The organism is Nocardia sp. MH4 (assembly GCF_019266065.1).
Taxonomy (GTDB): Bacteria; Actinomycetota; Actinomycetes; order Mycobacteriales; family Mycobacteriaceae; genus Nocardia; species Nocardia canadensis.
In genome coordinates this window covers 1-41322 of sequence record NZ_LPNR01000071.1, presented here as the reverse complement: position 1 = coordinate 41322, position 41322 = coordinate 1, and the positions used below count along the sequence as shown (strand labels likewise).

General features: G+C 69.2%; 62 protein-coding genes. 7 read left to right on the top strand and 55 right to left on the bottom strand.

Translation table 11 applies throughout. From position 1 onward, the window contains the following. Positions 1-32: 32 nt before the first annotated feature. Entirely contained in the window at positions 33-1259 is a 1227-nt protein-coding gene (locus tag ATM97_RS06775) for a helix-turn-helix domain-containing protein (protein WP_218717087.1), read from the bottom strand. 277 nt (positions 1260-1536) lie between these two features. On the opposite strand from ATM97_RS06775, the gene ATM97_RS06770 reads away from it, so the two are divergent. From ATM97_RS06770 to ATM97_RS06745, 6 genes are all read left to right on the top strand, one after another. Beyond that, positions 1537-1791, top strand: a complete 255-nt coding sequence (locus ATM97_RS06770; protein WP_218717086.1) for a hypothetical protein — start codon at positions 1537-1539, stop codon at positions 1789-1791. Further along, positions 1788-2024, top strand: a complete 237-nt coding sequence (locus ATM97_RS06765; protein WP_218717085.1) for a hypothetical protein — start codon at positions 1788-1790, stop codon at positions 2022-2024. The genes ATM97_RS06770 and ATM97_RS06765 overlap by 4 nt, the downstream gene beginning before the upstream one ends. Next, a complete protein-coding gene (locus ATM97_RS06760; RefSeq protein WP_218717084.1) occupies positions 2021-2398 on the top strand; it encodes a hypothetical protein in 378 nt (125 codons plus the stop codon). The genes ATM97_RS06765 and ATM97_RS06760 overlap by 4 nt, the downstream gene beginning before the upstream one ends. A gap of 187 nt (positions 2399-2585) precedes the next feature. Further along, entirely contained in the window at positions 2586-2816 is a 231-nt protein-coding gene (locus ATM97_RS06755; protein WP_218717083.1) for a hypothetical protein, read from the top strand. Further along, positions 2768-3223 (top strand): hypothetical protein, encoded by a 456-nt coding sequence (locus tag ATM97_RS06750; protein ID WP_218717082.1) that lies wholly within the window; start codon positions 2768-2770, stop codon positions 3221-3223. Before ATM97_RS06755 ends, ATM97_RS06750 begins: the two co-directional genes overlap by 49 nt. A gap of 167 nt (positions 3224-3390) precedes the next feature. Beyond that, a complete protein-coding gene (locus ATM97_RS06745; RefSeq protein ID WP_218717081.1) occupies positions 3391-3582 on the top strand; it encodes a hypothetical protein in 192 nt (63 codons plus the stop codon). 67 nt (positions 3583-3649) lie between these two features. On the opposite strand, the gene ATM97_RS06740 is transcribed toward ATM97_RS06745, so the two are convergent. The 53 genes from ATM97_RS06740 to ATM97_RS06480 all read right to left on the bottom strand — a co-directional run bounded on the left by ATM97_RS06740 (position 3650) and on the right by ATM97_RS06480 (position 39039). Then, the gene (locus ATM97_RS06740; protein WP_218717080.1) at positions 3650-4993 is read right to left on the bottom strand and encodes a hypothetical protein; all 1344 of its coding nucleotides are present in this window, start codon (positions 4991-4993) and stop codon (positions 3650-3652) included. Between the two features lie 4 nt (positions 4994-4997). Then, entirely contained in the window at positions 4998-5441 is a 444-nt protein-coding gene (locus ATM97_RS06735) for a hypothetical protein (RefSeq protein WP_218717079.1), read from the bottom strand. 12 nt (positions 5442-5453) lie between these two features. Continuing rightward, complete coding sequence (locus ATM97_RS06730) at positions 5454-5861, bottom strand: hypothetical protein (protein WP_218717078.1); 408 nt, start codon at positions 5859-5861, stop codon at positions 5454-5456. Between the two features lie 9 nt (positions 5862-5870). Next, a complete protein-coding gene (locus tag ATM97_RS06725) occupies positions 5871-6701 on the bottom strand; it encodes a hypothetical protein (protein ID WP_218717077.1) in 831 nt (276 codons plus the stop codon). Between the two features lies 1 nt (position 6702). Then, on the bottom strand, positions 6703-7062 hold the full coding sequence (locus ATM97_RS06720; protein WP_218717076.1) for a hypothetical protein: 360 nt from the start codon (positions 7060-7062) through the stop codon (positions 6703-6705). An 18-nt stretch (positions 7063-7080) separates the two neighbouring features. Further along, entirely contained in the window at positions 7081-7242 is a 162-nt protein-coding gene (locus tag ATM97_RS06715) for a hypothetical protein (RefSeq protein ID WP_218717075.1), read from the bottom strand. Positions 7243-7343: 101 nt separating this feature from the next. Beyond that, on the bottom strand, positions 7344-8192 hold the full coding sequence (locus ATM97_RS06710) for an N-acetylmuramoyl-L-alanine amidase (RefSeq protein ID WP_255587308.1): 849 nt from the start codon (positions 8190-8192) through the stop codon (positions 7344-7346). Further along, positions 8189-8809: a DUF2744 domain-containing protein gene (locus ATM97_RS06705; protein WP_308248394.1), complete on the bottom strand. Its 621-nt coding sequence runs from the start codon at positions 8807-8809 to the stop codon at positions 8189-8191. The genes ATM97_RS06710 and ATM97_RS06705 overlap by 4 nt, the downstream gene beginning before the upstream one ends. Before the next feature lie 68 nt (positions 8810-8877). Continuing rightward, positions 8878-9114, bottom strand: a complete 237-nt coding sequence (locus ATM97_RS06700; protein ID WP_218717073.1) for a hypothetical protein — start codon at positions 9112-9114, stop codon at positions 8878-8880. Positions 9115-9151: 37 nt separating this feature from the next. Next, on the bottom strand, positions 9152-10840 hold the full coding sequence (locus ATM97_RS06695; protein WP_218717072.1) for a phage tail protein: 1689 nt from the start codon (positions 10838-10840) through the stop codon (positions 9152-9154). A gap of 1 nt (position 10841) precedes the next feature. Beyond that, entirely contained in the window at positions 10842-11807 is a 966-nt protein-coding gene (locus ATM97_RS06690) for a hypothetical protein (RefSeq protein WP_218717071.1), read from the bottom strand. 8 nt (positions 11808-11815) lie between these two features. Continuing rightward, on the bottom strand, positions 11816-15757 hold the full coding sequence (locus ATM97_RS06685) for a hypothetical protein (protein WP_218717070.1): 3942 nt from the start codon (positions 15755-15757) through the stop codon (positions 11816-11818). Between the two features lie 11 nt (positions 15758-15768). Then, a complete protein-coding gene (locus ATM97_RS06680) occupies positions 15769-16185 on the bottom strand; it encodes a hypothetical protein (RefSeq protein WP_218717069.1) in 417 nt (138 codons plus the stop codon). Beyond that, positions 16146-16502, bottom strand: a complete 357-nt coding sequence (locus ATM97_RS06675; RefSeq protein ID WP_218717068.1) for a hypothetical protein — start codon at positions 16500-16502, stop codon at positions 16146-16148. Before ATM97_RS06675 ends, ATM97_RS06680 begins: the two co-directional genes overlap by 40 nt. Then, the gene (locus ATM97_RS06670; protein WP_218717067.1) at positions 16499-16819 is read right to left on the bottom strand and encodes a hypothetical protein; all 321 of its coding nucleotides are present in this window, start codon (positions 16817-16819) and stop codon (positions 16499-16501) included. The genes ATM97_RS06675 and ATM97_RS06670 overlap by 4 nt, the downstream gene beginning before the upstream one ends. Positions 16820-16911: 92 nt before the next feature. Beyond that, entirely contained in the window at positions 16912-17718 is an 807-nt protein-coding gene (locus tag ATM97_RS06665) for a hypothetical protein (RefSeq protein WP_218717066.1), read from the bottom strand. A 70-nt stretch (positions 17719-17788) separates the two neighbouring features. Beyond that, positions 17789-18193: a hypothetical protein gene (locus ATM97_RS06660; RefSeq protein ID WP_218717065.1), complete on the bottom strand. Its 405-nt coding sequence runs from the start codon at positions 18191-18193 to the stop codon at positions 17789-17791. After that, positions 18190-18450 carry a hypothetical protein gene (locus ATM97_RS06655; RefSeq protein WP_218717064.1) on the bottom strand — a complete coding sequence of 87 codons (261 nt, stop codon included), beginning with the start codon at positions 18448-18450 and terminating at the stop codon, positions 18190-18192. Before ATM97_RS06655 ends, ATM97_RS06660 begins: the two co-directional genes overlap by 4 nt. A 3-nt stretch (positions 18451-18453) precedes the next feature. Then, positions 18454-18759: a hypothetical protein gene (locus tag ATM97_RS06650; protein WP_218717063.1), complete on the bottom strand. Its 306-nt coding sequence runs from the start codon at positions 18757-18759 to the stop codon at positions 18454-18456. Continuing rightward, positions 18756-19298 (bottom strand): hypothetical protein, encoded by a 543-nt coding sequence (locus ATM97_RS06645; RefSeq protein WP_218717062.1) that lies wholly within the window; start codon positions 19296-19298, stop codon positions 18756-18758. The genes ATM97_RS06650 and ATM97_RS06645 overlap by 4 nt, the downstream gene beginning before the upstream one ends. Further along, positions 19299-19628, bottom strand: a complete 330-nt coding sequence (locus ATM97_RS06640) for a hypothetical protein (RefSeq protein WP_218717061.1) — start codon at positions 19626-19628, stop codon at positions 19299-19301. Positions 19629-19699: 71 nt separating this feature from the next. Then, a complete protein-coding gene (locus tag ATM97_RS06635) occupies positions 19700-21010 on the bottom strand; it encodes a phage major capsid protein (RefSeq protein ID WP_218717060.1) in 1311 nt (436 codons plus the stop codon). Positions 21011-21038: 28 nt separating this feature from the next. Further along, a complete protein-coding gene (locus tag ATM97_RS06630) occupies positions 21039-21830 on the bottom strand; it encodes an HK97 family phage prohead protease (RefSeq protein WP_218717059.1) in 792 nt (263 codons plus the stop codon). Positions 21831-21834: 4 nt separating this feature from the next. Next, positions 21835-23112 carry a phage portal protein gene (locus ATM97_RS06625; RefSeq protein WP_374104834.1) on the bottom strand — a complete coding sequence of 426 codons (1278 nt, stop codon included), beginning with the start codon at positions 23110-23112 and terminating at the stop codon, positions 21835-21837. A 3-nt stretch (positions 23113-23115) separates the two neighbouring features. After that, entirely contained in the window at positions 23116-23394 is a 279-nt protein-coding gene (locus ATM97_RS06620) for a hypothetical protein (RefSeq protein WP_218717089.1), read from the bottom strand. Between the two features lie 9 nt (positions 23395-23403). Then, positions 23404-25158, bottom strand: coding sequence for a terminase large subunit (locus ATM97_RS06615; RefSeq protein WP_218717057.1), 1755 nt, complete (start codon positions 25156-25158; stop codon positions 23404-23406). Further along, positions 25130-25615: a phage terminase small subunit P27 family gene (locus tag ATM97_RS06610; protein WP_218717056.1), complete on the bottom strand. Its 486-nt coding sequence runs from the start codon at positions 25613-25615 to the stop codon at positions 25130-25132. Before ATM97_RS06610 ends, ATM97_RS06615 begins: the two co-directional genes overlap by 29 nt. A 119-nt stretch (positions 25616-25734) precedes the next feature. Continuing rightward, positions 25735-26073 (bottom strand): HNH endonuclease, encoded by a 339-nt coding sequence (locus ATM97_RS06605; RefSeq protein WP_218717055.1) that lies wholly within the window; start codon positions 26071-26073, stop codon positions 25735-25737. Between the two features lie 694 nt (positions 26074-26767). Continuing rightward, on the bottom strand, positions 26768-27829 hold the full coding sequence (locus ATM97_RS06600; RefSeq protein ID WP_218717054.1) for a hypothetical protein: 1062 nt from the start codon (positions 27827-27829) through the stop codon (positions 26768-26770). Continuing rightward, a complete protein-coding gene (locus ATM97_RS06595; RefSeq protein ID WP_218717053.1) occupies positions 27826-28230 on the bottom strand; it encodes a hypothetical protein in 405 nt (134 codons plus the stop codon). The genes ATM97_RS06600 and ATM97_RS06595 overlap by 4 nt, the downstream gene beginning before the upstream one ends. Before the next feature lie 3 nt (positions 28231-28233). Then, positions 28234-28737: a RusA family crossover junction endodeoxyribonuclease gene (locus ATM97_RS06590; RefSeq protein ID WP_255587305.1), complete on the bottom strand. Its 504-nt coding sequence runs from the start codon at positions 28735-28737 to the stop codon at positions 28234-28236. After that, the gene (locus ATM97_RS06585) at positions 28685-29386 is read right to left on the bottom strand and encodes a hypothetical protein (protein ID WP_218717052.1); all 702 of its coding nucleotides are present in this window, start codon (positions 29384-29386) and stop codon (positions 28685-28687) included. Before ATM97_RS06585 ends, ATM97_RS06590 begins: the two co-directional genes overlap by 53 nt. Next, on the bottom strand, positions 29379-29615 hold the full coding sequence (locus tag ATM97_RS06580) for a hypothetical protein (RefSeq protein WP_218717051.1): 237 nt from the start codon (positions 29613-29615) through the stop codon (positions 29379-29381). The genes ATM97_RS06585 and ATM97_RS06580 overlap by 8 nt, the downstream gene beginning before the upstream one ends. Next, positions 29608-30342 carry a cutinase family protein gene (locus tag ATM97_RS06575; protein ID WP_218717050.1) on the bottom strand — a complete coding sequence of 245 codons (735 nt, stop codon included), beginning with the start codon at positions 30340-30342 and terminating at the stop codon, positions 29608-29610. Before ATM97_RS06575 ends, ATM97_RS06580 begins: the two co-directional genes overlap by 8 nt. Continuing rightward, entirely contained in the window at positions 30335-30715 is a 381-nt protein-coding gene (locus tag ATM97_RS06570; protein ID WP_218717049.1) for a hypothetical protein, read from the bottom strand. Before ATM97_RS06570 ends, ATM97_RS06575 begins: the two co-directional genes overlap by 8 nt. Beyond that, entirely contained in the window at positions 30708-31007 is a 300-nt protein-coding gene (locus tag ATM97_RS06565; RefSeq protein WP_218717048.1) for a hypothetical protein, read from the bottom strand. The genes ATM97_RS06570 and ATM97_RS06565 overlap by 8 nt, the downstream gene beginning before the upstream one ends. Beyond that, positions 31000-31290 (bottom strand): hypothetical protein, encoded by a 291-nt coding sequence (locus ATM97_RS06560; protein WP_218717047.1) that lies wholly within the window; start codon positions 31288-31290, stop codon positions 31000-31002. Before ATM97_RS06560 ends, ATM97_RS06565 begins: the two co-directional genes overlap by 8 nt. Beyond that, complete coding sequence (locus ATM97_RS06555; RefSeq protein ID WP_218717046.1) at positions 31283-31684, bottom strand: hypothetical protein; 402 nt, start codon at positions 31682-31684, stop codon at positions 31283-31285. The genes ATM97_RS06560 and ATM97_RS06555 overlap by 8 nt, the downstream gene beginning before the upstream one ends. After that, the gene (locus ATM97_RS06550; RefSeq protein ID WP_218717045.1) at positions 31681-32166 is read right to left on the bottom strand and encodes a hypothetical protein; all 486 of its coding nucleotides are present in this window, start codon (positions 32164-32166) and stop codon (positions 31681-31683) included. The genes ATM97_RS06555 and ATM97_RS06550 overlap by 4 nt, the downstream gene beginning before the upstream one ends. After that, entirely contained in the window at positions 32156-32395 is a 240-nt protein-coding gene (locus ATM97_RS06545) for a hypothetical protein (RefSeq protein ID WP_218717044.1), read from the bottom strand. The genes ATM97_RS06550 and ATM97_RS06545 overlap by 11 nt, the downstream gene beginning before the upstream one ends. Before the next feature lie 277 nt (positions 32396-32672). After that, on the bottom strand, positions 32673-33047 hold the full coding sequence (locus ATM97_RS06540) for a helix-turn-helix domain-containing protein (protein ID WP_218717043.1): 375 nt from the start codon (positions 33045-33047) through the stop codon (positions 32673-32675). A 78-nt stretch (positions 33048-33125) separates the two neighbouring features. Continuing rightward, complete coding sequence (locus ATM97_RS06535) at positions 33126-33881, bottom strand: hypothetical protein (protein ID WP_218717042.1); 756 nt, start codon at positions 33879-33881, stop codon at positions 33126-33128. A gap of 57 nt (positions 33882-33938) precedes the next feature. After that, positions 33939-34358 carry a hypothetical protein gene (locus ATM97_RS06530; protein ID WP_218717041.1) on the bottom strand — a complete coding sequence of 140 codons (420 nt, stop codon included), beginning with the start codon at positions 34356-34358 and terminating at the stop codon, positions 33939-33941. A gap of 44 nt (positions 34359-34402) precedes the next feature. Beyond that, positions 34403-34804, bottom strand: a complete 402-nt coding sequence (locus ATM97_RS06525; RefSeq protein ID WP_218717040.1) for a hypothetical protein — start codon at positions 34802-34804, stop codon at positions 34403-34405. After that, positions 34801-35973, bottom strand: a complete 1173-nt coding sequence (locus ATM97_RS06520) for a hypothetical protein (RefSeq protein WP_218717039.1) — start codon at positions 35971-35973, stop codon at positions 34801-34803. The genes ATM97_RS06525 and ATM97_RS06520 overlap by 4 nt, the downstream gene beginning before the upstream one ends. Further along, a complete protein-coding gene (locus tag ATM97_RS06515; RefSeq protein ID WP_218717038.1) occupies positions 35970-36785 on the bottom strand; it encodes a PD-(D/E)XK nuclease-like domain-containing protein in 816 nt (271 codons plus the stop codon). The genes ATM97_RS06520 and ATM97_RS06515 overlap by 4 nt, the downstream gene beginning before the upstream one ends. Continuing rightward, positions 36782-37255 (bottom strand): hypothetical protein, encoded by a 474-nt coding sequence (locus ATM97_RS06510; RefSeq protein ID WP_218717037.1) that lies wholly within the window; start codon positions 37253-37255, stop codon positions 36782-36784. The genes ATM97_RS06515 and ATM97_RS06510 overlap by 4 nt, the downstream gene beginning before the upstream one ends. Continuing rightward, positions 37255-37647, bottom strand: coding sequence for a hypothetical protein (locus tag ATM97_RS06505; protein WP_218717036.1), 393 nt, complete (start codon positions 37645-37647; stop codon positions 37255-37257). The genes ATM97_RS06510 and ATM97_RS06505 overlap by 1 nt, the downstream gene beginning before the upstream one ends. Continuing rightward, positions 37644-37853 carry a hypothetical protein gene (locus ATM97_RS06500; RefSeq protein ID WP_218717035.1) on the bottom strand — a complete coding sequence of 70 codons (210 nt, stop codon included), beginning with the start codon at positions 37851-37853 and terminating at the stop codon, positions 37644-37646. The genes ATM97_RS06505 and ATM97_RS06500 overlap by 4 nt, the downstream gene beginning before the upstream one ends. Then, complete coding sequence (locus tag ATM97_RS06495) at positions 37850-38146, bottom strand: hypothetical protein (protein ID WP_218717034.1); 297 nt, start codon at positions 38144-38146, stop codon at positions 37850-37852. Before ATM97_RS06495 ends, ATM97_RS06500 begins: the two co-directional genes overlap by 4 nt. Further along, complete coding sequence (locus ATM97_RS06490) at positions 38143-38568, bottom strand: hypothetical protein (RefSeq protein WP_218717033.1); 426 nt, start codon at positions 38566-38568, stop codon at positions 38143-38145. Before ATM97_RS06490 ends, ATM97_RS06495 begins: the two co-directional genes overlap by 4 nt. Positions 38569-38635: 67 nt before the next feature. After that, positions 38636-38884 carry a hypothetical protein gene (locus tag ATM97_RS06485; protein WP_218717032.1) on the bottom strand — a complete coding sequence of 83 codons (249 nt, stop codon included), beginning with the start codon at positions 38882-38884 and terminating at the stop codon, positions 38636-38638. Beyond that, complete coding sequence (locus tag ATM97_RS06480; RefSeq protein WP_218717031.1) at positions 38881-39039, bottom strand: hypothetical protein; 159 nt, start codon at positions 39037-39039, stop codon at positions 38881-38883. The genes ATM97_RS06485 and ATM97_RS06480 overlap by 4 nt, the downstream gene beginning before the upstream one ends. Before the next feature lie 342 nt (positions 39040-39381). Between ATM97_RS06480 and ATM97_RS06475 the strand changes: the two genes are divergently transcribed. Next, complete coding sequence (locus tag ATM97_RS06475) at positions 39382-39645, top strand: helix-turn-helix domain-containing protein (RefSeq protein WP_218717030.1); 264 nt, start codon at positions 39382-39384, stop codon at positions 39643-39645. Between the two features lie 271 nt (positions 39646-39916). Here the strand turns inward: ATM97_RS06475 and ATM97_RS06470 are convergent, their stop codons facing one another. Then, complete coding sequence (locus ATM97_RS06470; protein WP_218717029.1) at positions 39917-41281, bottom strand: recombinase family protein; 1365 nt, start codon at positions 41279-41281, stop codon at positions 39917-39919. Positions 41282-41322 lie beyond the last annotated feature (41 nt).

Here is a 41322-nt window from a genome sequence, read left to right as displayed (position 1 = left end):
TCCAGCGGCGGGCAGGGTACCTCTACACCAAGTTATGCCGTGACGCCGAGCCGACCGGCCAGAGCACGCGACTCCCGCTCGACCATCTTCCCGCCCTGCGTCACGAGCTCGCCCGCGAGCGAGCGCGCCAGCGGGTGGCAACGCATGGATTCCTCAGACACCGAGGCGCCGGTGCGCAACGCACCGAGCGTGCCAAACCAATCCTTCTGCTGCGCGTACGCCCGGGACAGTTCCAGCCACAGCCGGGCCCGCCGGTCGACGCTCGGCATAGCGTCGGGGTCGACGATGCTCGCCGCGTCCAGCGCGCCACCAGACTTGCGCAGCTCGACCTGTACCGACACCGCGCTGATTTCCGTGTTCGCGACGCCGAACAGCGTCCACGGGTGCGCCGACCCGGTGGGCAGCGCACGCGCCATCCCCATTGCCTGATCTATCCCGCGCAGCGCGTCACCCTCCCGGCCGATCTTGGCCGCGGTGATCGCGCCGTGCAGGTGGCACGCGCCCCACAGCGCTTTCGCGTCCTGGTCGCCGTCGAGACGTGGCGCAAGCAGCGCGACGGCGTCGGTTGCGAGCTGGTAGGCGTCATCCTCGCGGCCGGTCGCGCGCCAAACGTTGCCGAGTACCCAGCTCGCCGCGGCGAGCGTCACGGGGTCGTCTGCGTCCTCGGCCGCCGACATGCACCGATCAGCCGCGAGCCACAGCAGCGGCGCGTCAGCGACCCACGCGAGCACCTGCTCGGACAGTGCATAGGCGCCGGACAGTGCGGCGGCGGCTGTCCGGCGGTCCTGCCCGTCGAGGGTGCGCACCGCGCGGCGTCCGTCACGGATGAGCGCGGGCAGCATCGCGCCGGCATCGGCGCGTGGCGTGGTCGAGGTGTGCCACAGCCGCCACGCTCGCTCGACTCGCGCGCGTAACTCGGCCGGGTCGACGGGCGACGGCGACGGGGTGAGGTACACGGACTCGATCGCCTCGCGGATCGCCGGAACAACCGGGTGCCCCGCACGGCGGGCAACGCCGACGAGCAACTCATGGTCGCCGGTGATCTCAGTGAGGTCGCGCACGCCGAGAGCCTGCCCGACACGCAGCAGCATGTCGAGCGGCGGGGGGTTCTTGAGGCGGCCCTTTTCCACGTCGCGTAGCCAGTCGACAGACCGGCCGACAAGACCGGCCACGACTTCGCGGGACTTGCCCGTGCGCTCGCGGATGTTCTGTATGCGCTCGCCGATCGCCTTTACAGCGAGCTCGTCTGGGGTCGGCATATCTGCCTGCCTTCGCGGGGTCGACGTCTTCGCGGATACCCCCGGCCCGTCGGCCGGGGGCGATGCCCCTCCGCGAAGAGGTCCCACCAGCATAGATGCGTTGTGCCCGTGGCGATATGGGAAACGGGCAGGTGGGGAGATTCTCCCTACTTGCAAGGTGGGGCGCGGCTACCCGCTGCACCCCAAGGGGGCGAGCACGATTCACCTACGCCGCGGCGACCAGCTGACCTCGAGTCGCTGGCGCCGGGGCGCATCACTTCACCCCAGGGGGTAGCCCATGGCTGCGACACCAGAGATGGCGGCGCACATCGCCGCCGACGACGCCCTATTAGACCGAGACATGCTGGTCATCGGGTGGCCGCACGAGGCACCCGACCGGCCGTTCACAATCGACGGCGCGCACCACGCTATGCAGCGTCACGCCTCGTGCCCGCTCGACACGTGCGCCCGCAAGCGGGCCGCGCGCAAGGCGCTCGTCGAGGCCGGTCACATCGTGCCCGACCCGCGTAACTCGAAGAACCTCGTCCGGTGATCGGCGAGATTGCCCGCCTTGACGGGCACGACGACGACCAGGCTCGCCCGGTCGCATGGCGCCAGCGCGACGACGGATCATGGTCGGTGATCGACGAGTACGGGGTCGAGTGGCCGGTCGCTGCGTTCACACTCGCCGAGCTCGACGCCGACGTTCAGTCCGCACTCGGCGCGATCGGCGACCCGGTCGACGTGGCGCCGCTGTCGGTCACCGACACCGAGGTCGACCGGTGACGGCCGCATCGGTTGCGCTGCTACAGCCCGACCCGCGAGACGCCGGGGTGCGCCGCTACTTCGGCCTCGGCACACTCGCGATGCTGTCCGGCCACCCGTATCAGCAGGTACGCGAGTGGCGTTGGAGCGAGCGCGTATGGGTACCGTCGGCCGACGTCGAAGTCGGCCGGTGGTCCGGTTGGTCGCTGGCGTGCATCCGCGCGTGGTCGCCGGACGGCGCGCCGTTCCTGCGCCCGCCGCTTGTCTCGTTCGCCGACACAGCCGAGATGACGCGCCGCCATCGGGTGACGCGAGAAACGCTGTGGCGCTGCGTCTACGACGGCACGATCGCCGCGCCGGTCGTGTGGGTCGACGACCGCCCGGGCTGGCGGTGAGGGCGGCCGGGCTCGCGCGCACCTCGGCGGCACCGAGCGCGCCGTCGCGCTGGCCTGCGACGTGATCACACCTCGCGAGACGTTCCGGAGAGGGGGTGAATCGCCCGGGCGTCACCCGTAGTAGCAATTCCAGATCCGCCCGCGCGATCATGGACTCGACCGCGCAGCCCAACGAGAGGGGACACCCGTGGTACCCGCGACCGTTTACCGCTGGAAGCCGACCAACGGCACCGGCGTCATCAAGACGGACGACGACGGCACGTACGTGTGGTTCCACGTCTCCGACCTCGACGGCCTCCGCCACGCGGAGGTGCACGAGGGGCTGCCGGTCGACGTCGTGATCGACTGGACCCCACAGGGAAAATTCGAATGTCGAGCAGAACACGTACGTCCATCCTCACAACTCTCGTCGCCGTAGCCACGGCACTCCTACTCGCTGGCCCTGCGACCGCGCAGGTTCCGGCAGTCGTCACCTTCTCCCCAGGAAATCAGTCCGCCGTCGAGAAGAAGCACGGCACATGGACGGGCGATGTCGTCTACGCCTCCGAGGCGGGTTTCAGCAATCGCCTGTTCTGGACGCTCGTCCTCGCCCCCGAGGTGCAGGCGATCATCACCGGAAACACGATGAGCTGCGCCGCCTCGGTCGACGGGATGCCCAACTATCACGACCGGCACGACTCCGTACCCGCAGATTACAAATGGCACTCGACCGTCAAGGATCTCGCTCTCGACACCCCGTACACGTGGCGTGCTCACTGCGCGTTCGGAACGACCGAAGGACCCGGCGAGGTCAAGTTTGCCGTGTCGTTCGTCATGAAGTCCTGAGCTACCGAGCAGCGCCCCGCCGGATTCCCAACCGGCGGGGCGCTTCGCGTCGTAACGCCGTGCTACCACCGGCCGGTTCGCCGGACGGACGGCAACGCCCGAGGGTAGCCTGCGCGCAGAGTGAGAACCTCGCCGCGCTGGCACTTGTCGGATAGATAGGAACGCCCATGGGAATCATGAAGGATTTGAAGAACATTGAGGGCTCGGCCGCCGCCATGTCGGCGAAGTCGAGCGCGGACGACGCGAGGATGCTTGTCCTCGTTCAGCTCATGCAGATGAACTGGCCCACCCTCGACAAGCAGGCGGCGAGCATCTGGGTTGACAAGTGGCTGCAAAAGAACGGGCTCGGTGGTCGCTGACCTCTCCCCCCGACACGACGACTGCGCCCCCGCCGGTTGGCGGGGGCGCAGTCGTTTTCGGGTCCGGCTACAGGTCGTAGGCCGCGATCGAATCGACGGCCGGTGACGCGTACGCCTGGAACGGGTAGTTCCCCTCGACGAAAAACCCGAACCGCCGGTACGACGAGCCCGACGAGACGAGCGCGCCGGTGTCGTCCCATGTCAGGAACGTTGAGCCATTCCTGTACAGCGTGAACAGGTTTCCGTCTCGCTCGAACTTGAACAGGTCGGTCGTGGCGGCGTTCGTCGCCGTGACCGCGCGCTGCGTCTGCCCGGTCTGCCCAGTCGAGATGCCGCTCGTTGGCGGTAGCCCGCTCTGCGTGTAGATGGCGCACCCGTTCGCCGTCGTCACCACGAAGTAGCACATGACCCCGTCGCCGAATGTATCGCCGACGGCCAGCACACCGCCGGTCATGTTGTTGGTGGCGAGGTTGCCCACCGGTGCCGCAAGTTGGAGCTCGACCGCGTACCGGTCCGACGCGAGCCGGCCCGAGTCCGAGCCACCCTGGTAGCTCACCCAGCAGCCCGCGCGGCCTTCGCCGAACGCCTGCGTCTTCATCTGCGCCTTGTTGGTGTTGATCTGTGGCGAGGCGTTGCGGTCGACGCGGTAGTCGGCGCCCATGCTCGCGTTGTTGGCGCGGTTCATGTCGTCCGAATAGGTCCGTCCGGTCGAACCGGTCGCCGTCACGACGGTCGCGGTCGCGGTCGCTGCGGTGGCCGGCACTGTCGAGCCGGTCGACGGCGTGGCCGGGTTGCCGGCCGCCGCAGCAGTCGCGGCGATCGCCGTCGCGGTGGCGCTCGCCGACATCTGCGGGGCGGGGACCGCGGCCGTCGCGGCGGCGGCCGTCGCTGCGACCGACATCGACCCGGCGCCGTGCGCGTCGTAGACGATCGTCGTCGCCGTCGCCGGGGTCGCCGTTGCCATCGCGTCGGCTGAGCCGGTCGCGGCGGACACGGCGGCCGAGGCGGTCGCGGCGATGGCGTTCGCCACGGCGTCGAAATTCTCGTCGGCGACCGCGGCGTTCACGACCGCTGTTGCCGTCGCCGCGGTCGTCGTCGCCGTTGCCGTCGCGTGCGGGACATGGTCGAGAACGAGAGCCGTCGCGGTAGCGGCCGACGCCAGGCCGCCCGCCGAGGCCGACGCCGACGCCGTGTTCGCACCGGCCGCCGCGGTCGCAGCGCTCGCGGTCGCGGTGATCGAGACCGAGGCGACCGCCGGGCGAACCGCGGCGATGGCCGTCGCGGCGAGCGCTTGCGCCACGGCCGAGCGGGTGCCGTCCCACACCAGCACCGAGCCGACGTACTTGCGCAGCACCGGCTCGGTTCCGATGAAGAACGCGACCGGCTCGACGCCGCGCGTGTACTTGGGCATCGGACTAGGCGACTGTGATCGTCGCGATGCCCGCCGCGTCGAACGTGATCGACAGCGTGCCCGAGGTCGTCGACAGGTCGACATCGGACTCGAGGTAGGCGATGATCGGCCGCGTTGCATCGGTGCCTGGGGTCGAGTCGTACACGATCGCCTTACGTGCGCCGGTGATCGTCGAGTTCGGCCACGACGGGTCGGCGGCGTCCATCTTTATTGTGTTCGTCGCGGTGTCGTAGGTGACCGTCACCGAGGTGAGGGTCTGCCCGCCCGCGGTGTAGCCGGTGCCCGTGACCTCGTTCGTGACCTGGTTCTTGTACTGGTGGGTGTCCTGGTCGAACGTGTAGGCATTCGTGCACAGCATGATTTTGATTGCGTCGGAATCGAAATCAATTTCCTTGTTGAGCAGGCTCTTGAAGAACAGGCCCGCAAACTTGCCGGTGAATGTCGCCATGGCGATGCCCTCCTAGTCGGGGACGACCGAGTACTCGGTCTCGGGGTCGGGAGTGACGAGAGCGGCATACGCCGACTCGGTGATCTTCTGTAGGCGGGCGATGCCGCCGCCGTTGCGGACGACCGCACCGACCTGTGATTCCGGTGCGGGTAGGCCGGTCTCGATCAGCGGCCACAGGGTCGCGTCGATGTCGGGCACGGTGATGTCGTAGTGCCGGCCACCGATCTGAACGCGGGCCGGGCCCGGTTCGAGCTCGATCGTCAGCACGCCCGACACCGGCGTGACCGACACTCGGCGAGTGGTGATCATGGTCGAGCCGTCCTCGGCAACCCGGGGGTACAGCGCCTGCGAGAACCACACAGGCGAGTTGTCATCGACGCCCGCGATATCGCGTAGGTTCTGCGTGATGGTCACGGTCACGGCGGCCTCCTAGCTCAGGGCGTAGTACGGGACTCGGGTCTCGCCGAAGTCGAGCGAGGCGTAGGTGATCGACAACGGCAGCACGGTTTGCCCGCCCGGCGAGATCGCATACAGCGCACCGGGCTTCACCCCCGGTGGCGCGACCATTCCCCAAACGCGTTTGGCAAGAATGGATTTGCAGGTCTGACCGGCGCCGGTGACTTGCAAGATGCCGAGCGCCCATACCTCGGACTTGAGTGCGGCGACCGAGGCGGGCAGGTTGAACGTGTACTCGCGGTTCGTATCGACAACGGCCGCTTTGATGTCGCCCGTCGCGGCCATGAGCGACAGGTTCCCGGTGCTGCTGTCCATGAGGTACGCGCCGACATACATCGCGTTGATACCCAGCGCCGTCACGCTGTTGCCGGTACCGAACGTGACCCGACTGTATGACCGGTCTCGCGTGCACTCGAGGAACCCCAACTCGACGTAGTTCGCCCCGTGTCCGTCCGGTTGGTAGTCCGGCGGGTCGTCGTAGTTCATCGGGTGTGTGTGGCTACCGCCTGACGAGGTACCGCCCGAGCCGGTCCGGTCCGCCTGCGGTTCGAGCATGATCCGCGGGAACGTCGCATCGGCGTCCCTCGTGAAGCTTTTCCACAGCCCGCCGCCGTTCGGGATCACATTTCCGTCGGTGGCAGCGAGATCCTGCTGAGCACGGGTCGCCGAGCCGGTCGGCCCGACGATCGGGGCCTTGGACTTGTTGTAGATCGACGCCTCGGTCTCGTTCTGCCACTCGAGGAACGCCCCGGGCCGGGTCGGGTTTTTCGCGCCTGCGGGATTCGCGCCGTCGGGCTGCGTCACCTCACACCACCTCGAGGGGCGGGGGCGGTGGGACGGTGCCGCCGAGCGCGCGAACCTGCTCGGCGATCGCCATATCCCATTGCGTGTGCAGCATCGACGCCACACGGCGCGCCTGCTCGCGCTCGTGGTCGCGCTGTTCGTAGGCCGACAGTTTCGCCTCGACCTGCTCGACCCGCTTGTCGGCCGCCTCGGTTGCCTTGTCGGCGAGCCGGGTCGCGATGCCCTCTATCTTCTCGAGGGCGTCGACCTTGCGACCCCGGCGGCCGACGACGGCACCGACCACCGTGCCGCCGAGGCCACCCACACCTAGCGCGCCGCCCGCGACGGCGATCATCTCGTTCAGCACGTCGTCACCTCTCACCGTGTAGACCATGGGCGGTCACTGCCTCGGCTCGGCCGCGAGCCAGGGCGCCCACTGCGCGAGCGCCAGATTCACCGCGGGAACGGCCATGATCCGAGTGACGGCCGCCGAGACGCCGATCGCCGTTCCGACGCCCCACGCGGTCGACGACAGGCCCGACGACTCGACGATCACCGGCATAGCCGCGGCGATACCGACGCCCGCCTGAAACACCGAGCGAGTGACAGCGCGCCACGGGAACCGGACCTGTGACGGGCCCTCGGGTCGCGCGTGCCGCGCCATCACTTCGCCTTGCGGGGACCGATGCCGGCGGAATCGAGCAGCGCCGCCAGCGCCTCGACCTGCGTCCGGTCGCCGAGTTCCGTCCACCGCTTCGGGTTGACGACCGGCCCGCGGATCGCCTCGGAACCGGGGCCGAGCTGCTCGACGACGAGCTGCGCGGCGTGCTGGTCGATCCACGCCAGCACGTTGCCGACGGTCTCGCCCTGCGTGCCGTCCGGCCGGGGAATGCGTGTTTCGAGTAGGGCCTTAGCGACGTCGTTCGCACTGGGCATGTTGGTACCTCCCGTAATCGGCTTGCGGTTGATGGCGGCCTGCACATCCCGGCGGAACGTCGGCATGTCGATGGCGCCCGGGTCCCACTTCCCTTGCGCTGCGCCCGCCCATTCGCGGTGCGCGATGACGTGCGAGGCGTCGTGCCCGAGGTGGCGCAGGATCGCGGCCACGCCGCGCACGTAGGCGTCGTACTGCGCGTCGGACCATGAGGATCGGTGCGGCCGTCCAGGGGCGCCCCCGCCGTCGTTAGCCGCCTCGATCCCGATCGTGTAGCCGTTCGCGTTGTTGTCGGGCAGGCCCGGGTACGAGCCCTGCCCGGCGTGCCAGGCGATGCCCGCGCCGACGACGGTGTACACGCCGTCGCTGCCGAGGTAGAGCTGCGAGCACAGACCGAGTTGCGGGTGATTGGCGATGCTGCCCGGCGTCGCGCCGAACGAGCCGGTGTGATGAGCGACGACGCCCCAGATATTGCCGAAATCGCCGTGACCGCGGTCGCGCCATCCCTCGAACTCGCGCACGGTGAGTCCGTCGGCGCGCAGTACATCGGGCAACCAAAGTGGATCGGCCATGATCATGCCTCCTTGTGTCGCTTGAGAATTCCGTTCCGCTTGCTGCCCTCGGCCTCGAGCGCGATCACGCGCCGGACCTCGGCCGTGCTTGCGGTGCGGAGGTGGGCGAGGACCTCGACGACGGTGTGCTCGGCCGGGTCGAATCGGGTCACCTTGGTGACGTAGCCGCGGGCGACCTCGGCGGGGCGGGCCGCTGCTGCGACGGCGTCGCGTTCGTCGAGCTGGCGACTGAGTTCGGCTTGCATCACATTCGCGAGTGCCTGCGTGTCGACTTCGGTCGACCAATCGGGCGGTGGCGGCTCGTTCTTCCACTCGCCCGCGGCGAACAGCGGATTGATTTCGCCGGCGCGCGGTGGCCAATAGAACTCGCGCTGCTCAGCGACACGACGACCGCCGCCGTTCCAGATGCGAACCGACCACTGTTTCAGCCCAGCAATCGGCACGGCCATGGATGCGCCGCGCATCCCGGGCAGACCGACGAGGAACGGCAAGAACGCCTCTTCGGGGCAATCCGGGTTGCAGGTGTCGACTGTGGGGAGAGTGCCAGCGTTCAGCCATGGCGAGTGGTCGATCCCGCATGTGGTGTGGCACCACTGGCACGGGCACCGGCGGGTGCCGCACACCGTGCACACACGCCGCTGCGGCGGCGGTAGGTCGGCGCCGGGCGCCTGCGGGGGCGCGGTCTCGTCGCTCACAGGACCGGCCGAATCGCCTCGAGCGGGGCGGCGACGACGCGGCCTCGGTATCTGACCGGGACCTGCGACATTTCGTCGCACTCGTCCTCGCACTCGTCGAACTGGGCGACCTCGCCGACGCTGATCGCCATCCGGGGCCGCTTCACCGGCGGCGGGACGGCCGATCGGATATCGGTGAACGGGTGGCAGGCGCGCGGCGGTGCGGGGATCTGGAAATACACGAGCTGCGACATGCCGTAGCCCTCCAATCTTTCTGGCGTGGTTGAGAACTCAGCCGAAAACGCCGAGGTCGTGCAGCGCGGAGAACACGCCCTCGAGCTTCTCGATAGCCCGCACAGCGGGGTCCTTGTCGTCGGAGGTGTCGCCGATGACAGGCACCCACGACAGCGGCTCGGAATCGCTGTAGCGCAGCCGAATTGACTTGATCCGGTCGACATGGATACGGCCCGTACGGTCGCCGAGCAGGCCGAAGCCGACGCGGTCGCCGAGCCAGCAGTGCCCCTTACCCTGGTCGCCGATCACCCATGGCGAACCATCAGCAACGTTTACCTCGACGCCGAACTTGGTCCGAGTGGCCCAGAATCCGGCGCGCAGGACGAGCAGGGACTCGATCGTGAACGCCCTGTCGGCGCCGTCCTGGAAGTACTCGAAGTACCCGGCCCAACCGTCAGTTGTACTGCGCGCCAACGACTTAACGTTCATCCAGGCCAGGACGGTCCCGGTGTAGAGCGGGGCCAGGAGCGCGTCAGCACTGCCCCCAAGAGCGGGAATGAACAGCGCGGCGCTCAGGAGATCAAATGCGAGCTGCACCGTAGCTGAGATGGCCTCGTTCACGCCGTACATGGACTGACCGCCGACGACCACCTGCACGCCCTTGGACGGCCACCGCTTGTTCTTGCTCGACTGAATGCCGGTCTCTTCGCCCTCGAGCCACACCACGTAGGGCGTCGTCTTCGCCGTCGAGATCAGGCCCGGGATCTTGTACGTCGGCTCGTCGATATCGGCGACTTCCTCGACGACCGGGTCAATGAACCCGCCGACGAACTGGGCAAGAGTGCGAGTGAGACCGTCCCACAACGTGCCGCCGTTCGCGGTGCCCTGGTTGTAGAATCCGCTCCGGTCGACGATGTCGATCACGAGCGCACCCGGGCGCAGCGTCATCCCGGGAATCGGCTGCTCGTCGCCGAGGTCGGGCATGTACCGGCGCCACACGACCGACAGCTCGGCGTCGGCGAGAATGGGCTTGGCGATGTCGTGCCAGTTCTTGAACCGCGAGCTCAGCAGCGACCACAGAATGCCGTCCTCGAGGTCGTCGAGGAACGAATGCGGCTTGACGACAACCGACCATTGCGAGACATCGGCGGGCACCCATGACCCCGGGTCGAGTGGGTCGTCGGGCAGGTTCCACCAGTTCTGCTGCTCACGCATAACTTGCAGGTGGAGGGCGGTGAGCAGGCACCAGCGCGCCCCGCCGGCCAGCATGAAAACCCGGGGAAACTGGAAAATCGATGGTAGGGCTGCGTTGCTCCATACCGTGTACCACTTGACTGTCTCGTAGTCCGAAAGCCATTCCACGACAAGGACTTCCGAGCCGTCCTCGCGCTTCTCGGGCGAGACCGAGTCGAGTCGGCCGGACCATCGCGCGCCGTTGCGGCACTCGACGACGATGTGCACTTGCCGTTTCTCGCCACGAGCGATGCGGCCGTGCTCGTCCCACATCCATTGCGCGAGATAGTGATCCCACGGCAGCTCGGTGATCCCGGCGCCGGTGTCGTTGTCCTTCCACTCGAAATCGCCCAGGTATGCGGCGTCGAGCCAGCCCTGCATGTTGAACTCGCCGTCATAGACCATGACGTCGGGCACCTCGAGGCGCTGCGCGGCGCGCTGCCGGTCGCGTTCCTCGGTGACTTCCCAGATCGCCTCGCACTCGGCGAGCAGCTCGGCCGACATCACCGCCATGTCAGAACTTCTCCAATCCCCACGGGCGCGACCACAACCGCGGTTGGCGGAACAGGATTCCGAACGTGGCGCTCGTGACCTCGGACGCGGCGACCGGTAGCGCCGTCCATGGCGTGTAGGGCGGGACCGCGTACAACAGGCGGTTGCCGTGCATGAGGCCGACCACGTTCGTGCCGGTGAAGTCCTCGAACGGGATGCGCATCCGGTCGACATGCGCCGTCAGACCGTGCCCGTTCACCGCGCCGATTGGCATCGTGACGACCATCCGGTCGGAGTCGTCACGACCCGAGCGGAAGTCGACGCCCGGCACGCGCGCGCCCTTCGGCCCCGTCCACGAGAAATCGGCGATGTGCGCGCGGCCGTCGCCGGTGACGACGACCGTGTGCAGCATCGGCCGGTCGGTCGGGTTGCACACCCACACTTCGCCCGAGCCCGACGACCCGCCCGACATCTGCCATCCCGCCGGGTGCTCGTCATCGCCGAGCCAATCCGGCTCGTACCACATTGGTTGCGAAGCAACGAGTTTCGCGGGCAACGACGATTGGCTGTAGTCCCATGGGTCGGTGTCCATCGCCATAATCGGCGAATCGAGCAGCAGCACGTCGAGGGACCGGGTACCGCTGCGGTCGGTGGTGATCGACAGGCGCGCCGGTTTCGCGTCCGGGTCCCACGGGTCGACCTCGTAATCGAGAGCCATCCGCAGCGCCGAGTCGATCTCGGCCCAGTCCTCGGGGTCGTCGCTGAATGCGCCAAGCGACAGGTCGAGCTCGCGATACGGCCGGTCGACCTTGGCCGGTTTGCCGCCGACCTCGAACGCCCCGCGCTTCATCATCACCTTGACCGGGGCGTCGTAGAGGCCCTGCGGCCCGGTCTCGAGTACCACGCCCTGATTGCCCGCCTCGGCGCCGGACAGGCAGAAATACGAGCCGTCACATCCGAACAGCTCGACCGTTGCGTACACACCCACGTTCGCCCCTACTTCCCCGCCGTCTGGCGCTTCTGCTCGCGGGTGGCTGCACTGATCGCCTCGTACACATCGGCGACGACGATCGACCAGTTGTTGACGGTCTTCTCGATCCCCTCGACGTAGCCGCCGACACCGGGAAGGCTCGACTTCTGGCCCTTGAGGAACGTCGAACCGGCGTCGGACATGGCGCTGTTGAACTTGGAGAACGCCGCGTTCACCGCGGCGGCCTGGTCGAACGAGCCGTCGGTGTTGTCGCTCGTCGGGCTCACGCTCGACGGCGACGACGAGGTCGTCGTGTCCGAGGCCGCGGTGCTCGCCGACGAGCTGCTCGTCGACAACGACGACGGCCAGTTGTCGACCCACACCGGCACCGCGGTGCCCGACGGCCGCGAAGTGGCCGCACCCGCCGTGCTCGCCCCGCCGGCGCCCGATCCCCCGGTGCCGCCGGAGCCGAGCCCACTCGTCCCGCCCGAACCGCCTGCGCCACTACCACCGGTGCCGCCGGTGCCGCTGCTGAGCGGGTTGCCGCCGACCGGCCAGTGCCATTGCTGCGCGAAGGTCGACGGGTCCTGTGCGCCCGAGCCGACCTCGACGCCGTCCGTGCCGGACGACTCGAATTTCAGGTCGCCGAGCCGACCGGACATGTGCCCGCCGGTGCCGCTGCCGCCGTTGGTGCCGATGGTGAGATCGCCCGCACCGCCGGGTCCCGACTTCCAGCCCATCGACCCGAAATCGCTGTCGGTGGTGAAGTAGCGGGCGTTCGGGGTCTTGCCGGTGACCTTGGCCCATGCGCCACCCGTGATGCCCGAGCAGTCCCAGCTCGGGTTACCGGTGCCGCCGTACTGATACGGCTTGCCCGCCTCGCCCCGTAGCCAGTTCTGAATGTCGACCAGGCCGCCACCGGCGTAGGCGGGCAGTGGGCGGCCGTTGTTGATCGCCTCAAGCAGCGGTAGGTACTGCTGCGCGTACCGGGCCCGCACGACGAACTCGCCATTGCTCAGGGCGGCGAGGATGCTGTCGCTCGTGGCGGTGCCCGCGCCGGAGACCGGGCCGCCGTTTCGGAACGACTGCATCGCCCGGCCGAGGTCCTGTGCGGCACCGGCGCCGGGGATCTCGATCGGGCCGATGCTGCTCGGGACCTTGGCCAGGATGTTGCCGAGGAAATGCACGGCCGGGCGCAGGATGTCGGCGACGCCCGACCACATCGACTTGATCACGCCACCGGCGGTGCCGAACGCGTCGCCGACGAGCCCGATCCCGGTCTTGAGCTTGTCGAAGATGGGCGATACGACGTTGTCCCACGCGAACGAGATCGCATCGCCGATCCCACCGAACACCGGGTCGACGACGTTGTCCTTGAAGAACGAGAACGCGTCGCCGACGAGGCCGATCCCGGTCTTGAGGTTGTTGAACACCGGCGACCCGACGTTGTCCCACAGCCACGACATCACCGCGCCGACGGCCTGGAATCCGGGTACCGCGATGGTGTTCCACCACCACGAGATTGCGTCGCCGACGAGACCGATAATGGTCTTGAAGTTGTTGAAGATCGGCGAGCCGAAGTTCTCCCAGAAATACGAGATGGCGGCGCCGACTGCATCGAACGCGGGTGTGACGATCGAGTTCCACCACCACGAGATTGCGTCGCCGACAATGCCGATCGCAGTTTTCAGGCCCTCGAAAGCAGGCTGCACGATGCCGGTCCACCACGCCGAAATCAGCGCACCGATGAACCCGAACGCGGGCGAGAATACGTTCACCCACAGCCAATTGACCTTGTCGCCGATCCACTGAATTCCGGCGAGAATTCCCTGCCACGCGACTTTCAGGTATTCCCACGCCACCGACACGGCGGTCTGAATCCCGGACCAGATGGCGGCCCACCATTTCTTGCCGATCTCGGTCTTGGTGAAGAACGCCCACAGCGCCGCGCCGACCGCAGCGACGGCCAGGACGATCAACCCGATAGGGCCGGTGGCGAAAGTCATCGCCACGCCGAACGCGCGAGCGGCGACCGCACCGGCGATGAGCGCGACCCTGTGCGCCGCGAGCGCGATCGTGTTGCCGGTGAGCGTCGCCGCGCTGCGGCCGGTCGCCGCGGCGAACACGCCTTGCGCGACGGCACCGGCGAACGCGGCGGCGTTCCACAGCAGCATCACGGCGCCGGCGATTTTGAACCCGGTCGCGATCATGAGCAGGTACGGCGCGAGCGGCGCCATGTGCGCGACCATCGCGGCCAGGTGCGGCGCGACGGTGGCCAGCGTGGTGGCCCATGGGGTGAACGCCTCGACGAGTCGCGGGATGAGCGGTGCGAGTTCCTGCATCACCCGCCCGAGCGCGGGCATGATGATGCCGCCCATGTTCAGCAGCGCGGGCGTGGCCTCGCGGATCGCGTTTCCGACGGCGACGAACCCGGGGGCGAGGCCCTGCGCCGAGATCTGGCCGAGCTGCCGGAACAGGTTGAACAGCGGTCCGGCGACGTTCGAGATGTTGGTGAACACCTGCCGGAACTGGTCGAGCGCGCCGCGGATCTGCTCGGGCGTGATCGTGCGCAGCTTCTCGCCGAGGTCGAGGAACAGGTCGTTCAGGCCGCGGCTGGAATCCTGGAACGCGGTCGCGGCGGTGCTGGCGAATGTGACCAGACCGGACGACAATCCACCGAGGCCCGATTCACCCTTGTTGAGGTGTTGGAAGAACACGCCCGACGCGTCGCCCATTTTCTGGAACGCCTCGATCGTGCCCGGCCCGGTGAGAGACATCGCGATGTCTTGGCCGATCTGTCCCATGTAGACAGACATCCACCCGAATTTGCCGCGCACCTGGTCGATTCCGACGCCGATGCGCTGGAAAGCGGGAACGAGTTCGGCCGAGAATCGGTCGACCATTTCCATTCGCAATGTGCGAACGGCGGTCAGCATCGGCCCCATGCGCTGGCCGATCATTTTGTTGAATGCCTCGTCGGCATCGCTGAATTGCTTGTTGAAATCCGCAGCGCCGTCGGCGAGGCCCTTCATTCCGACCTTGAGCGCGAAAATGGCCGGGCCGCCGATACCGGCCGCGGCACCGGCGAACGCGCCGAGCGCCAGCGCCCCGGCGGTCAGTGCGGTACTGAGCGCGCCGCCGACGATGGTCGCCAGACCGGACACGACGCCGATCGCCGCGGCGCCGCCGACGGTCATGATCGCGAGCCGCTTGGCGAAGTTCGTCATGAACCCGATCACGCGGACGACGCCTTGCAGCACGAGGAACGCCGCGGTGATCTGCCCGATTTCCTTCGCCACCCGGCTCGCGATCGCGGCGATAAGGCGCAGCGCACCGGCTAGTTTCGTGAGCCCGGTCGAGGCGACCTGTTGCAGCGCGACCGCCGAGACGAACGTCGCGGCCGAGAACGACTTGACCACCTTCGCCGCGAGGCCGAATACGGACGCGATCGTGCCCGCGTTGACGATGAACAGGCTCGCGGCCTTGGTGGCGACGCCGAACCCGAGCGTGATCCCCCGAACGCCGGTGGTGATTCCAGAGCTGAGCCGGGACGCGATCGAGCGCCCGGTCGCCTGGTAGTCCTCGCTGCGTACGCCCTCGGAGATCGCGCGGCCGGTGTCGCGGCCGGTCGCTCGCCCGGACGAGACGAGCCCGGCGCGGAACCGGCCTGCCGCGTCGCGCCCGGCCGCCTCGTAGTTCGCGCTGGCCATGCCCGAAGCGATCGACCGCCCGGCGTCGTGGCCAGCTCTCAGGCTCGACGCCTTGAGTCCGGTTCCGACGCGCGCCCCGGCCGCCCGGCCGGTGGTCTCCCACTGTGCCGACCCGATGCCGGAGGTGATCGCGGTACCGGTGTCACGTCCGGCTTTCTGTCCGGCGGCGGTGAGCGGTCCCGAGATCTGCCGCTCGATTCGGCCTGTGATTCCCCGGACGGTGGGGATTACCTCGAGCGTGGCGTACGCGGTGGACATGGCTCACCCCCTCACTCGGTGCCGATCGCTCGGCGGCGGCGTGCGAACCGCGCTTGGACCTGCCGCGTCGCGCGACGGCGGGCGGCTGTGATGGCGCGTTGTGCGGGTGATTTGGGGCGTCCGGCGTGCGGTTGGCCGGTCAGTGCGCCCCAGATGTCGGCGAGCAGGTGCTCGGATACGCCCCACCGCGGCGTTCCGCCGTTCTCGTGCGCTGCGATCGCCGAGTCGCCGGGCAGGTCGACGATGCGGACCCAGATCTCGCGCAGCGTGAGTAGCGGCACCCCGGCGGCGTCGACGCGCCACCGGTCGGAGTACCGGACATGGTGATAGCGGGACAGGTCCCGCTCGACCTTGTCCGGTACTTCCCGGAGCAGCCGCAGCAGGGTCGCTAGTTTCCCGAGGTGTCGAACCCGGCCGCGTCGGCCCACGCGTCGAGCATCTTCACGTAGTCCGCGTCGTAGGGGTCGGTGTCGAGGAACTTCTTGAACTCGGCCGGGCCGAGCAGCTTCTCGAGCGCGATCGTGCCGAGCTGGTTGTCGAGGGCCCGCGCGACGCCCTTGGTCTTCTCGAGGTTCGCGGGCGCGGTGTAGGTGACGCCCTCGAACTCGAACTCGACGAACTCGTCGCCGTCGGCCTCGCGTTCGGCCGCGGACTTGAGGTGGTCCTGCGGCTCGCGCACACCGGCGGGCTTGTGCGGGGTGGCGCGCTTGGCCGGCGCCTTACGGGGGGCTCGGGAAGTGGTCATGATGGCGTGGTTTCCTCTCTGGATGCGAGGCGCAGACCTTGCGCCTCGAGTAGGTGGCGGGCCGCCTCGACGAGAACCGCGGTGGTGGTCTCGTCGCGGAACGGGCCCGCAGTGTTGAGCTCGTCGGCGAACTGGGCGAGCTGGGCGGCGGTTGTGCCTGCGGCCGGATCGGCGGCTGTGGCCGCCTCCTGTTTGGCGGCCTGCACAGCGGCGGCGATCCGGTTGCGGTCGCGCTGCCGGTAGTTGCCGTTCTCGTCGGCGAGGCCGAGCTCTTTCGCCCCGGCGCGGATCTCCGCCTCGGTGGGGATGTCGGGCATTGGCGTGGTTCCCTGCTGGCGTGGTCCTCGGGGAGAGTGCGACCGGGCCCGGCGAACCACGCCAGTAATTCCGGGGCCCGGCCGCGTCTGGGTTACGGCGCGTCGGCGACGGTGACGCCGGGCGCCGTGCCGCCGGTCAGGGTGTGGGTGGCGACGAGCAGCTCGTTCGGCTGTCCGGCGAGCTCGCCCTGCAAGGTCACGGTGTACGGGCCACCGGCCGAGCCGGTGACGGCGACGTTTCCGGTACCGAGCACCGCCTCGAGCGCGGTCTGCACGGCCGACGCCGCGGCGTCGTAGGTGATGTCCGCGCTGCCCGCGAGCTTGAACGCGCCGCCGGTCGGGGTGCCGGTGATCGTGACGAGCTGCACCTCGTGGATCGGGGTGTACTGCCGCGTGTACAGCAGTCCGTCGCCGCGGGCGAAGATGTCGGCCGTCACCTCGTGGCCGGTCGGGTCGCTCTCGTTCCGGTCGAGGTTCGGAATCCAGCACGTCGCGGGCCGCGCGGTGATGAGCCGCTCGGGCACGCCGAGGTCGTTGATGAACTCGAACCCGAGGATGAAATTCCCGGGCCGCGGAACGCGAACCTGTGTCGCGGTCGAACCGGGGTGCGCGATGCGCCGAGTCGTGTTGTTCGACTCGAGGCAGGTGAAAACCCGGTTCTCCTTGTAGTTCTTGTAGCCCTTCTTGTAGAGACCGATGCCCCACCCGAAATGCTCGGTGGTATCCCATTCCCTGGCGTTCTTCACGCCGTCGTCGCCGTTTAGAATGCCGAGGTTGTCCCACGTCGAATCGAACTCGTCCTCGATGGTGGCGGGCATGGTCGGCGTCAGCGTCTTGCCGACGAAAATCGCTGCGTCCGCGAAGATCTGGACGGCGTCGGGATTACGTTCGAGAGACATGCGTGTATCCCCTTTCGTGAGGATCGGATTTCCCCCACCGCCGGGAATCGGGGCAGGTGGCTAGGCGCGGTCAGCCCGCGATCGTGCGGGCGAGCGCTCGCACGGTGAACGACGTCATGACGCCGTGGTTGTTCTCGTCGACAGCCTCGAGCAACAGCGTCGGCTCGGTGATGGTGGCGACACCGGGTACCCGGTGCGCGAGCAGCACGCCGAGGCACCGGCCCGCGATCGCGCGGGACCGGTCGCGACCGTTCGCCCACACGGTGACGCGCACCGTGGGCGAGGTGGTGACCGGCCACTGCACGGGCCCGCTGTCGTCGAACACCACGACGGCGGGCGCGCTGCTTGTCGACCAGGACGACGGCAGCACCATGCCGACAGTCGGCGCCGGTGCGGCGACGAGCGGCGGCAGCACGGTGGCGAGATAGTCCTTGATCACCCGAGCGGGATCGCCGGGCAGGCGGTACGGCTTCACAGCTTCCCGCGCACGGTGAGCCCGACAGCGGCAGCGGCGCGGGTGAGCGCACCGTCTTTCGCCTGCCGGGCGGCGGGTACCGACACGGCCGCTTTCTGCCTGTCGGAGGTGAAGCGGCGCACCCGCGCGCCCTTGCGCCGCCCACCCGCCGCGCGGGCAACGGCGTTCGCGAGCTCGGCCACGTCGTCACCCCATGCGGTACGCAGCAGCCGACCCACCTCCTCGCGGTCGAGGGTGACCTTGACCCGTAGTGCCATCTGCTACCCCTCCCCACTCGTGCACAGCACCACGGTGGCGGTGCGGTTGGTGCGCGGAGAGCGCCAATCCTCGACTTGCACGAGGAATCGGCGACCGCGCACGGTGAGCTCGTCGTCGTTGGTGATGTCGACGGCGGGCGTGGCGTACACCGTGTACTCGACCCGGTCACCGTTGCGACCGCGGTCGACGTACTCGGCGGTTGTGCCGGGCGCCACAGCCCGCACGGTGAGCGGGAGGTCGACCCACGGCACCGGGTTGTTGTTGTCGTCCATCCCGCCACCGCGGTGCCGGATCACGGTCTCGCTCATGGCCGGAACGGGAGTCGGTAGTGGTCGAGTACCCGGTGCTGCGCCGCGGTGAGCACGACGCCGCGGTCGGGCCGGTCGCCCCACTCGAACGGGCCCATCTTCTCGGGCTCGTCACCGACGACGGCCTCGCCGACCGGTGCCGCGATTGCCGACGATGCGGCGTCGAGGATCACCGAGACGATGTTCGCGGGCACGGTCTCGTACCCGTGGTTCGCCTCGACGACGATCCCTCGGTACCGAGTCGTCCAGCAGCTCCACTTGCGCAGCGAGCCGTCTTGCGACCACTCGTAGCCGTAGTCCGGCAGGACGGTCCCGGACTCGGTCACCGAGGCAACCGAGTTCAGGCGCAGGGTGGGGAGCTGCTGTACAGCGGTGCCGTTGCCGTCGACGGTGAACACGGCATCGTAGGCCGGGGCGATGTGCCATCCGCAGTAGTCGCGGATTTCCTGGACGATCCCGGCGAGCCGGGTCGCCTCGAGGTCGGTCCCGGATACGAGCGCTTGGAACGCCGCGAGGTCGAGCAGCGGCGGGGCGGTCACCTACGTGCCCTTATTCGCCGCGGTCCGGGACTTGTTCGCCGGGGTGCGGCCCTTGGCGGGCGCCTCCTCGGCCTCGGCGGTCGAAGGCGCCTCGGCGGCGCTCCGCTGCGCGACCTCCTCCTCGGCCAGACGCGCGGACTCGGCGGCGACCTGCTCGGCCTCGAGGCGGGCGGTCTCGACGACCTCGGCCGCGAGCCACTCGCGTACCGCGGTGCGATGCTCGACGGTGTCCTCGTCGGTGAGACCGCGCGCGGCGGCGTCGGTCTCGGTGAGCTGCAACGTGGTCGGCCACCCGTGCACCTCGACCTCGTACACGCGAAGTTCGGACATGCATCCCTCCTCCTGCTGAGTGCGGGCGGCCGGGGCCGGGGCACCGGCCGCCCGCGAGGTGAACAGCGACATCACGCGGTGATGTCGACCTTGACGAACGCGGTCGGCCGGGTGACGGCGAACGCGAGCCGCTCCTCGGCGAGGATCGCGACCATGTTGCGGATGAAGAAATCCGCGTGAGAGTCGGTCATGGTGACCGTGGTCTGCTCGCGGTCCCAGATGACGGCCTTGTTGAAATCGCCGAGCAGCGCCTCGCCCGCGGGCTGAGTCTCGGACTCGACGACCGGCAGGCCCCACAGGGTGCGCTGTCCGATCGAGAACGGGCCGCCGTAGTAGTACCGGCCGTCCGCGTCCTTGGTCAGGTCGATGGTCTCGGCGTCGGCCGGGTTCACCACGATGCCGGTCGGGTTGACGCGGCCGACCGTGCGGGCCTTGGTGATGCCCTTGCGGATCGAGGTGAACAGGTCGGTCGCAAACACCTGCGTCTGCACGCCCGACCAGTTGAGAATGCCGGTGAAGTTCTCGCCCGAGCCATCGCCCGCGAGGATCTGGCCCTCTTCGGCCTCGGCGATGTCGACGCGCAACTCGTCGTTGATCAGGCCCTCGAGCGCGGCCACGTCGGCGAGTGCGCGCTTGGTGGCCGGCACCCATTCGGCAATGGTCTTCACGTTCGAGGTGCGCCGCTCGTAGGCCCACGAGCCCTCGGGCTTGTAGCCGCCGTTCGGGTTCAGCACCAGCGCGCCCGGCACGGTGGCCGGGGCGGTCGGCGCGGCCGAGCTCGTCGCCTCGGGCACGACGGCCGCGGCGTTGGTGTGGCTGGTCTGCGCGACGTACTCGACGACATCGGAGCCGGTGCGGCGCACCGACACCAGGTCGCGAATCTTGAGTTCCTTGCGGCCGAGCGTCTCGACGATGCCCGTCTGCTCGGGCACGACGAAAGCGCCGGCGGAAGTGTCGGACCCGCCGACGAACAGGCCCTTGACCGAGACGGGGTCGGTCTGGAAGTGCGTGCGGTCCGGGACGTGGCCGCCCTTGAACGGCGCCATCGCCGCCTTGAACGACGGCGACTCGATCACCTGCAAGCCGAGCGACTTCACCCGCTCGCGGATCGGGCGATTGCCTTGGGCGTCGAGGTCCTCGACCGCGGGCTCGCCGATCTCGGCGGCCAGGCCCTTGGCCTCCTCGATCACCTCGAGGTCGCGCTTGGCGACCTTGACCTGCTCGAGCAGGTCCTTGCCCTTCTGCATGGCCGCGTTGTAGTCGGCGAGCACGGCCTCGGCCCAGCTCGAGGGGTCGCCGTGCTTCTCGACGATCTCGCGCGCCTCGGCGGTCGCCGCAAGGGCGGCCTTCTGGAGGTCGGCGAGCTTGGTCTTGGTCATCATGGTGTGTTCCTCCTGGTCGTATGAGTTGCTATGCGCTGCACTCGATTTCGAGTACGAGCGCGTCCAGTGACGCCAGGGAGACGACCGGATTCGGCGTGGTCTTACCGGCGGGAGTCTGGCCAGACTTCCCCGGGGACGGTTCCTTACCGCTGGTCTTGTCCTGGTCTTCTTCGTCCTCGCCCGAGTCATCCACGGGGAGTATGGCTTTCAGAGATGCGGTGGCCTGCTCGAGCTGGCCCACCGTCTCGCGGATGAGGTCCTCGTTCTTCGCCGACAGCACGCGCCCGGCCTTGGCGCGCAGCGCCCCGGCGGCGGCCTTGACGGCGAGGATCTCGGTTTCCTGGTTGGCGCCGATCGGCACGATGGACACCTCGAACAGGTCGAGGGCCTTGAGCGAGTAGTAGGCGTCCTTGTAGGTCTTGCCCTCGCCGACCGGCTCGACCCACTCGCCCTCGACGATCGAGTACGCGAACGACATCTGCGAGACCCGGCCGGACTTGAGCAGCCGATAGACCTGCGCGGACTTCGGCGATTCCATGTCGAGGCGGCCGTGCACCTTGAGCCCGTGGAAGTCCTCGGCGGCCTCGACCACCTCGCCGAGGTTGAAGTCGGGGTCGGCGGTGTTGTGGCCCCACAGCAGCGGGATCGGGGCGCCCTTGGCGGCCCACGCCTCGAGGGTGGCGGCGAACGCGCCGGGCTGGACTACGTCGCCGTAGCTGTCCTTGTTCCCGAACACCGAGGCGTAGGCGACGAACTCGCCCTCGGCGAGACCGGCGTCGGGCCCGGCCTTGATCTTCACGGCGCATGATTTCGTGTTCACAGCCTCAGTCCTCCTCGGGCGGGTCGACGGGGTCGGCCGGGTCGGTGGGTTCGTCGGCCGGGTCGTCGTCGGCCGCAGGCTCGGCGGGTGTCGGGTCCTGGTCGCCGTTCTGGGTGACGTTGAGCGGGCGAATCAGCTCGTCGCCGCCGTCGATGGGCGGCCGGTTGTCCAGCGCGCGGGCCTCGTTCACCGTCATCCACGGGCCACCGACGGCGGTCTGTATGGTCTTGCCGCGTTCCTCGAACGAGCCGCTGAGCTTCTCGCGCAGGTTGAACTCGACGTAGAGCCGATCGGCGCTCAGGTCCGGGATCAGCTGTAACTCGATCTCCTGTTTGAGCTGGGTGAGCCAGGGCCCGAGCGTGTCCTGATACAGCATCTTGTGTTGCTGCGTGATGTTGGAAAACGTTGCGTGGTCGAGGATTCCGACCATGGGCGGCGGAATGAAGTACGCCGCGGCGACCTCCTCGCGCGAGAGCTTGCGCACCTCGAGGTACTGCAAGTCCTTCGCTGTCTGCGAGGCGGGGACGAACGTCATGCCGTCCTCGAGGACCGGCGTCCCGCCGACCTCGGGCCCGCCGCCGGTGTACTGGGACCGCCACGACTTGCGGAACCGCTCGCGCGCGGGTTCTTCCCACTTTGGCGCCTCGACCGGCCGGGACAGGTAGCCCGAGACGCGGGCGCCGTTGCGTAGCACCTGCTCGCGCATTCGGCCCGCGGCCCACTCCTCGGCGAGCGTCGAGCGCAGCGCCTCGATCGGCGACGATCCGAAGTCGTCGAGCCCGGCGTATCCGCGGAAGTACACGACCTCGTCAGCCGGAATCAGTCGCTTGCCGCGGCTCGCCTGCACCTCGAATTGGTCCGGGGTGAGCCAGTTCTCGCCCTTCGGCGTGACCAGCGGCGGAGGCAGTCGCACGAGGCCGAGGCCGCCGCTCTTGGGCTTGATCTTCCACCAGTACGCGCGGTCCCAGATCCCCATGTCGTGCATGAGTGCGGACATGAGGCGGTACTGCGTGGTGAACGGGTTCGGTGTTTCGAGCAGCTCGGGCAGCGGATGATTGGTGACGCGTACCCGCTCGAGGTCGCTACGCCGCTCGAACACGTGAATCGCCAGCTCGGAGACGTTGCGCGCCAGGAACGACACGCACGTGCGTACCGAGCCCTGCGTGCGCCACAGCTCGAGGTAATCCATGGTCATGTCATCGGCCAACCTCAGCCGCGGCATGGCAGGCGCCCCCGGCCGCGACAGTGACCGGATAGACCCCTCAGAGACGACGAACGCCACGTCTCACCCCCTCAGCGCCTGGATGTAGTCGACGTTCGCGCGGTCGATGACGATCTCGCCGTCGGCCGGGGCCGCTTGGTCGCCGTCGTGCACGGTCGCGTCGCGGACGATGAGCAGCGGCCCGCGTATCTCGGTGACGACGCCCGACACCGCGGTGCCGGTGCGCAGGTTCACCACGACCCGGCGGTGCGCGATGTACCGGCGAGCGCGCCACCACGTGGCGCCGGCCAAACCGGCGAGCACCACCGCGACGAGCACCAGGCCGAGGCCGAGGAATTCCATAGCCGCCCTTCACACGACCATGAGGTCGTTGTCGTCGTAGGCACTGGTCGTTTTCGGTGCGGCCTCGATCGCCCGGGAAAGCGCCATGATCAGCGCGACGACGGGGTCGATCTTGTCGGCGGCGTTCGCCTTGTCGGGCTTGACGTTCTCGGCCGCGTCGATCGCCACCGCGAAGTTGTCGACGGTCCACCGCACCGCCGGGTTGCCGCCGTGCCGCAGCACCGGCCGGGCCTCAGTGCCGGACAACATGAGCCGCTTGAGCTCTTTCGTCGGCGCCGACATCGACGCGAACCCTTGGCCCATGGTCACCATGGGCGCACCGTCGGCGGTGAGGTCGTTCACGAGCTGACTCGAATTCCACCTGTCGTACGCGATTTCGCGCACGTCGTAGGTCTGCGAGTCCGCGGTAATCACCGACTGGATGAAGTCGTAGTCGGTGACGTTGCCCGGCGTGGTGGTCAGGATGCCGCGCCGCACCCACACCGAGGCGGCGCCCGCGGTGCGCTTGTCGAGGGCGGCGACGTTCTCCTCGGGTGTCCAGATACGCCACAGCAGGTCGTAGCCGCCGCGCTCGGCATCGGGGAACACCCAGCACAACGCGGTCAGGTCGGAAACGCTGGCGAGGTCGAGGCCGCCGAACGCGGCCCGGCCGCGCAGGCGGTCGAGGTCGACGATGCTCGCGTTCCGATCCCACGCCGCCACGTCGAGGTACCGGGTGGCTTGCTTGGTGCGCAGGCCGAGGTGTAGCCGCAGGTACGACGACAGGTCGGCCGGTGACTGCTGCGCCTTCACCGCGGCTTGCCGCAGGAACGCCCGCGTCGGCGAGATCCCGAACCCGGGATTCGCCTCGCGCTGCGCCTCCTCGGTGAACGCGTACTCGGGGTCGGCGTCGGCCCGTTCGGCGTCGGCCGCCCAGATCACGCCATAGGTGGCCGGGTCCTTGAGCACGCCGCGCGCGAGCTGCTCGACGAGCGTCCGCTTGCGGTCGTACGGGGTCTCTTTCCGGCTCGCATCCGCGGTCGTGATGAACACGATCAGCGGTTGCGACCGCGAGCCGGTGCCGGTCTCGATCGCCTCCACCAAGTCGTTCGTCCGGTGCAGGTGGAGTTCGTCGACGATGCCGCCGTGCAGGTCGGCGCCGTGCTGGGCATCACCGGCATTCGAGACCGGCTGGAAGTACGAGCCGGTCCGGCCGTGCACGATCTTGGCCTTGTAGGTCTTGACGTGCTTGCGCAGCGCCGGGGCCTTCTCGGCTAGTTGCTTGATCGGCGCGAACACGAACTGTGCCTGCTCGAGGCGCGTCGCCGCGGCGATCACCTGCGCGCCTTCCTCGCCATCGGCGCAGGTGAGGTAGATCCCGATCCCGCCCGCGATCGTCGACTTGCCGTTCTTGCGGGGCAGGTCGACGTACACCGTGCGGGCGATGCGCACGTACACGCCGAGGTCCTCGTCGAGGTGGACCCACCCGAACACCGGGGCGAGCAGGTAGGCGACTTGCCAGGGGTCCGGCACCAGCGGCCTACCGGCGAGGCGGCCCTTGGTGTGGCGCAGCGATCGGAACGCGGCGAGCACACGGTCGACGCGCTCGGGATCGAATCGGGCGCCGGGCTCGTCGCGCGGCTCGGGCGTCTTCCACCGAGGCGGGCAGTCCGGCAACGGAATGCCGCGGTCGAGCAGGTACCAGGCGACCTCGGGCGAGAGCTTGAGCCGGTCGAGTTCCTCGGCGTCGGGGAGCTCAGGCGAACGGGTCGTCGTCCGGCTCATCGCCGCCGCCGTCCCGCCCGAGCCGGGCCTCGGCCGACGGCGTCAGGCCGAACTCATGGCACCACGCGCGGAGTTGCTTCGCTGCCGTCTCGGCCACCGCTACGGCGGGGTTCTTCGTCGACCACGTCGCCTCGGTGCCGTCCTTGCGCGTCGAGCGGTTCTCGACCACGAGGCCGTTCTTGCGCACGTCCCGGATTGCCGCGACGTAGGTCGCCCACGTCTCGCAGTACGCGGTCAGGGCGGCGCGGTCCTCCTCCTTGAGCAGGTCGAGGCGAGACAGGCCCGGAACGACGCGCTTCCATTCGGCCGCGGCCTCGCGCGAGAGCCACGTCGGCGGCCGGGGTGGGATGCGCCGGAACGCGGGCGGCGGGGTGACCACCCGACCGCCACTGTCGCGGCCTTCGGCCCGCCCGCCCAGTAGGCGCAGGTTCGCCGGGCGCTGTACCGGTGCTGCCATCGGTCACCCCCTCCCGGGTCGATGCCGGGCGGCGACCCCCATTGCGCCGGAGTTGAGCGCGCAAAATGAAAGCTGCACCGCCGGTGGCCGTGCCGGTCCCCTCAGCGATTGCGACCCCCCTACCCCTGTGGGGCGGTGCGGCGTCGACCCGAGGCGGCGTCGGCGCTGGTCTTCGCTGCGTGGCACGGCTCGCACAGCGCTTGTAGGTTGGCCCAGTCGTAGCGCGCCCCGCCTGCGCTCAGGGGCGTGATGTGGTCGACCTCGACGGCGAGGCGGTGGCATCCTCGTGCTTCGCATATCGGCTCGTCCTTGAGCTTGGCCTCGCGCAGCGTGCGCCACCGTCGCGTACTGCCACCACTCCACGCGCCACCCGACCAGGCAGGCGTACAGGGGCAGCGTTGCCCGGCCGGTGCGGGGCGCCGGCATCGGTTGCATACGCGCGGTGGTCGGCTCGGCATCAGCGGTGGTTCGTCTTGCTCGCGATGTACTGGCCCACGCGGGCGAGCACGGCGTCGAGCCAGGCGGGCATGGTCACAACGGCCATTCGAGTGTTGGCGTGTGCATGGGTTGTTCGAGGGTGCGGATGGGGTTGTGCAGCAGGCACCCCAGCAGCAGGCTGAACACGGACATCAGAGGATCGCCCGCAGCAGGACACCGGCGGCGATGGCGAGGACATCGCCCCAATCGACGGCGAACGCGGCGGCGGACACAGCAGCGGACAGGGTTTCGATCATGACGGAACTCCTCGGATGGCTGGATGGAACGAGGACCGCGGTGCGCAGCGTGACCCCCCGGGCAGTCAGTACCGGGGTTGCGGCACGACGCCGAGGTGAGTCGGCATCGGGAAGGGTGTGCGTTGGGTTGCTTGCCGAGGTGGCCGGTGGATCGTGGTTCCTGCCGGGCTCGGGTTGACGCACCGCGAGAATGTGGGGCCGGAATTGGCCTCTGACATGCGAAAACCGGCACTGTCGTCCGATTTTGGGGTCGGTCGGTCAGTACCGGTTTCGAGGTGCCACCCACAATAGCACCAGGTCAGAGCGTTTTCGATCTTGCCGGTTGGGCAGGGCGCGGCGGCGTGCCGTTCGAGGCGGGGCCCGGACATGCGACGGCCGCCCTCGTCGGGGGGGATGACGAGGGCGGCCGATTTCCAGACTACGCCCTTGATCCGCTCTCGATGGTCTCGCGCCGCGCCAGCTCGAGCGCGTCGCCGACGCGGTAGACCGGCACCGCGCCGTCCTCGTGCCGGTCGGTGATGCGGACACCGGCGCGTGATCGGATGAGCCATGCGCGCCGGGTGAGGCGGCCCTCGGCGGCCCACCGGTAGCCGGTGCGCCGGGCGATCGGTGACCCGACGGCCGCGCAGGCGTGCAGCAGCTCGGGCATGGTGCACAGCATTTCGCGGGCCGCCTCGGTGGCCGCGGCCTCGATCCGGGCGACCTCGTGCTGCACATGGCACCGCGGGCACCTCACCCACGACGATTCGTCGGCCCACAGGTTCGCCTCACATCGCACGGCGCGCGCGGGTGTCGGCTCGCCCCAGCGCGTCACCTCGGCGACGACGGTCGGGCACCGGCCGAGGTACCGGCGATCGGAGGGCCGATCGATCGCGCGCCGTAGCGCGCCGGTCGCGTTGACGATGTCGTGGTACGCCTGTTCGACGGCGTCGAGCTGGCGCAGCTCGAGCGGGTGCGAGGCGAGCCAGACCGCGAGCCGTTCGTCGGTCTGTACCGGCGTGATGAGGTGAGCGGCGGTGCGCAGCGCCACCCGGGATTCTCGGACACGCACGCCGTCGCGCAGGCGGCACTCGTGCACGACGGCGGGCGCCTCGACCGAGCCGCCGGTGTGCCTCGCGTTGGCGGCGAGCACGGCCAGGGCGCGTGATTCGATCGGTACCTCGGCGCCGAGGTGGTCGGCGAGCACGCGGGCCCACCCGTGCAGCGCGGTCGAGAGCGCCAGGGCGTCACGTTCGCCGAGCAGGCGCACACCTCGGCCGCGCTGCTCGCTGCTCGTGTCCTTGATCGGTAGCGGCGCCTCGGCCGACCGGCCACCGGCGCGGCCGTCGGTGACGCGGGCCTGCCCGCTGCGCGCCGTTTCGAGGTCGGCGAGCAGGCTCGGGACGGCGAGCAGTGCGTCGACGAGCGTCCGGCCGCATACCTCGCACAGCGCGAGCCGGTCGCCGACGAGGCGCGTGCAGATGCCGCACGGCGTGCTCATCGGCGCCCCGGTAGGCGTAGCGCCGGGTCGTCAATGGGCGGTATCGACCGGAACCGATCGCGGCGCAGGTCGTACCGTCCGGCCGGGTCGAGCGGGTCGTCGGGCAGCGACCACGCCGCCGCGGACTCGGCGGCGATGTAGCACCACAACCGATCGCGCACGGAGAGCCGGTAGACCGGCCGGTCGGGGTTGCGCACGGCGAACACGGCCGCGCCCCATGTGAGCCGGTCCCACCATGACAGCTCGGGGGCGAGGCTCACCCGGCCTCGGCTCACGTATGGACGCACGAGCGGCACCGGTTCGGGCGCGCGTTGCACGAGCTCGCCGAACGGATTTGCCCACGCCATGACGGCGGCGAGCTCGTCGTACGTGAGCGCCTCGACGGCGTGACCGCGGTTCATCGATCAGACCTCCAATCGCGTGATGGCGATGTACACACCGGGTGGCGCGTCGAGCTCGGCCAGACGCTTGCGGGCGCGGGCGTCGGTGACCTGCGAGTCGTCGACCCACGCAACGCCGGTGAGCGCGTCGAGCACCGCGCGCAGCAGCTTGTCGCCGTCCGGTTTCTTGATCGCCGGGGGCGTGCGCGATTTCGGCGTGCGGACCGGCCGGGGCAGCACGAACTCACAGTCCACGGCGAACGGGCCGTCGGCCGGGCGCCAGCCGTACTCGTGCGCGGCCCATGCGATCCGCTCGCGCCACGGGTGCAGCCGATCGCGGACTCGACGAGGATCGCGCGACCGGCGCGGTTCTTGCCCTTGTACGACTTGCTGCCCTGCGGCACCGGCGCGCCCGGCACGAACAGCCGGTCGCCGACCGGGCCAGCGATCACGGCGTATCCGCCGGTGACGGGCGTCATTCGTCGTTCCCCGTCCACACCGGAATCTCGGTGGTCCGGTTGTCGACATCGCCCGCAAGTCGCCGGCGAACGTGATCGCGGAGCCCCTCGACGGCGATCGGGTCGACCTTCACCCGCTCGAGCAGAGCCCGCGACGCCTGGTCGATGAGCTCGCCCGGCGCGTCGGGTTTGACCTTGCCGAGCGCCGATGCCGCACCGGTGCCGAACCCGTCGAGGAACACGTTCAGGATCGTCTCGAACTCGGCTGTGACGATCTCGGCGGGTGGCCGGTCCGGCGAGGCGGTCGCCGTGATGTCGCCGCGGAGCTCGTGCAGGCCGTAGACGGCCCAGCGCACCCGCGGGTCCTGTGGCGATGCCTCGGCGAGGTCGGCCAGGGCGTCGCCGAGCTCGGTGCGCAGGCCCTCGCTCGTGTCGAGTACGGGCAGGGTGGCGCCGGGCGCGACCCACCCGAGCACGTACCCGGCCGGACGCTGGGCGTGCCGCAGCTCGTCGAGCTGGCGCGCCATCTCGGCACGCTGGCGCTTCCAGCGGTCCTCGATCTGTAGGTGCTCCCGGTCGCGCGCGACGAGCTCGGCGTCGCCCGCACGCTTCACCGCCTCGACGGCGTCGGCCAGGGCGAGCAGCAGCTCGCGCGGCTTGTCCCATGCAACCTCGGCGTACTCGCGGGCCGCGGCGATCAATTCGGAGTAGTCAGCCACGTTCGGACTCCTGTCGTTTCATGGCTTGCCAGACGTAGACGTTGTGAACTGAGCGGTCGCGCTCGGCGATCTCGTCGGCGGTCATGCGGGGCGCGCCCGGATCGCAGACGAGCATCGGCCCGAACGCCTCGACGCACCCGTCGCACGGCTCGCCGACCGTGACGACCGGGGTACGGCACCCGGGCAGCACGCACTCGACGAGCAGGGAATCGGCCAGCTTGCTACCCACGGCCGACCTCCCGGTTCACGGTGTCCGCGAGCGCCTGGACGTGCCCGTGCGTGAGGTAGTCCGTGGTGTGCCGCCCGTCCCACAGGTAGCCGCGGGCGAACGCCATCGCGCCCGCCCAGCTACGCCAGTTCGCGGGTGACCACCACCGTTGCAGCGTGCCCGTGCGGCACTTCTCGACGATGTCCTCGCCCCAGCGCGCCACCTCGGCCGGGCCCGCGAGCGACCACCACTCGGACAGGTCGGCCACCGAACGCAACGGGTTGCCCGCCGGTAGGGCCGTGATCGGGTCGCCGTCGGCCGCGGCCCACCATGCGGGACCGGGCACGGGGCGCTGTCCGGCGATGCCGTATCCGGACGCGGGTGGCCGGTGCGGCGTACCGGCGAGCATCGGCCGGTACGGGTCGGCGATCAGGGCGCATCCGACGAGGTGGTCGGCCATCACGCCGGGCATGTGCTGGACGATCTCGACGGCGAGGTCGCCCGCGATGCCGGCGCCCTGCGAGTACCCGGCGAGGACGAACGGCCTGTACCCGACGATGTGGTCGAGCAGCGCCCACCGGCCGATGATGCGCGATTCGGCGTACGGACGCGGGTTGCCGTACTCGGCCGGGTACTGCACGATCCTTGGCGCGAATCGGGCCGGGTCGAGCGAGTCGGCGAACGCGCGCGAGATGCCGTCGGCGTTCCGGCCGTGGCCGGTGCCGGGCAGGATCAGAACGTCAATCACGAGTCGCCTCCTCGGTGTCGGCATCGCACCCGGGGCACGAGTCGGTCAGGTTGTAGCCGTGCGCGCACTGGGTCGCCGCCGGGTCGAACAGGATCAGCGCGGGCGCGTGCAACGAGCGCCACGGGAACGGCTCGCCGTAGCCGAAAACGACGCCGAGCTCGTAGTCGAACCGCGCGGCGATCGTTCCGTCTTTCGCCCGGACCACAACGCCGGGCATCACGGCGTGCAGTTGCTCGTCGGTCTCGATCCGGCGCGCGTGCTCGGCCCGGCGGCGGGCGAGCAGCTCGGTAGCGAGTCGCGCGGTGGTGTCGCGGCCCGGCTGGTAGGGCTGGACGGCCAGACGCGCCAGTTGCTCGTCGGTCAGGTCAGGCACGGTCGGCCTCCTCGGTGATCTCGTCCGCGGCCTCGACAGCGCGAGGCGGCGGCTCGGTGATGGTGGCGCCGGTCGCCTCGACGGCCGCGCGGATGAGCGCGCCCCACTCTTCGTGGGTGGCCTCGTCCGGTCGGCGGGCTGCGAACGCCGCGCCGATCGCCCGGTCTTGGTCGGCGCGCTGGACGACGCGGTCGCGCAGGCTCGCCAGCGCGGCACGCAATCGGCGGGTATCGGGTAACCCGGTGACGATGTCGAGGGCGGCGAGCACCTCGGCCGCGGTGTGGTCAGCCACGATCGACCCCCTTGCCGTTCGCGGCCTCGGCGACCTCGCGCTCGTCGACCGAGCACCAACCGCGGTCACCGTCGCCCCAATCCTCGAACCGCTTCACGCCGCCCGCGTCGGCGAAGTCGGGCCGAATGCGGTTGTCGGCCTCGAACACCGCGCATTTGCCGAGCGCGTCGAGCACGTGGTGCGCGGTCGCGAGCTCGGGCACCGGGTACTCGAATGTCGGTCCGCCGATCTGCGGGATGTACCAGACGAGCACGGCCCCGACCTGGGCGTCGATGTCAGGCACGGTCGGCCCCGTCCTCGTCGTCGAACTCGGCGCGCACGATGGCGGCCGATTCGATCGCGTGCTCGTCGACGAACGCGATCGAGTCGGCGATGGTGAGCGGTCGACCGAGTCCGGTCCTGCGGTCGGCGGCGGCCTGCATGTTCTGGGCGATCTGGTCGAACATGACGGCGACGGCCGATAACCCGGTGTACACGAGACGGGTCGCGCCGTCGTGGCCGTGCACGGCGATGGCGGCCTCGACGGACGGCCACACGACCGTTGATCGGTGCTCGCCGCGCCAGTGCACGACGGTCGTACCGTCGTCGAACACGACGCCGTCGGCGACGACACCGGTCCCGCTCACGCCGGACAGGTCGCGGTCGCGCCGGAACTCGAACGTGCGAACGGCGCTCATCGGGTGCCGTCCTGCCCGGTCGCCTCGGCGACAGCGTCCGCGATGTGCGCAGCCATGAGCACCTGTACGGCGCCGATCTGAGTCCCGGGCTCGCCGGACATCTCGCCGTAGATCTCGACGCCGCACGCGCAATCGATGAGTAGCCCGTCGTCCTCGTCGGTCGCGGTGATCGTCTCGGCGGTGTGGGCAGCCAGGACGCTGGCGAGGTGTGCCCGGTCGTCGACGACGAGCACGAATTCGCGGCCGGTGATCCGGGTGAGGCTCGGCGCGGTGGTGCGCATCGGTTCCGTCACGATGCCGCGGTACTCCTGGCGAATCACCGTGCACACCGCCTTGGCGAACTTGCCCTCGCCGAGGAATCCGTCGACGCGCAGTGTGCGCACGTTGTCATCGCGCCGGTCGCGGTAGAGCTGCCCGACTCGGACAAGCACGCCCTTGTCGGTGGTGACCTCGGTGATGTGGCTTGGGGTTTCAGTGTTCACGGTTCTGCTCCTTGCGGTCTGCTGCTGCGTACGCCTGCTGTGCTCGCAGGCTCGGGTGCGGTTCGTCGATTTCGGCGCGGCGTCCGGCGGTGTGGGGCTTGCACAGGGGGCACGGGATCGGGCGGCCCTCGTCGTCCTCGCCGAGCCAGCGGTTCCGGCATCGGGGGTCGTGCCAGGGCGCCGAGTCGTCCTCGGGCTCGAGCGGTGCGCCGGTGCGATCGAGGGTCATTTCATCCACACCCCCGCTCGGGCCGTAGTGAGTTGCGTTTGGAGTCGGCTACGCGGCGGGTTTGGTTGGTACTTGGTTGGTATGGGTTGGTGGTGTCTCACCGGTGAGACCCAGACTCGCCACCGGTGAGACCCAGACTTTTCACCGGTGAGACCCAGACTTTTCGGGGCCCGACCCGTACAGGTCTCATCCGTGAGACCCAGACTTGCCGCCTGTGGATAACTCCCGGTCTCACGGGCGAGACCCAGAGTTGTTGCGCGGGCGCCGTTTCCGGGACTCATCGGCGAGACCCGGACTTGGTTCCCTCGTCGGGGTCGAGCATCGGCAAATCGAGCACGTTCGACGGCACCGTGAGCCGGTACTCGTCCGAGTCGCCGCTGTGCCGGTTGCCCTGCTTCACGCGCTCGATGAGCCCCATGTCGCGCAGCAGCTCGAGGTGCCGGACGATCGTCGCCTTGCTGGTATCGGTGACCATGACGAGCCGCACTACACCGCAAACGATGTGAGACCCGTCGGCGTTCGCGTACGTCGACATCAGCAGCGCCACAAGCTTTGTCGTGGTCTGCATCTTGATTCGCCGCACGATTCGCTGCCACTCGAACGAGTCGCAGGGCATCAGCTCGCGCACCTGCGAGCCCGTCAGCGGGTCCACGGCGTAACCACCTCTCGTTCACTGCCGCCCCCGTTTCGATACGGACGGCGCCGACGGGCGCCGCGGCGCGCCCGGCCGTCATAGCTCGGGCCCGGCGTCCGCGGCGAATAGGTTGCCGTCGATCGTGTTCGCCTCGGCGAGCAGACCGGGCAGGCGATACGACCAGTCGCGCGAGAACGTGTCGGCCCGCTCGCGCCGGTCCCGGTCGAGCTCGCGCGCCACGCAGTAGCCGAGGAACGACTCGCCGCACCGGGCGAACACCCCGGCCCGGTAGCCCTCGAATTGCAGTGCGGCGCCGTAGACCTTGGCGGCCTCGCCGAATCGGGCGATGAACGGTCCGGACACGGCCATCTGGTCGAGGCCGCGTGCCTGCGAGCGTTGCATCTGCTCGATGTTCTGCACGACGCTCACGAGCGCGGACTCGTCGGCCGACAGCCGCGGAATCTGTAGCGCGCGGCCGTCGATCATTCCCGAGCAATCGGTGATGCGCAGGCGGTCGTCGAACAGCTCGAGGCGCAACAGCTGTTCCGGCGAGACGCCGTCGCCCGCGGTCCCCTTGCCGCCCTTGAAGATCGCGAGCACCTTCGCGATGTCGTCGGGCAGCAGCTCGACCGCGGCGAGGTTGTACCCGCCGGCGGGCGGGTCGCCCCACAGGGACACGATCGCGAGCGCGCCCGTGTATCGGTCGGTCGCCGACACGGTGACGTGCTGGCGACCCAGTTGCAGGCGTACGCGGTGGTACGCGGGGTCTTCCTTGTCGGTGCTCGCGTGTACCCTCACCGCGCTCAGCGCCTGCCGGAGGTCACCGGTACCGACCATGACTGACTCGCCCATGTCGTCCTTTCCGTCGAGCGCACCGCGCGGCCGGGACCTCGCGGTGCGACGACTCGGTCAGTTGCGGGTGTGCGCCTTTGCGCGGCGGCGGGCGGCGCACGCGGCCGGGTCGTGCGAGGCCGCGATGCGGTCGGCCACGTCGTGCAGCGAGAGCGCCTGCCCGTACGCGCACGCCGCGCTGGTGTGAAGAACCCGCGCGCGCAGCTCGCCGTCGGCGCTCGGCATGAGCGCGACCACCGCGACGGCCTCGTCCTCGATCTCGCGGCGGTTCGCGGCGAAGAACGCCGCGCGGGCCTCGGCGTCGCTGGCGTGGCGGAGGTACACGTTCCCGGCCTCGTCGGGCTGCTCGGCCGCGGTGCCGTCCTCCCGCTTGTCGGCGGTCTCGTCGTGATCGGGTGCGTTCTGCGACGCCTCGAATGCGCCGAGGATGGCGAGCAGCGCGAGCAGACCGGCGCCGGTTGGGACGGTGTTCGGCATGGTTCGGTTCTCCTTGTTGTGGTTGGTGTTGCGGTGGTGGTGGGTCATCGGCCCGCGGCGGGCGCCTGCCCGGTCATGCGGGCCCGCGCGACGACGGCGTCGTATCGGGCGAACGCCTCCTCGATCTGCTCGCGGGTAGTGCCGGGCGGAATGTGCACAAACCCGGCGGCGCCCTCGGAGTCGGTGGACAGTCCGAGCAGCTTTCGCACTGCCTCGCGCGCCGGGGCGATCTCGGCGTCGCTGTCGAACACGCCCATACGGCCGGTGCCGCTGAGCGCGTTCGCGATGCGCTGCTGCTCGACGAGCTCGCCGAGGCGGGCCTCGATGGCGAGGGCGGCGGATATGAGGCCCATGAGCACCCGGGGAACGACGTCCTCGCGGTCGATCAGGTTTGCGTTGGCGATGGCGTCGAGAGCGTCCGCGTGATGCTCGTCGGCGGCGCTCACTCGGCACCCCCGGCCGACTCGTCGAGCCCGGCCAGCTTGTCGGCGAGCGCGGTCCCGACCGCGTCGGCCTCGGCCGAGGTGAGTTGCCCGAGGTCGCCGACCGCGCGGCCTGCGATGTGCGCGACGACGGCGAGACGGTCGCCGTCGTCGGTGATGTGCAGCTCGGCGAGCAGCTCGCGGACGCGGGTCACCTGCGCCGCGCTGGCGACCGGATCGTTCTCGAGGTGCTCGAGCAGGCGGATGGCCTCGCCGCGGGTCACGTCGGCAGGCGCGGCGAGCTCGCGGTCGAGGAACGCACCGATCGCGGACAGGATCGCCGCATCCTCGGTGATGCCGCGCTCGGCGAACAGTCGGCCGACCTTCTTCTGCTGTACCCGCGTCATCGGCGGATCGGCCGGTGCCGCCTCCTCGGCGGGGGTCTCGTCCTGCGGTGCGGGCGCCGTGTCCGTCTCGGTGGGCGGCGCCCACTTCTTGACCTCGGTCGGCTCGGCCGGGGCCGTGGTGACCTCAGCGGCCGACAGGCGCTCGGACTGCACGCGCACCGGCTCGGGCTCGCTCTCGATGTCCTCGACGGTGCGCGAGATGCCGAGCAGCACATCGGGCGCCAGGCGGCGGCAGACGGTCGCGGCGGCCTTGGCCCACAGCATGTTTTCGGGCTCGGTGATGTACTTCTCATTGCCGATCAGGCGGCCGTTCTTGTTCACGGCGTACACCCCGGTCTCGGGGTCGATCTTCGGGACGTATCCCGCCTCGTCGGCCCGCTCGATCGTCCACTCGCTGGTCTCGGTCTCGACGCCGTCGGGCGAGGTCCCGGTGATCACTACGCGGGTCGGCCCGGCCTCGACCGTGCGGAATCGGAATCCCTTGCCCTTGAGCAGCGCGACCATGGTCCGGGCGTAGATCGCCGGCATTCCATGCACGGTGAAAATCTGCTGTAGCGATTGCAGGGGATTCAGCCCGAGCTCGGCGCCGTGCAGGATTGCGACGGTCGCGTGCTTGGCCTTGCCCTGGTAGATGGCCGGGACCATCGGCGTGACACAGATGTACTCGGCGAACTCCTTCGCGGCAGCGAGTACCTGCGTGTAGCGCAGCAGGGAGTCGAGCGGGTCGGGCACTGTCGGGACGAGGGTCGCGTCGACGGTGTCGGCGACGGCGAGTGCGGTGGTCATCGAAAGAGCTCCTTCTTGTATTCCCAATCGGGTAGGTCGATTTCGTAGGGCCCGGCGTGGCCCGGCCATTCGCCGCTCTCGCGACAGCGGGCGTACTTGGTGAGCGCCCGGCGAGCGATCTCGCCGCCGAGCTCGACGAGCCGCGGTTTCAGCCGGTGCACGGCGACGAGATGCGGCGGGCGCTTGGCGACCGCGACGAACGCGAAGTCGTCGAGCGGCATCCCAGCGGCCTCGAAAACGGCCCGGTACCACCACTCTTGGACGTGGTAGCCGAACCGGCGCACCTCGTCCTCGAAGTCGTCCGGAGCGGACGACTCGCACGTCTTGAGGTCGGCGGCCCGGCGTTCCTGTAGCCAGTCGGTACGGGCGCGCATCATCACGCCGGTGGGCTCGTCGTGCCCGTACGCGCTCAGTTCCGGCAGGCCGTCGGCGAAGATCGCCCCGGCCTCGGGGTGGTCGAACACGGACTCGGCCATCGCCTCGACGACGGCGATATCCTTCGTCAGCAGCGGGACCTCGCCACGCGCGCGAATCTCCTTGCGGCGCTTCTGGTCGGCCGGTTTCTTCCAGTCGGGCGAACGCACCTCGACGATGCGCGCACCCACGCCGAGGACGAGCGTGTGCGTCGCGGTGCCCTTCTCCATTTCAGGCGTCGGCTCGCGGTGCTCGGGGTGCTCAAGCTCGTACAGCCATTCGGCCGGGGCGAGCTCGAGCAGGCGGCGGGCGCCGCTCGACGACAGCGATTCGCGGTCGCGGTGATACGTCAGCTCGTCGACGCCCGCATATACGCCAGGCTCGGCCGGTGCCGTCACGACGCCGCCGCCTCGGCGAGCCGCACGGCGTTCGTGGACACCGCGACGGGCAGACGGCTACCGGGGACGGACAGCAGCCACGCGCCGCCGTGCGCCTTCGCGTAGACCCGCGCGCCGGCGACGAGCACGCCGACCGGGGTGTCGATGTCCTCGACCGCGACGACGAGCTGCTTACCGGGCGCGCCGCCACGCTGAGCCTGGCCGTAGCACGAGCCACACATGCCTTTCGCCTGCTGGCGCACGTGGCCGACGCCGAACATGTTGGACATCGGCCGCAGGCACATCGCGCACGGCTTCGCGAGGCGGCGCGCTCTCACCGAGGTGAGGCCGAGCATTGCCAGCAGCTCGGCCGCCTCGCTGGCATCGGTGGCGTGGTGGCAGACGACGAGCGCCGCGGCGTGCTTCTCGTCCTCGGGGTTCTCCTCGACCTCGCCGAGGTTGTCGGCGCCGCGCAGGGCGTTGTCGTCCATCACGCCACCCCCGCCCGGTAGTCGAGGTCACGGTCGCGGGCCCGGTCCCACTCGTCGCCGGGGTCGGGCTCGGGTAGGTCGACCTCGTCGTTGAGGATGTCGGCGTACTCCTCGGCGAGGTCGTTGTCGGGGTCGCACCCGCACGGCGAGCCGTCGGTCGTCCAGTGCCGTGCGCAGGGCCCCGGCTCGCCGGGGTCGTAACGCCGGTCGGGGTCGCACTCGTCGCACTCGTCGCACCCCCCGCCGCACCAACCGCACAGCTCGGCGGCGGCCGTCGCTCGGGCCCGGGCCTTGAGGTAGTCGACGACGGCCGTGCCGCCGAGCAGGAACAGCACGCCGAGCAGGGCGCCGCCGACGATGGCGGCCTGCAAGACGATGGCGAGCGGGCTCATCGCGCCGCCGCCCACGGCCGGACGCCGGACCGGCGTGTGCGAGTCGGCTTGCCGGTCGCGCGGTGCGCGGCGAGCGTGGCCTCGAGCCGCTGAATCCGGTCTCGGTAGTTCTTGGCAGCAGCAGCGGCGCCGGTCATGACGACCGCGACCGCGGCATTCAGACGGGCGATCTCGGCGTCGCTGCGTTCGCAGTTCTGGCAGGTCACAGGGATACTCCCGTCGACTTCTTGGCGCGCACGAGGTCGAGCTCGGCATTCAACCGGGCGATTTCGTCGCACTGTTCGGCGTGGTTGCGCTCGGCGGCGACGATGCGCAGCACGGCACCGGCGAGCAGCTGGGAAAGGTTGTCGGGGTTGCCGCCGTGCAGCTGGATCGCCAGCGACACGAACGCGTCGTCGGTCTCGCGGCTGCTGGCGCTCGCCTCGACGAGCTCGCCGAGGTACGACCGGGTCACGGCGTAGATGTGCGAGACCTGCTCGGACTCGTCGGCGGTCGTCATCGCGCACCGCCCATCGCGGCGGCCTGCGCCGCCCAGGTCATGCCGCAATCGGCACACCGGCCGTACAGGCTGTCGGCGTGACAGCAAGCGCGCTGCACGAGGTCGAGGTCATGCATCGGGCGCCCGCCGTCGACCTTGACCGCTGCGAGCAGCTCGGCCCGCATCAGTGGCACCGTCGGATCGGGATCGGCCGGGGGCGCGGTCGGGACGATGACGCCGTCGCACACCACCACGGCGGTGCGGATCACCTCGGCCGGGCTGCGCCATCCAGCGATCGGCGCGACGCGGGTACTGGACTTGCGGCGTTCGTCGGCGATCCGCTTCGCGATTACGGCGAAAGCGACCGCCGCCGCGGTGACACCGAGGGCGTGCCGCGGGATGCGACCGAACCGGCGGTCGACGTTCGTGGGTCGGTACTGCATTACGATCTCCTTGTTCCTGTTACTGGGGACCGCGTCCGTCGAGTGGCTGCTCGGCGGACGCTCTGCGTTACTGGGGGTTTGGCGGGCCGCCCGACGCGTGGAGCTGGTCACCCGCGTCGGGCGGCGAGATCCCCGGATCGGCGCCCGGGGACGAATCGGGGCGCACTGCCGCACACGACGCCACGACGGCGAGCAGGGCGAGCGCGAGATAGGTGGGCGAATCCCAGGTCAGGGCGCACCACATGAGCACGATCGCGGCGAGCGGAACGCTGGCGCGGGCGAGATCGGTGGTGAAGCGCAGGCCGTCGCGGGTCATGCTGCGGCCTTCGATGTGGTGCGGCGGATCTCAGACCCGGCAAACGCGCGGCGGATGACGTGCTGCTGCGCCGCGTTCAGCGGCGGGGCTTCGGCGAGGCGGGCGGCGATCCATGCATCCCGGCGGGCGGCGGCCGTTGTTGTTGTGGCGCTCATGCCCGCAGGTCTTCGGGAAGTAGATCGGACAGTGGACGATGGACAAGCTTGGAGAGGCGGTACAGCTCGAGTACGTCAAATGAGCTGCGGCCGAGCCCGTTGCACTTCCGGCTCAGGGTTGCGAGCGCGATTCCGGTCTCGTCCGCCGCCCGTCTGAGAGATACGTCAGCATCCTCGAGAGCGGCGAGTACGGAGGCTCCGACTCGTGCGGCGATGTGTTCCATAGCGAACACTTTATGTTCAGAAGCGAACACTTGGCAAGCGCTGGAGGTGGTCGATTTTGAACAAATTTTGTTCAGAGCCGCTTGCGCTCAGGTGATCCTCACCCGATACTTACCGGCTATGGGGATGACAGTGGCCGAGGCAAACCGCCTCATCGGGTCCAAGCTGCGCGGTGCACGCGCCGAGCGCGATTACAGCCGCGAGGAACTCTCGCAACGATCCGGCGTAGCCGTGATGACCATCCGCCGCGCCGAGGAAGGGAGCGCCGCCATCAAACCGACAACGCTCATCTCCCTATGCCGGGCTCTCGAACTGCCCGTCGGTGAGCTCATGGATCTCATTGCCGAGCAGATCGACCAGGCGGGAGGGCTTGACCCCGAGTAGAACGCCCAAGATCACGACTTCGGCCGGAAGCCAGACGGCGCGGGCGGCAATGCGCGCCCGCGCCTGCCCAGGATCGAACCCAAGCGCGGCCCTGAACGGGTTTGGCGGGCAGAACGCCAGCCGATGGGCAATCTCTGACGATTCGAGCACCACGCCTACCCCCGGTCTGCTGTTCGAAACCTGAGTCGTTCCATATCGAACATACATTCGATCATGGTTTACCGGAAGGCCCTCCGCGAAATTTCAGCAACAGGAACGGGACTCGCCCCCGTTACGTGACCCACTCGATTTCGATCCCGCCAGTCTGGAATCCGCGGCCGCCTCGCGCGCCAGGGTGCAGCGTCACCACCATCAGCGCGTCTACGATCGCGCGCTGTCGATCGAGCGGCAATCCAAGCAGGGCGGCAAGCGTGTCATCTGCGCCGATCACGCCCGCGAACACGCGGTGCCGTGCGGCATCGACGATCTGAGCCTCGGCAGCATCAATTTTCTCGCGTAGACGTGCTGTCGCGGTGCGCAATTGCGACGTAGTCAGCTCGCCGTCAGCGAAGTCGGCGGCCAGTGCGTCCAGCCGAGCTTGGTGAGCTGTCACCTGCGCCCGGATCTCGTCAACATTCGCCACGTCACGAGCAATCAGCAATTCGGCGGCGTCAGGTAGTGCGAGCCGGGCAGCGGTCAGACCACGAATGTGGTCATCGAATCCCGGTTGATTGCGGGACAGCCCGCAAGTGCGGCACTTGTACGAGTAATGACCCCCCGACGTCCCCGTGCCGAGCTTCGGACTATCGGCGCACCGCCCACACCTGAATAGCCCCGTGCCGAGGTAGCGGCGGCCGTAGTTCATCGGTCTCCGCGTGGGGTCCGACAGCAGTGCTTGGACTGCCCACCACGTGTTCTCGTCGACGAGTCCCGGCTTGTCGGACTTGCCGACGATGTCGCCGTTGTACGCCCGCAGACCGGCATATCGAGGGTTACGCAGTGCCCGACTCAGATTCGGCGAGGTCCACAGGTTTCCCCGGGCGGTCGTGTACCCAACTTTCACCCACGTGCGGCAGATCGCGCGAACGCTGATGCCGGCGAGTAGATCGTCGTAGGCGCTGCGGACTGCCGGAGCGTGCTCCGGGTGCGGGTCTCCGGTGTCGGTGAACCCGAACAAGGTTTGCCCGACCGGCGGCTTTCCTGCCTCGGCCCGCTGCAAGCCTGCGAGTTTCTGCCGGGCACTCTTTCGCTCGACTTCCGCGCGACCGACAGCACCCTTGATCCGCGCGAACAATCGGCCGTTATCGGTGGAGAGGTCGACATCGCCTGTGACCGTTGCCAGCTTGAGACCGAAGCGGTCAGCGAGGTCGATCAGATGCTCGAGCTCGACCGGACGACGGTACAGACGATCGAGGTCCCACACGACGATGGCGTGAATCTGGCCCGCCTCGATGTCGCGCAGCATCTCGCTGTATGCCTTGCGCTTCTTGCCAGTCGAGGCCGAGACGTCGTTATCGACGTACTCGTGTGAAACCCAGCCGCGGGCCGCGCACAGTTCGAGGCACGGCCCGCGCTGGCGCGCGATAGCGAGCAGGTTCTTTTCGCGATCGAGTGATTGCCGCAGGTAGACCGCTGCGTGTATCGAGGGTGCCGTCACTCCTCGATACTAAGCGCAGCAATATCCTCCAGCGGCGGGCA

Excerpts from the sequence above, each read along its gene's own strand:
- ATM97_RS06545 (WP_218717044.1), bottom strand. The coding sequence starts at position 32,395 with ATGACCCTCGATCGCACCGGCGCACCGCTCGAGCCCGAGGACGACTCG.
- ATM97_RS06485 (WP_218717032.1), bottom strand. The coding sequence starts at position 38,884 with ATGACCCGCGACGGCCTGCGCTTCACCACCGATCTCGCCCGCGCCAGC.
- ATM97_RS06685 (WP_218717070.1), bottom strand. The coding sequence starts at position 15,757 with ATGTCCACCGCGTACGCCACGCTCGAGGTAATCCCCACCGTCCGGGGA.
- ATM97_RS06665 (WP_218717066.1), bottom strand. The coding sequence starts at position 17,718 with ATGTCTCTCGAACGTAATCCCGACGCCGTCCAGATCTTCGCGGACGCA.
- ATM97_RS06480 (WP_218717031.1), bottom strand. The coding sequence starts at position 39,039 with ATGAGCGCCACAACAACAACGGCCGCCGCCCGCCGGGATGCATGGATC.
- ATM97_RS06620 (WP_218717089.1), bottom strand. The coding sequence starts at position 23,394 with ATGGAATTCCTCGGCCTCGGCCTGGTGCTCGTCGCGGTGGTGCTCGCC.
- ATM97_RS06740 (WP_218717080.1), bottom strand. The coding sequence starts at position 4,993 with ATGCCCAAGTACACGCGCGGCGTCGAGCCGGTCGCGTTCTTCATCGGA.
- ATM97_RS06745 (WP_218717081.1), top strand. The coding sequence starts at position 3,391 with ATGGGAATCATGAAGGATTTGAAGAACATTGAGGGCTCGGCCGCCGCC.
- ATM97_RS06520 (WP_218717039.1), bottom strand. The coding sequence starts at position 35,973 with ATGACCACCGCACTCGCCGTCGCCGACACCGTCGACGCGACCCTCGTC.
- ATM97_RS06475 (WP_218717030.1), top strand. The coding sequence starts at position 39,382 with ATGGGGATGACAGTGGCCGAGGCAAACCGCCTCATCGGGTCCAAGCTG.
- ATM97_RS06770 (WP_218717086.1), top strand. The coding sequence starts at position 1,537 with ATGGCTGCGACACCAGAGATGGCGGCGCACATCGCCGCCGACGACGCC.
- ATM97_RS06715 (WP_218717075.1), bottom strand. The coding sequence starts at position 7,242 with ATGCCGGTGATCGTCGAGTCGTCGGGCCTGTCGTCGACCGCGTGGGGC.
- ATM97_RS06675 (WP_218717068.1), bottom strand. The coding sequence starts at position 16,502 with ATGACCACTTCCCGAGCCCCCCGTAAGGCGCCGGCCAAGCGCGCCACC.
- ATM97_RS06735 (WP_218717079.1), bottom strand. The coding sequence starts at position 5,441 with ATGGCGACATTCACCGGCAAGTTTGCGGGCCTGTTCTTCAAGAGCCTG.
- ATM97_RS06555 (WP_218717046.1), bottom strand. The coding sequence starts at position 31,684 with ATGAGCGCCGTTCGCACGTTCGAGTTCCGGCGCGACCGCGACCTGTCC.
- ATM97_RS06695 (WP_218717072.1), bottom strand. The coding sequence starts at position 10,840 with ATGGCGGTGATGTCGGCCGAGCTGCTCGCCGAGTGCGAGGCGATCTGG.
- ATM97_RS06710 (WP_255587308.1), bottom strand. The coding sequence starts at position 8,192 with ATGATCATGGCCGATCCACTTTGGTTGCCCGATGTACTGCGCGCCGAC.
- ATM97_RS06595 (WP_218717053.1), bottom strand. The coding sequence starts at position 28,230 with ATGAACCGCGGTCACGCCGTCGAGGCGCTCACGTACGACGAGCTCGCC.
- ATM97_RS06775 (WP_218717087.1), bottom strand. The coding sequence starts at position 1,259 with ATGCCGACCCCAGACGAGCTCGCTGTAAAGGCGATCGGCGAGCGCATA.
- ATM97_RS06655 (WP_218717064.1), bottom strand. The coding sequence starts at position 18,450 with ATGGCACTACGGGTCAAGGTCACCCTCGACCGCGAGGAGGTGGGTCGG.
- ATM97_RS06610 (WP_218717056.1), bottom strand. The coding sequence starts at position 25,615 with ATGGCAGCACCGGTACAGCGCCCGGCGAACCTGCGCCTACTGGGCGGG.
- ATM97_RS06490 (WP_218717033.1), bottom strand. The coding sequence starts at position 38,568 with ATGCAGTACCGACCCACGAACGTCGACCGCCGGTTCGGTCGCATCCCG.
- ATM97_RS06640 (WP_218717061.1), bottom strand. The coding sequence starts at position 19,628 with ATGTCCGAACTTCGCGTGTACGAGGTCGAGGTGCACGGGTGGCCGACC.
- ATM97_RS06605 (WP_218717055.1), bottom strand. The coding sequence starts at position 26,073 with ATGCCGAGCCGACCACCGCGCGTATGCAACCGATGCCGGCGCCCCGCA.
- ATM97_RS06600 (WP_218717054.1), bottom strand. The coding sequence starts at position 27,829 with ATGAGCACGCCGTGCGGCATCTGCACGCGCCTCGTCGGCGACCGGCTC.
- ATM97_RS06750 (WP_218717082.1), top strand. The coding sequence starts at position 2,768 with ATGTCGAGCAGAACACGTACGTCCATCCTCACAACTCTCGTCGCCGTA.
- ATM97_RS06670 (WP_218717067.1), bottom strand. The coding sequence starts at position 16,819 with ATGCCCGACATCCCCACCGAGGCGGAGATCCGCGCCGGGGCGAAAGAG.
- ATM97_RS06495 (WP_218717034.1), bottom strand. The coding sequence starts at position 38,146 with ATGACGACCGCCGACGAGTCCGAGCAGGTCTCGCACATCTACGCCGTG.
- ATM97_RS06505 (WP_218717036.1), bottom strand. The coding sequence starts at position 37,647 with ATGAGCCCGCTCGCCATCGTCTTGCAGGCCGCCATCGTCGGCGGCGCC.
- ATM97_RS06650 (WP_218717063.1), bottom strand. The coding sequence starts at position 18,759 with ATGAGCGAGACCGTGATCCGGCACCGCGGTGGCGGGATGGACGACAAC.
- ATM97_RS06635 (WP_218717060.1), bottom strand. The coding sequence starts at position 21,010 with ATGATGACCAAGACCAAGCTCGCCGACCTCCAGAAGGCCGCCCTTGCG.
- ATM97_RS06590 (WP_255587305.1), bottom strand. The coding sequence starts at position 28,737 with ATGTCGACAACCGGACCACCGAGATTCCGGTGTGGACGGGGAACGACG.
- ATM97_RS06615 (WP_218717057.1), bottom strand. The coding sequence starts at position 25,158 with ATGAGCCGGACGACGACCCGTTCGCCTGAGCTCCCCGACGCCGAGGAA.
- ATM97_RS06535 (WP_218717042.1), bottom strand. The coding sequence starts at position 33,881 with ATGGGCGAGTCAGTCATGGTCGGTACCGGTGACCTCCGGCAGGCGCTG.
- ATM97_RS06700 (WP_218717073.1), bottom strand. The coding sequence starts at position 9,114 with ATGTCGCAGCTCGTGTATTTCCAGATCCCCGCACCGCCGCGCGCCTGC.
- ATM97_RS06510 (WP_218717037.1), bottom strand. The coding sequence starts at position 37,255 with ATGGACGACAACGCCCTGCGCGGCGCCGACAACCTCGGCGAGGTCGAG.
- ATM97_RS06530 (WP_218717041.1), bottom strand. The coding sequence starts at position 34,358 with ATGCCGAACACCGTCCCAACCGGCGCCGGTCTGCTCGCGCTGCTCGCC.